This window comes from Mesorhizobium sp. WSM1293, from assembly GCF_000513875.1.
Classification (GTDB): Bacteria; Pseudomonadota; Alphaproteobacteria; order Rhizobiales; family Rhizobiaceae; genus Mesorhizobium; species Mesorhizobium ciceri.
The window spans coordinates 111,358-165,775 of record NZ_AZUV01000015.1; the positions used below are offsets into that span (position 1 = coordinate 111,358).

General features: G+C 62.1%; 64 protein-coding genes (1 of these 64 cut by a window edge). 37 read left to right on the plus strand and 27 right to left on the minus strand.

Annotated elements, in window-relative coordinates; all coding sequences use genetic code 11:
• The 5 genes in view from M729_RS0119960 to gph are tightly spaced (at most 58 nt apart) and all read left to right on the plus strand, a layout consistent with a single transcriptional unit that may run on beyond the window.
• A protein-coding gene (locus M729_RS0119960) for a ribulose bisphosphate carboxylase small subunit (protein ID WP_013532057.1) crosses the window boundary here: on the plus strand, positions 1-307 show its 3' portion. 128 nt of this gene lie to the left of the window's left edge; the window shows 307 of its 435 coding nt (coding positions 129-435); its start codon lies off the left edge, out of view; the stop codon is at positions 305-307.
• A 7-nt stretch (positions 308-314) separates the two neighbouring features.
• Positions 315-1,253, plus strand: a complete 939-nt coding sequence (gene cbbX, locus M729_RS0119965) for a CbbX protein (RefSeq protein WP_013532058.1) — start codon at positions 315-317, stop codon at positions 1,251-1,253.
• Positions 1,254-1,311: 58 nt separating this feature from the next.
• The gene (rpe, locus tag M729_RS0119970; RefSeq protein WP_013532059.1) at positions 1,312-1,998 is read left to right on the plus strand and encodes a ribulose-phosphate 3-epimerase; all 687 of its coding nucleotides are present in this window, start codon (positions 1,312-1,314) and stop codon (positions 1,996-1,998) included.
• Positions 1,999-2,019: 21 nt separating this feature from the next.
• Positions 2,020-2,577, plus strand: a complete 558-nt coding sequence (locus tag M729_RS0119975; protein ID WP_027162618.1) for a thioredoxin family protein — start codon at positions 2,020-2,022, stop codon at positions 2,575-2,577.
• Positions 2,574-3,275, plus strand: coding sequence for a phosphoglycolate phosphatase (gene gph, locus M729_RS0119980; RefSeq protein ID WP_013532061.1), 702 nt, complete (start codon positions 2,574-2,576; stop codon positions 3,273-3,275). The genes M729_RS0119975 and gph overlap by 4 nt, the downstream gene beginning before the upstream one ends.
• 42 nt (positions 3,276-3,317) lie before the next feature.
• On the opposite strand, the gene M729_RS0119985 is transcribed toward gph, so the two are convergent.
• Positions 3,318-3,698: a cytochrome c family protein gene (locus tag M729_RS0119985; RefSeq protein WP_024504374.1), complete on the minus strand. Its 381-nt coding sequence runs from the start codon at positions 3,696-3,698 to the stop codon at positions 3,318-3,320.
• Between the two features lie 363 nt (positions 3,699-4,061).
• Here M729_RS0119985 and M729_RS0119990 point away from each other — a divergent pair, with 363 nt between their 5' ends.
• The 6 genes from M729_RS0119990 (at position 4,062) to M729_RS0120015 (ending at position 8,788) form a co-directional block, all read left to right on the plus strand.
• On the plus strand, positions 4,062-4,271 hold the full coding sequence (locus M729_RS0119990; RefSeq protein ID WP_013532063.1) for a hypothetical protein: 210 nt from the start codon (positions 4,062-4,064) through the stop codon (positions 4,269-4,271).
• 33 nt (positions 4,272-4,304) lie between these two features.
• Positions 4,305-5,291 (plus strand): ABC transporter substrate-binding protein, encoded by a 987-nt coding sequence (locus M729_RS0119995; protein ID WP_024504373.1) that lies wholly within the window; start codon positions 4,305-4,307, stop codon positions 5,289-5,291.
• Positions 5,288-6,112 carry an ABC transporter permease gene (locus M729_RS0120000; RefSeq protein WP_027162619.1) on the plus strand — a complete coding sequence of 275 codons (825 nt, stop codon included), beginning with the start codon at positions 5,288-5,290 and terminating at the stop codon, positions 6,110-6,112. Before M729_RS0119995 ends, M729_RS0120000 begins: the two co-directional genes overlap by 4 nt.
• Positions 6,081-6,821 carry an ATP-binding cassette domain-containing protein gene (locus M729_RS0120005; protein WP_013532066.1) on the plus strand — a complete coding sequence of 247 codons (741 nt, stop codon included), beginning with the start codon at positions 6,081-6,083 and terminating at the stop codon, positions 6,819-6,821. Before M729_RS0120000 ends, M729_RS0120005 begins: the two co-directional genes overlap by 32 nt.
• Before the next feature lie 34 nt (positions 6,822-6,855).
• Complete coding sequence (locus M729_RS0120010; RefSeq protein WP_027162621.1) at positions 6,856-7,818, plus strand: quinoprotein relay system zinc metallohydrolase 2; 963 nt, start codon at positions 6,856-6,858, stop codon at positions 7,816-7,818.
• Positions 7,819-7,936: 118 nt separating this feature from the next.
• Positions 7,937-8,788 carry a quinoprotein dehydrogenase-associated SoxYZ-like carrier gene (locus tag M729_RS0120015; protein WP_032808934.1) on the plus strand — a complete coding sequence of 284 codons (852 nt, stop codon included), beginning with the start codon at positions 7,937-7,939 and terminating at the stop codon, positions 8,786-8,788.
• 124 nt (positions 8,789-8,912) lie between these two features.
• Here the strand turns inward: M729_RS0120015 and M729_RS0120020 are convergent, their stop codons facing one another.
• Positions 8,913-9,266, minus strand: a complete 354-nt coding sequence (locus tag M729_RS0120020) for a hypothetical protein (protein ID WP_013532069.1) — start codon at positions 9,264-9,266, stop codon at positions 8,913-8,915.
• A gap of 686 nt (positions 9,267-9,952) precedes the next feature.
• On the opposite strand from M729_RS0120020, the gene M729_RS0120025 reads away from it, so the two are divergent.
• The 8 genes from M729_RS0120025 to pqqE all read left to right on the plus strand — a co-directional run bounded on the left by M729_RS0120025 (position 9,953) and on the right by pqqE (position 17,500).
• Complete coding sequence (locus M729_RS0120025; RefSeq protein WP_013532070.1) at positions 9,953-11,854, plus strand: methanol/ethanol family PQQ-dependent dehydrogenase; 1,902 nt, start codon at positions 9,953-9,955, stop codon at positions 11,852-11,854.
• Between the two features lie 178 nt (positions 11,855-12,032).
• Positions 12,033-12,557 (plus strand): c-type cytochrome, methanol metabolism-related, encoded by a 525-nt coding sequence (locus M729_RS0120030; RefSeq protein ID WP_013532071.1) that lies wholly within the window; start codon positions 12,033-12,035, stop codon positions 12,555-12,557.
• Positions 12,529-13,422, plus strand: a complete 894-nt coding sequence (locus M729_RS0120035) for a quinoprotein dehydrogenase-associated putative ABC transporter substrate-binding protein (protein ID WP_013532072.1) — start codon at positions 12,529-12,531, stop codon at positions 13,420-13,422. Before M729_RS0120030 ends, M729_RS0120035 begins: the two co-directional genes overlap by 29 nt.
• Positions 13,419-13,979, plus strand: a complete 561-nt coding sequence (locus M729_RS0120040) for a PQQ-dependent catabolism-associated CXXCW motif protein (RefSeq protein ID WP_027162625.1) — start codon at positions 13,419-13,421, stop codon at positions 13,977-13,979. Before M729_RS0120035 ends, M729_RS0120040 begins: the two co-directional genes overlap by 4 nt.
• 416 nt (positions 13,980-14,395) lie before the next feature.
• The gene (gene pqqB, locus M729_RS0120050) at positions 14,396-15,334 is read left to right on the plus strand and encodes a pyrroloquinoline quinone biosynthesis protein PqqB (RefSeq protein ID WP_027162626.1); all 939 of its coding nucleotides are present in this window, start codon (positions 14,396-14,398) and stop codon (positions 15,332-15,334) included.
• On the plus strand, positions 15,331-16,089 hold the full coding sequence (pqqC, locus tag M729_RS0120055) for a pyrroloquinoline-quinone synthase PqqC (protein ID WP_024504367.1): 759 nt from the start codon (positions 15,331-15,333) through the stop codon (positions 16,087-16,089). The genes pqqB and pqqC overlap by 4 nt, the downstream gene beginning before the upstream one ends.
• A complete protein-coding gene (gene pqqD, locus M729_RS0120060; RefSeq protein WP_032808964.1) occupies positions 16,089-16,382 on the plus strand; it encodes a pyrroloquinoline quinone biosynthesis peptide chaperone PqqD in 294 nt (97 codons plus the stop codon). Before pqqC ends, pqqD begins: the two co-directional genes overlap by 1 nt.
• Complete coding sequence (gene pqqE, locus M729_RS0120065) at positions 16,379-17,500, plus strand: pyrroloquinoline quinone biosynthesis protein PqqE (RefSeq protein ID WP_027162627.1); 1,122 nt, start codon at positions 16,379-16,381, stop codon at positions 17,498-17,500. Before pqqD ends, pqqE begins: the two co-directional genes overlap by 4 nt.
• Before the next feature lie 19 nt (positions 17,501-17,519).
• Here pqqE and M729_RS01000000135470 read toward each other — a convergent pair whose 3' ends face one another.
• Positions 17,520-18,098: a hypothetical protein gene (locus M729_RS01000000135470; protein WP_245267601.1), complete on the minus strand. Its 579-nt coding sequence runs from the start codon at positions 18,096-18,098 to the stop codon at positions 17,520-17,522.
• A gap of 32 nt (positions 18,099-18,130) precedes the next feature.
• Positions 18,131-18,652: a hypothetical protein gene (locus tag M729_RS0120075; RefSeq protein ID WP_027162628.1), complete on the minus strand. Its 522-nt coding sequence runs from the start codon at positions 18,650-18,652 to the stop codon at positions 18,131-18,133.
• Positions 18,653-18,816: 164 nt separating this feature from the next.
• Between M729_RS0120075 and M729_RS0120080 the strand changes: the two genes are divergently transcribed.
• Positions 18,817-19,176: a hypothetical protein gene (locus M729_RS0120080; RefSeq protein WP_027162629.1), complete on the plus strand. Its 360-nt coding sequence runs from the start codon at positions 18,817-18,819 to the stop codon at positions 19,174-19,176.
• Between the two features lie 14 nt (positions 19,177-19,190).
• Here the strand turns inward: M729_RS0120080 and M729_RS0120085 are convergent, their stop codons facing one another.
• The 10 genes from M729_RS0120085 to M729_RS0120140 form a co-directional block, all read right to left on the minus strand.
• Positions 19,191-20,156, minus strand: coding sequence for a DUF3592 domain-containing protein (locus M729_RS0120085; RefSeq protein ID WP_245267602.1), 966 nt, complete (start codon positions 20,154-20,156; stop codon positions 19,191-19,193).
• 118 nt (positions 20,157-20,274) lie between these two features.
• Positions 20,275-20,883 carry a class I SAM-dependent methyltransferase gene (locus tag M729_RS0120090; protein WP_013532083.1) on the minus strand — a complete coding sequence of 203 codons (609 nt, stop codon included), beginning with the start codon at positions 20,881-20,883 and terminating at the stop codon, positions 20,275-20,277.
• Positions 20,884-21,108: 225 nt separating this feature from the next.
• The gene (locus M729_RS0120100; RefSeq protein ID WP_027162631.1) at positions 21,109-22,206 is read right to left on the minus strand and encodes a GH25 family lysozyme; all 1,098 of its coding nucleotides are present in this window, start codon (positions 22,204-22,206) and stop codon (positions 21,109-21,111) included.
• Between the two features lie 149 nt (positions 22,207-22,355).
• Entirely contained in the window at positions 22,356-23,144 is a 789-nt protein-coding gene (locus tag M729_RS0120105; RefSeq protein ID WP_013532085.1) for a phosphodiester glycosidase family protein, read from the minus strand.
• Positions 23,145-23,214: 70 nt separating this feature from the next.
• Complete coding sequence (locus M729_RS0120110; protein WP_013532086.1) at positions 23,215-24,087, minus strand: undecaprenyl-diphosphate phosphatase; 873 nt, start codon at positions 24,085-24,087, stop codon at positions 23,215-23,217.
• 189 nt (positions 24,088-24,276) lie between these two features.
• Positions 24,277-24,474 carry a hypothetical protein gene (locus tag M729_RS0120115; RefSeq protein ID WP_027162632.1) on the minus strand — a complete coding sequence of 66 codons (198 nt, stop codon included), beginning with the start codon at positions 24,472-24,474 and terminating at the stop codon, positions 24,277-24,279.
• A gap of 185 nt (positions 24,475-24,659) precedes the next feature.
• Complete coding sequence (locus tag M729_RS0120120) at positions 24,660-25,058, minus strand: GFA family protein (RefSeq protein ID WP_013532088.1); 399 nt, start codon at positions 25,056-25,058, stop codon at positions 24,660-24,662.
• A 187-nt stretch (positions 25,059-25,245) separates the two neighbouring features.
• Positions 25,246-26,202, minus strand: coding sequence for an alpha/beta hydrolase (locus M729_RS0120130; protein WP_027162633.1), 957 nt, complete (start codon positions 26,200-26,202; stop codon positions 25,246-25,248).
• A gap of 40 nt (positions 26,203-26,242) precedes the next feature.
• Complete coding sequence (locus tag M729_RS0120135; RefSeq protein WP_024504356.1) at positions 26,243-26,728, minus strand: SRPBCC family protein; 486 nt, start codon at positions 26,726-26,728, stop codon at positions 26,243-26,245.
• A gap of 199 nt (positions 26,729-26,927) precedes the next feature.
• Entirely contained in the window at positions 26,928-27,176 is a 249-nt protein-coding gene (locus tag M729_RS0120140) for a ParB N-terminal domain-containing protein (protein ID WP_013532091.1), read from the minus strand.
• Between the two features lie 197 nt (positions 27,177-27,373).
• Here M729_RS0120140 and M729_RS0120145 point away from each other — a divergent pair, with 197 nt between their 5' ends.
• Positions 27,374-27,790 carry an acyl-CoA thioesterase gene (locus tag M729_RS0120145; protein ID WP_027162634.1) on the plus strand — a complete coding sequence of 139 codons (417 nt, stop codon included), beginning with the start codon at positions 27,374-27,376 and terminating at the stop codon, positions 27,788-27,790.
• 15 nt (positions 27,791-27,805) lie between these two features.
• Here the strand turns inward: M729_RS0120145 and M729_RS0120150 are convergent, their stop codons facing one another.
• Complete coding sequence (locus M729_RS0120150; protein ID WP_027162635.1) at positions 27,806-28,765, minus strand: LysR family transcriptional regulator; 960 nt, start codon at positions 28,763-28,765, stop codon at positions 27,806-27,808.
• Between the two features lie 135 nt (positions 28,766-28,900).
• On the opposite strand from M729_RS0120150, the gene M729_RS0120155 reads away from it, so the two are divergent.
• The 9 genes from M729_RS0120155 to M729_RS0120195 all read left to right on the plus strand — a co-directional run bounded on the left by M729_RS0120155 (position 28,901) and on the right by M729_RS0120195 (position 37,358).
• Complete coding sequence (locus tag M729_RS0120155) at positions 28,901-29,683, plus strand: ABC transporter substrate-binding protein (protein WP_024504354.1); 783 nt, start codon at positions 28,901-28,903, stop codon at positions 29,681-29,683.
• 64 nt (positions 29,684-29,747) lie between these two features.
• Positions 29,748-30,395, plus strand: coding sequence for an amino acid ABC transporter permease (locus M729_RS0120160; RefSeq protein ID WP_024504353.1), 648 nt, complete (start codon positions 29,748-29,750; stop codon positions 30,393-30,395).
• A 12-nt stretch (positions 30,396-30,407) separates the two neighbouring features.
• Entirely contained in the window at positions 30,408-31,067 is a 660-nt protein-coding gene (locus tag M729_RS0120165) for an amino acid ABC transporter permease (protein ID WP_013532096.1), read from the plus strand.
• Positions 31,064-31,828: an amino acid ABC transporter ATP-binding protein gene (locus M729_RS0120170; RefSeq protein ID WP_027162636.1), complete on the plus strand. Its 765-nt coding sequence runs from the start codon at positions 31,064-31,066 to the stop codon at positions 31,826-31,828. Before M729_RS0120165 ends, M729_RS0120170 begins: the two co-directional genes overlap by 4 nt.
• Before the next feature lie 8 nt (positions 31,829-31,836).
• Positions 31,837-33,480, plus strand: coding sequence for a N,N-dimethylformamidase beta subunit family domain-containing protein (locus M729_RS0120175; protein ID WP_027162637.1), 1,644 nt, complete (start codon positions 31,837-31,839; stop codon positions 33,478-33,480).
• Between the two features lies 1 nt (position 33,481).
• Positions 33,482-34,861 carry an aspartate aminotransferase family protein gene (locus M729_RS0120180; RefSeq protein WP_027162638.1) on the plus strand — a complete coding sequence of 460 codons (1,380 nt, stop codon included), beginning with the start codon at positions 33,482-33,484 and terminating at the stop codon, positions 34,859-34,861.
• A 4-nt stretch (positions 34,862-34,865) separates the two neighbouring features.
• Positions 34,866-35,795 (plus strand): 3-keto-5-aminohexanoate cleavage protein, encoded by a 930-nt coding sequence (locus tag M729_RS0120185; protein WP_027162639.1) that lies wholly within the window; start codon positions 34,866-34,868, stop codon positions 35,793-35,795.
• 25 nt (positions 35,796-35,820) lie between these two features.
• Complete coding sequence (locus M729_RS0120190; RefSeq protein ID WP_013532101.1) at positions 35,821-36,333, plus strand: GNAT family N-acetyltransferase; 513 nt, start codon at positions 35,821-35,823, stop codon at positions 36,331-36,333.
• Positions 36,330-37,358 carry a histone deacetylase family protein gene (locus M729_RS0120195; protein ID WP_027162640.1) on the plus strand — a complete coding sequence of 343 codons (1,029 nt, stop codon included), beginning with the start codon at positions 36,330-36,332 and terminating at the stop codon, positions 37,356-37,358. The genes M729_RS0120190 and M729_RS0120195 overlap by 4 nt, the downstream gene beginning before the upstream one ends.
• A gap of 15 nt (positions 37,359-37,373) precedes the next feature.
• Here the strand turns inward: M729_RS0120195 and M729_RS0120200 are convergent, their stop codons facing one another.
• The 3 genes from M729_RS0120200 to M729_RS0120210 form a co-directional block, all read right to left on the minus strand.
• On the minus strand, positions 37,374-38,639 hold the full coding sequence (locus tag M729_RS0120200) for a cysteine desulfurase-like protein (RefSeq protein ID WP_027162641.1): 1,266 nt from the start codon (positions 38,637-38,639) through the stop codon (positions 37,374-37,376).
• Positions 38,640-38,690: 51 nt separating this feature from the next.
• Positions 38,691-39,758, minus strand: coding sequence for an aldo/keto reductase (locus M729_RS0120205; RefSeq protein ID WP_027162642.1), 1,068 nt, complete (start codon positions 39,756-39,758; stop codon positions 38,691-38,693).
• 114 nt (positions 39,759-39,872) lie between these two features.
• Positions 39,873-40,328 (minus strand): hypothetical protein, encoded by a 456-nt coding sequence (locus M729_RS0120210; RefSeq protein WP_013532105.1) that lies wholly within the window; start codon positions 40,326-40,328, stop codon positions 39,873-39,875.
• Between the two features lie 309 nt (positions 40,329-40,637).
• On the opposite strand from M729_RS0120210, the gene M729_RS1000000137430 reads away from it, so the two are divergent.
• Positions 40,638-40,802: a hypothetical protein gene (locus M729_RS1000000137430; RefSeq protein WP_023706483.1), complete on the plus strand. Its 165-nt coding sequence runs from the start codon at positions 40,638-40,640 to the stop codon at positions 40,800-40,802.
• Between the two features lie 60 nt (positions 40,803-40,862).
• On the opposite strand, the gene M729_RS0120220 is transcribed toward M729_RS1000000137430, so the two are convergent.
• Positions 40,863-41,369: a DUF1993 family protein gene (locus M729_RS0120220; protein ID WP_027162644.1), complete on the minus strand. Its 507-nt coding sequence runs from the start codon at positions 41,367-41,369 to the stop codon at positions 40,863-40,865.
• Between the two features lie 138 nt (positions 41,370-41,507).
• Between M729_RS0120220 and M729_RS0120225 the strand changes: the two genes are divergently transcribed.
• Positions 41,508-42,560, plus strand: a complete 1,053-nt coding sequence (locus tag M729_RS0120225) for a DUF1176 domain-containing protein (protein WP_027162645.1) — start codon at positions 41,508-41,510, stop codon at positions 42,558-42,560.
• Between the two features lie 29 nt (positions 42,561-42,589).
• Here M729_RS0120225 and M729_RS0120230 read toward each other — a convergent pair whose 3' ends face one another.
• The 7 genes from M729_RS0120230 to M729_RS0120260 are packed head-to-tail and all read right to left on the minus strand — an operon-like array spanning position 42,590 to position 48,931.
• Positions 42,590-43,480 carry an alpha/beta fold hydrolase gene (locus M729_RS0120230; protein WP_050596300.1) on the minus strand — a complete coding sequence of 297 codons (891 nt, stop codon included), beginning with the start codon at positions 43,478-43,480 and terminating at the stop codon, positions 42,590-42,592.
• A 32-nt stretch (positions 43,481-43,512) separates the two neighbouring features.
• Positions 43,513-45,123 (minus strand): molybdopterin-binding/glycosyltransferase family 2 protein, encoded by a 1,611-nt coding sequence (locus tag M729_RS0120235; protein ID WP_027162647.1) that lies wholly within the window; start codon positions 45,121-45,123, stop codon positions 43,513-43,515.
• Positions 45,120-45,824, minus strand: a complete 705-nt coding sequence (locus M729_RS0120240; RefSeq protein WP_027162648.1) for an XdhC family protein — start codon at positions 45,822-45,824, stop codon at positions 45,120-45,122. The genes M729_RS0120235 and M729_RS0120240 overlap by 4 nt, the downstream gene beginning before the upstream one ends.
• Positions 45,825-45,830: 6 nt before the next feature.
• The gene (locus M729_RS0120245; protein WP_027036960.1) at positions 45,831-46,169 is read right to left on the minus strand and encodes an XdhC family protein; all 339 of its coding nucleotides are present in this window, start codon (positions 46,167-46,169) and stop codon (positions 45,831-45,833) included.
• A gap of 60 nt (positions 46,170-46,229) precedes the next feature.
• Positions 46,230-47,474, minus strand: coding sequence for a VWA domain-containing protein (locus M729_RS0120250; protein ID WP_027162649.1), 1,245 nt, complete (start codon positions 47,472-47,474; stop codon positions 46,230-46,232).
• A gap of 3 nt (positions 47,475-47,477) precedes the next feature.
• A complete protein-coding gene (locus tag M729_RS0120255) occupies positions 47,478-48,407 on the minus strand; it encodes a MoxR family ATPase (RefSeq protein ID WP_023810354.1) in 930 nt (309 codons plus the stop codon).
• Positions 48,404-48,931, minus strand: a complete 528-nt coding sequence (locus M729_RS0120260; protein WP_027162650.1) for a flavin reductase — start codon at positions 48,929-48,931, stop codon at positions 48,404-48,406. The genes M729_RS0120255 and M729_RS0120260 overlap by 4 nt, the downstream gene beginning before the upstream one ends.
• 179 nt (positions 48,932-49,110) lie before the next feature.
• Between M729_RS0120260 and M729_RS0120265 the strand changes: the two genes are divergently transcribed.
• Both M729_RS0120265 and M729_RS0120270 read left to right on the plus strand, forming a co-directional pair.
• A complete protein-coding gene (locus M729_RS0120265; RefSeq protein WP_027162651.1) occupies positions 49,111-50,181 on the plus strand; it encodes an ABC transporter substrate-binding protein in 1,071 nt (356 codons plus the stop codon).
• Positions 50,181-51,206: a P1 family peptidase gene (locus tag M729_RS0120270; RefSeq protein ID WP_027162652.1), complete on the plus strand. Its 1,026-nt coding sequence runs from the start codon at positions 50,181-50,183 to the stop codon at positions 51,204-51,206. The genes M729_RS0120265 and M729_RS0120270 overlap by 1 nt, the downstream gene beginning before the upstream one ends.
• Positions 51,207-51,220: 14 nt before the next feature.
• Here M729_RS0120270 and M729_RS0120275 read toward each other — a convergent pair whose 3' ends face one another.
• Complete coding sequence (locus M729_RS0120275; RefSeq protein ID WP_027162653.1) at positions 51,221-51,475, minus strand: DUF2171 domain-containing protein; 255 nt, start codon at positions 51,473-51,475, stop codon at positions 51,221-51,223.
• A gap of 128 nt (positions 51,476-51,603) precedes the next feature.
• Between M729_RS0120275 and M729_RS0120280 the strand changes: the two genes are divergently transcribed.
• From M729_RS0120280 to purB, 3 genes are all read left to right on the plus strand, one after another.
• A complete protein-coding gene (locus M729_RS0120280; RefSeq protein WP_027162654.1) occupies positions 51,604-52,329 on the plus strand; it encodes a DUF2259 domain-containing protein in 726 nt (241 codons plus the stop codon).
• 107 nt (positions 52,330-52,436) lie between these two features.
• Positions 52,437-52,850 (plus strand): hypothetical protein, encoded by a 414-nt coding sequence (locus M729_RS0120285; protein WP_084652675.1) that lies wholly within the window; start codon positions 52,437-52,439, stop codon positions 52,848-52,850.
• A gap of 59 nt (positions 52,851-52,909) precedes the next feature.
• Positions 52,910-54,217: an adenylosuccinate lyase gene (gene purB / locus M729_RS0120290; RefSeq protein ID WP_027162656.1), complete on the plus strand. Its 1,308-nt coding sequence runs from the start codon at positions 52,910-52,912 to the stop codon at positions 54,215-54,217.
• Positions 54,218-54,418 lie beyond the last annotated feature (201 nt).

Sequence of the window (54,418 nt, forward strand, 5' to 3'; positions counted from 1 at the left end):
CACGGACGATCCGCATCCGCGAAACACCTATTGGGAAATGTACGGCAACCCCATGTTCGACTTGAAAGATCCGGCGGGCATACTGCTCGAGGTCAATGCTTGCCGGAAAGCCTGTCCGAACATGTATGTGCGGGTAACCGCCTTCGATTCGACCAAGGGCTGGGAAGCGCCGCGCATGTCGTTCATTGTCAACCGGCCGCCCAGCGAACCCGGGTTCCGGCTGCTGCGCCAGGAGCGTGACGGCCGCAGCCAGGGTTATTCGATCGTGCCTTATGCGACCGACAGGCCCGAGGGCGAGCGGAGCTAGCCGAACCATGCTGAACGCGATGACAAAGGACGCTGCCGCACAGGACGCGACGGTTGATCTGCAGGCCGAGTTCGAGGCGTCCAACATCGACGAGGTGATGGACAAGCTCGACCGAGAACTCGTTGGCCTGAAGCCGGTCAAGACCCGCATCCGCGAGATCGCCGCCCTCCTCCTGGTCGACCGGCTTCGCCGCAGGTTCGGACTGACATCGGGCGCGCCGACGCTGCACATGAATTTCACGGGAAATCCTGGCACCGGAAAGACCACGGTGGCGCTGAGGATGGCCGAAATCCTGCATCGTCTGGGTTATGTCCGCGAAGGCCACATGGTCGCCGTGACTCGCGACGATCTCGTCGGCCAGTATGTGGGCCACACCGCGCCCAAGACCCGCGAGGTGATCAAGCGTGCCATGGGCGGCGTGCTTTTCATCGACGAGGCCTACTATCTCTACAAGCCAGAGAACGAACGCGACTACGGCCAGGAATCGATCGAAATCCTGCTGCAGTGCATGGAGAACAACCGTGACGATCTGGTTGTGATCCTTGCCGGCTACAAGAACAAGATGGACCGCTTCTTCGACAGCAATCCCGGCATGCGTTCGCGCATCGCCCACCACCTCGATTTCCCCGACTATGGCGTCAGCGAACTGAAATCGATCGCCGAGATTATGCTCGCGGAGCAGAATTATCGCCTCAGCGAGGCGGCGTCCCAGGCGCTCGAAGAGTATCTTCCGATCCGCATGAGGCTGCCGCATTTCTCCAACGCGCGTTCGGTTCGCAACGGGCTCGACCGGGCGCGGCTGCGGCAGGCCAACCGGCTTTTCGCATCGCGCAGCCGGGTGTTGACCAAGGCCGATCTTATCACCATCGAGGAATCCGACATTCGCGGCAGCCGCGTGTTCGCGGAAGGGAAACTCGAAGGCGAACCGGAGACGAAGATGCGCTGACAGGACGAAGCGGCCGGCGCAGCGACCAACACCGCAGACAGAATTGGAGACGACGACCATGGTCACCGGGACAATCATCGCACCCTCCGTGCTTTCCGCGGATTTCTCGCGGCTCGGCGACGAGGTCGAAGCTGTCGTGCGGGCGGGTGCCGACTGGATCCATCTCGACGTGATGGACGGCCACTTCGTGCCCAACATCACCTTCGGTCCGCCGGTGATCAAGGCGATCCGCGACCGAACGGACAAAATCTTCGACTGCCATCTGATGATCGCGCCGGCCGACCCCTATCTGGCCGCCTTCGCCGACGCCGGTTGCGACATCATCACGGTGCATGCAGAGGCCGGGCCGCATCTCGATCGTTCCCTGCAGGCGATCAAAAATCTCGGCAAGAAGGCCGGCGTATCGCTGAATCCTTCGACGCCGGAGAGCGTCATCGAGTATGTGCTCGACAGGCTCGATCTGGTGCTTCTGATGACGGTCAATCCAGGCTTCGGCGGCCAGGCCTTCATTTCCGCGGTCATCGAGAAGATCAGGCGAATCAAGGCATTGGTTGGCCACCGCCCGATTGACATCGAAATCGATGGCGGCGTCACGGCCGAAACCGCCCCGCTGGTCGCCGCGGCCGGCGCTAATGTGCTGGTCGCCGGGTCGGCCGTGTTCAAGGGAGGCGCCGAGGCGGCCTACCGCGCCAACATTGGAACCATCCGACAGGCGGCCGACGGTGCGATCCGGAAAGCCGCGTAAACCATTTCATCGGAGGCAAGCATGGCGGCCGTTCCCCCTGTCTGCGATTTCGGCTGGCGCGCGATCGATGCCGTTTTGCCCGGCGTCGACGGCAGGTCGCATTCGATCCTCAGCCAGGCCGGCCCGAACGGCCTGGTCGTGGCCTTCATCTGCAATCACTGCCCTTATGTGAAGGCGGTGATTTCACGTATCGTGCGCGATGCCAACGACCTCAAGGCCGAAGGTATCGGCTTCGTTGCGATCAACTCGAACGATGCCGACACCTACCCCGAGGATTCCTTCGACCAAATGAAGCTCTTCGCCACGACGAACGGCTTCAGCTTCCCCTACCTGCACGACCAGCGCCAAACTGTAGCGCGCGATTACGTGGCGGTGTGCACTCCCGATTTCTTCGGGTTCAACAGCGAGTTGGGATTGCAATATCGCGGTCGGCTGGACGCCTCGCGACGAGAAGCCGGAGCGCCCGGGCTGAGACGCGATCTGTTCGAGGCGATGAAGCAGGTTGCCCGAACCGGCGACGGGCCGCTGAACCAGGTCGCCTCGATCGGCTGCTCGATCAAGTGGAAGGATGACGCATGAACGTCGGCGCAGGTAGGCCGCTTCGATCGCCGAAGGCGATCCTGTTCGACCTCGACGGCACGCTGGTCGACTCGGCACCGGACATAGCGGCCGCCGTCAACGAATTGCTGGCCAGCCGCGATCTGCCGCCGCTGCGCCTGGACCGGGTCAAGGCCATGATCGGCGGCGGTGTCAGGAAACTGATCGAGCGAGCCTTCGCGGCATCGGGAGCGCCACTGCTCGGCAACGCTCTCGATGAGGCAAACCGCGTCATGGCGCCTATCTACCGCCGGCATCTGACCGGCCTGACAAGGCTGATGCCTGGCGTCAGGGAGGCCCTCACCCACTTTCATTTGGGCGGAGTAAGCATGGGGGTGGCAACCAACAAACCGCAGTTGGCGACCCGCGAAATCCTGCTTCATTTCGGATTGACGGAATATTTCGGTGCGATCGTCGGCGGAGACGCGGTGACATACCTGAAACCGGCGCCCGATGCCCTGCTGCTGGCGTTGGCACAGCTAGGCGTCGACCCGGGTGACGCGCTGCTGGTCGGAGACAGTGGCGCTGACCTGGGCGCCGCACGCGCCGCCGGCATGCCCGTCATCCTGCTGCGTGGCGGCTACAGCCACATTCCGGTGGAAGAGCTTGGCGCCGATCTTGTTTGCGACAGCCTTTTCGATCTGCCTTCGGCAATGCAGGGGCTGCAAGCCGATGCGTAGGCGAACGCCGGCCGAACGCAAGTTCGAACGGCCGGCGGCGCGCTATTTCGAGAATTGCTTCAGATAGGCGATGACATTGGCGATGTCTTCGTCCTGTTTGAGGCCGACAAACGCCATCTTTGTTCCTTTGACCATGGCCTTGGGATCGTGAAGGTAAGTCTTCAGCGTGGGTTCATCCCATTTGACGCCGGACTTGCCTGCCGCGACCATCGCCTGAGAATAGCTGAACCCCGGGTGCGTGCCGGCTGTTCGGCCGATGACGCCGTTCAACGACGGGCCGACCTTGTTCTTGTCCTGGTCGGCGACATGGCAGACCTTGCATTTGGCGAAGACCTTCTCACCCGCCGCCGCGTCCTGTGCCTGGGATTGGCTCGCGATGAAGGGCACAACGGACATGACTGCGAAAAATGCGATTGCGCGCATGGTATTTCCTCATTGATCGTCTGGGTGCCCTGGACGATTTGCGCATGCCGATCCTTTGATCCGTCGGCATGCGCCTTACGCGGTGGCGTGGAAATTCCGCTTCTCCCGTGGAGCCGCGCCGCGTCACCTGGAAGCTAATCGGCATGTTGTGAAAGTCAATCGTACAAAGGTTTAGAGGCCTGGGTTCTCAAGGATCCTGTCCATTCGTCTTTGTTGACGGCTATTGGGCGAGCGCGTAGCTTGACCTCATTCCGGTTTCTCCATTGGCACCTTGAGAAATCCGGCAAGTGGCGGTTTTGTCCTGGCTCCTGGTTGGGCTGGACTCGCCGAGATGGGCGTTTGGGAACGCGCAAGAGGTGCTGAATGGACATGGTCGATCTCATATTGACGGTTTGCCTCAGCGCCAATCCGAGCAATTGCCGAGACGAACATCTCTATTTCGAGAGCCGCGGCACCCTGTTCCAATGCATGTTCCTTGCCCCCAGCGAAATCGCGAAATGGTCTCAAGAACACCCGACCCTCAAGGTCATGCGCTGGAAATGCGCATTTCCGAGCAAGGAACGAGCCATCTGATTTGGCAGCGCGGAACCCTGGGGAGGAGGTGTCATGATGGTTTCACGGCGCATGACGTTGCGTCTGGCGGTTCTCGGGACAGCCGCTGTTCTTGCTACCAGGCCAGCCGTTGCGGCAGCCAGGATTCGCCTCGGTGTGCTGAAGTTTGGAACCGTGAGTTGGGAACTCGATACGCTACGGCAGCACAAGTTCGATGCCGCGAACGGGATCGATCTGGAGATCATCGACTTCGCCGGCGAGGATGCAACCAACGTCGCGATGCAGGCTGGCGCGATCGACATGATCGTCTCCGACTGGCTATGGGTCTCGCGCCAGCGCTCCGAAGGCGGCGACCTCACATTGTTCCCCTATTCCACCGCCGTGGGCGCGATCATGGTGAAGGAGGGTTCACCGATCCGGACGGTCGCCGATCTCAAGGACAAGAAGATCGGCGTCGCCGGCGGCCCGCTCGACAAGAGTTGGCTGCTGATACAAGCGCTGACCAGACGCGATCTCGGCGTCGACCTGTCGGCAACCAGCGACATCGTCTTTGGCGCGCCGCCACTGATTTCGGAAAAGGCGATACAGGGCGAACTCGATGCAGTGCTGAATTTCTGGCATTTTTGCGCCCGTCTCGAGGCCAATGGCTTCCGTCGATTGATCGGCGTGAATGACGCGGCAAAGACGCTTGGGGCTCTGGGACCCGTGTCGGCGCTCGGTTACGTCTTCCATGACCAATGGGCGAACGAGAACCCCGATGCCGTCAGGGGGTTCGTGAGAGCGTCCGCGCAAGCCAAGGACTTGCTGGCCAGATCCGATGACGAATGGCTGCGCCTGGCGCCGATCATTCGCGCGGAAGGCAAGGAACTGGAAAAACTGCGCGATCGCTATCGTCAGGGCATTCCCAGACGGTCGGTCGCCGAGGAAGCGGCTGACGCCGGCAGGCTATACCATGTGCTGGCGGCGATCGGCGGCGCGAAGCTGGTCGGCAGCGCGCCGGAGATGGCGCCCGGCACATTCTGGCAGGAACCCTGGAAATGACCGCATCGGAAACCGACGGCACGCGTGATGCCCCGCCGAGCATGTCCGGCCGACGCAGCCTGGCGACGGCACTGGCGCCCGCGCTGACGGTAGCGGTTTCCCTGCTCGGGCTTTGCCTGCTGTGGAACCTTGCGGCAGGCGTCTGGCCAAGCCGTGCCTTTCCAGGACCTGGGCAGGTCTGGCAGGTGCTTCTCAGGGAGGCTGCGAGCGGCGACCTCTTTTACCATCTCGGCGTGACCCTCGGCCGGGTCGCCGCGGCGTATATCGTCGCAATGATCATCGGATCCGTCATCGGCGTTTTGCTCGGCAGCTATCGTCGCGTCGACCGTTTTTTCAACCCGTGGGTGATCCTGTTCCTCAACATCCCGGCGCTGGTGGTCATCGTCCTCGGCTACATCTGGTTCGGCCTCAACGAGGCGGCGGCGATCGGCGCGGTGGCGGTGAACAAGATCCCGAATGTCGTGGTGACGATGCGTGAAGGCGCCAGGACGCTTGACCCAAGCTACGCCGAAATGGCCACCGTCTATCGCTTCGGCCGCCTTGATCGCATCCGCCATATCCTGCTGCCGCAACTGCAGCCCTATCTTGCCGCCGCGTCGCGATCCGGCATCGCCCTCATCTGGAAGATCGTCCTGGTCGTCGAACTGCTCGGCCGCTCGAACGGTGTCGGCTTCCAGATCCATCTCTATTTCCAGCTTTTCGATGTCGCCGCCATTCTTGCCTACACGCTGGCTTTCGTGGCGGTGATGCTTGTCATTGAACTTCTCCTGGTGCAGCCCGTTGAACGACATGCAACCCGTTGGCGCCGTCGTCCCGCTTAAGGTCGACATCGCCGAAAAGACCTTCAGGTCCGCGCGAGGCGTCTCGATCACGGCGCTTCAGGACCTTTCCTTCGAGGTCCGGCAAGGCGAATTCGCCTGCTTGCTTGGACCGTCGGGCTGCGGCAAGACCACGACGCTGCGTATCCTGCTTGGCTTGGACAAAGACTTTTCCGGCTCCTTCCAGTTGCCGCAAGGAGGTTCGAACCGCATCGCCGCCGTATTCCAGGAACCGACCCTGCTGCCGTGGCGAACGGTGGAGCAGAATGTCAGGCTGGCGTTGCCGAAAAGCTTGAGGGCGAAAAATCTCGACGGGCTGTTCGACACGCTCGGCCTCGCGGCCATGCGCTCGCTCTATCCTGCCGAACTGTCGCTCGGCCTTGCGCGCAGGGCAGCACTTGCCAGGGCTTTCGCCACGGAGCCGGCGGTGCTTTTCCTGGACGAACCCTTTGTCTCGCTCGACGAACAGACCGCCGAGCGGCTTCGGCATCTGCTTTTGACCGTGTGGTCGGCACGGCCCACGACCGCCTTGATGGTGACCCACAATCTACGCGAGGCACTGATGCTCTCGGACCGCATCATCGTGCTCGCGCCGCGGCCAACCCATGTGCTCGGCGTGTTCGACGTACGGTTGCCACGGCAACATCGCAATTCGCAGGTGATGAGCGACCTTCTGCGGTCGTTCCATCATAGATTTCCGGACGTCACCTGATCGCCTGCAGGTGAAATGCATATCGGAGGCCTTCATGTCGATCGATCGGCTAAGACGCAGGCTTGTGAGTGGCTTCGCCTGTACCGCCGCCAGCGCCGCCTTGATGCCGTGCTGCCTCGGACGAGCCGCGGCTGGCAACCTGGGATTCTCGCTCAGGCAGATCGCCGACGGCGTCTTCGCCTTCCAGGGCACGGATGAATTGATGACCGCCGCCAACGACGGTGCGATCTGCAATCTGGGCGCCGTCATCGGTACCGATGCGGTTGCCGTCATCGACAGCGGTGGCAGCCTGATCGAGGCGCACGCCTTTCTCGCCGCGATCGGAAAGGTAACCGCAAAGCCGGTTCGCTTCCTGGTCAACACCCACATGCACCCCGACCACATCTTCGGCAATGCGGCATTCCGGGAGATCGGCGCGACCATCGTCGGTCACCGCAATCTGCCGCGCGCCCTCGACGCGCGTGGCGCGTTCTATCTGCACAACTATCGCGAACAGCTTGGCGAGGCGCTGATGGAGGGGGTCGAGATCGTGTCGCCGACCAGGCTGGTCGACGATCACCTGCAACTCGACCTCGGCGGGCGCACGATCGAACTGCGGGCATGGAAGGCGGCGCACACCGACAACGACCTGACCGTATTCGATACCACGACCAGAACGCTCTTTGCCGGCGATCTGGTGTTCATGGGCTCCTTGCCGACGCTCGACGGATCACTGCTTGGATGGCTCCGCCAGATGGATGCACTCACCGCGATCGACGCCGCGCGCGTCGTTCCAGGTCATGGTCCTGTAACGGCCGACTGGCCACAGGCACTGGCGGGGGAGCGACGCTATTTCGAGGTTCTGGCGCGCGATATCCGCAAGGCGATCGCCGACGGAACGCCGCTGCGCGAAGCAGTCAAAACCGCAGGCGGAAGCGAACGGGACAATTGGCACCTGTTCGACGATTACAACGAGCGCAACGCAACGGCCGCATTTGCCGAACTCGAATGGGAATAGACGACGCCGACATGCGCTAGGCGGCCGCAAAGCACGGCGATTTGCCAAGGCGTCGCCAAAGGCTTATCCTCAACGCCAGCCTGGGCACCACCTCTCTTGCATTGGTGGAGGCATCGAAATGCAAAATCAAGCTTACTCGAGCCGGCAGCTCGCATCCGTTTTCGCCGCGATCATCTTGACCATCGGCACGTTGCTCGGCTCCTCGGGAGCCGCCAACGCACAGCAAACAACCGCGTCCTCGGATAGAATCTGGCATGACTTGAAGGGCGACGTGTTCGGCGATCGGGCAATTCTGGTCGATACCGGCGTCGTCAGGATCGAAGCACCGAAGCGGGCGCAGGATGCCGCCATCGTGCCCGTCGATATCTATCTCGATCCAGCCAAGGCGCCAGACGGCATCAAATCCGTTACCTTGATCATCGATGCGAACCCTGCACCGGTGGCGGCAACGTTCCAGCTCGGCAAGGATGCCGGCGTGACGCATCTGTCGACGCGCGTGCGCGTCAACGACTATTCCTATCTGCGCGCCATCGCTGAGACGCAGGGTGGTCAACTCCATATGGTACAGACCTTCGTCAAGGCGTCAGGTGGCTGCTCCGCCCCTGCGGTCAAGAACCAGGACGAGGCCAACGCGACAATGGGTCAGATGAAGCTGCGCCAGTTCCCGCCCAAAGAGACGATGACCAAGACCGAGGAACTGCAGTTGATGATCCGGCACCCTAACAATTCGGGGCTGCAGCGGGATCCGCTGACCCAATATTTCATACCGGCGCATTTTGTCCAGAAACTGTCGATCTCCCAAGCCGGCCGGCCGATCCTCTCCATGGAAGGTGGAATATCGATTTCGGAAGACCCCAACTTCCGATTCGATTTCACCGTGCACGGCAATGGCGAAATCCAGGTTGAAGCGATCGATACGGACGGCAAAACATTTCGCAATCAGTGGCCGCTCGAGACAGCGGGACTCTGAAGTCTCGATATCTTGCGCTGGACTGCCGGGTGCTTGCCACTTGATCCCGAAAATGGAGCTCGTTCGGGAAGATCACGCCCAGGCAGAGGACGGAGCTCCATCCGGCTTCCGGATGGAGCAGGCTCTAAAAGCAGCGCACGTCGGCTTCCGACTGCGCGCGCTTCAATTCGGTACGGGCTGCCTTCGCCGGTGCGCTTTCGCGAAACAGCGCCGCGCTTTCGCCTGTGGTCAAAGACATGCTCTTGAAAGTCTCGGCTCTCTCATAGTGGTCGTAGGGAAGGATCGAGGCGATGACGTCGATCGAGCAGGAACAGCTTTCCAGCGCCTGACGTGTCTGGCCGTTCGTCTGCATGCAGCCGAGCACGTAGTCGGCGATCGTTGCTGTCGGGTAATCACCCGCGGCGCCCGCGGGGTTTGCGAAGGCCAGCGGCGCGGCAAGGAGCAGCGGCAAAGTCGAAAATCCAACATATCTGATCACGGGAAAACCTCCGGTTAGCCTAGGCGCGATGCGCCCAGTCGGGATCACCGTGGCAGTTGGCAACGTGCAGCAGAGTCAGTCAAGCGCCCATGGCTTCCGTATGCGACCAAAGGAGGAATGCGGGGCTTGTCGACCGTGGTTCCGCATGGCGGCTCCGTGGCCTGCTCCACGCCCCGACTCCAACGATCATCTCATGCTTGGCCCACTATCGATTCCCAATGGAGCACGCGCATGACCATGCCGAGACATCGAAGCGAATACCTCCAAATAAAATCAACGCTTAGGCGAAATGTAAAAATCAAAAAATAACTAAATTTTATGTGCCCCATCGTTATTTCGCGGTCATAAATACTTTATCTAACAAATACCGTCCTGCTTATTTTCTTATATTGCACCGCATCATTTATGATATTGCGGTGCAAAAACACCAGCAGGCTTTTTTGCTTGCCTAGCCTTTTACGATGACATAGCCTCACCCTGTTTCCGGCTTCAAGGGCGTCACCGTCATTAGGGAGCGGCGACAGTCTTTCGTAGGCCAAGGTGAGGTGGGCAGTAACGGTGCCCTCTGCACATCTGGCTTAGGTCGTGACACGCTGCCGGAAATATTTCCCCCCCGTGAATCGCTTGGGCAAGCCCTTGTGGGCTCAGCAAATGATTCATCACTATGAACCTCGGGAGGAATTCGGATGCGTGTACTTACGAAAGCTACCTATATTCTAACCACTGCGGCGTTTCTGTCGCTCGGCGCGGCCTATACGGCGTCGGCTAATGAGGACCTTGCAAAGCTGGCTTCGGATTCGAAGAACTGGGCAATGCAGACGGGTGACTACGCCAACACCCGCTATTCCAAACTCAACCAGATTACTGCGGACAATGTGAAGAACCTGCAGGTCAAGTGGACCTTTTCCACCGGCGTGCTACGAGGCCACGAGGGTGGACCGCTTATCATCGGCGATGTGATGTATGTCCACACGCCTTTCCCGAACAATGTCTTTGCGCTCGATCTCAAGAATGACGGGAAGATCCTTTGGAAGTACGAACCCAAGCAGGATCCCAACGTCATTCCGATCATGTGTTGCGATACGGTCAATCGTGGCGTTGCCTATGGTGACGGCAAGATCATTCTCAATCAGGCCGACACCACGGTCGTCGCCCTGGACGCGAAGACTGGCAAGGTCGTCTGGTCGGTCAAGAACGGCGACCAGACCGATGGCGGCAAAGGCGAATCCGGTACGGCTGCCCCCGTCGTCGTCAAGGACAAGGTGCTCATCGGCGTCTCCGGCGCCGAATTCGGCGTTCGCGGCTGGCTGGCCGCCTACAATCTGAAAGATGGCAAACTCGCCTGGAAAGCCTATTCGGAAGGTCCGGACGCAGACACCCTGATCGATCCCGAGAAGACCACGCAACTCGGCAAGCCGGTTGGCAAGGATTCCGGCACGAACACCTGGGAAGGCGAGCAGTGGAAGACCGGCGGCGGCACGACATGGGGATGGTATTCCTATGATCCCAAGCTGAACCTGGTCTACTATGGCACCGGCAATCCCTCGACGTGGAACCCGGTCCAACGCCCCGGCGACAATCGCTGGTCGATGACGATCATGGCCCGCGATGCGGATACTGGTGTTGCCAAATGGCTCTACCAGATGACCCCGCATGACGAATGGGACTATGACGGCATCAACGAGATGATCCTCGTCGATGGCATGGAGGTCAACGGCGCCAAGCACGACGTGCTGGTGCATTTCGATCGCAATGGTTTTGCCTACACCATGGATCGCGCCACCGGCGACCTTCTCGTCGCCAAGAAATACGATCCGGCCGTGAACTGGGCGACCGAAGTCGTCATGGACCCCAAGAGCGAACAGTATGGTCGCCCGCAGGTCGTGGCGAAATATTCGACCCAGCAGAACGGCGAAGACACCAACTCGACGGGCATCTGCCCGGCGGCGCTTGGAACGAAGGACCAGCAGCCTGCGGCTTATTCGCCGAAAACCGGGCTGTTCTATGTCCCGACCAACCATGTCTGCATGGACTATGAGCCTTACAAGGTGAGCTACACCGCCGGTCAGCCTTATGTTGGCGCCACAGTGTCGATGTATCCCGCACCTGGCGGCGACGGCAACATGGGCAACTTCATTGCCTGGGATGCGGCCAAGGGCGAGATCGTCTGGTCGAAGCCCGAGCAGTTCTCGGTGTGGTCGGGCGCGTTGGCGACAGATGGCGACGTCGTCTTCTACGGTACACTCGAAGGCTACATCAAGGCGGTCGATAAGGACGGCAAGGAACTCTACAAGTTCAAGACCCCGTCCGGCATCATCGGCAACATCACGACCTACGAGCAGGGCGGCAAGCAGTATATCGCCGTTCTGTCGGGCGTCGGTGGATGGGCTGGTATCGGCCTGGCAGGCGGCCTGCTTTCGCCTGACAACGCCGCTGCCTGGCATGGCGCCGTCGATCAGGGCCGCGCGCAAGGCGACCAAGCCGCTGTCGTTGGTACAGCTGGCCTGGGTGCCGTCGGCGGCTACGCGGCACTTGCCGACTACACGACGCTGGGCGGTCAGCTCACCGTCTTCGGTCTCCCGGATTGATGCGCTGGGAACCTTGAGCATGCCTCAGGTCTTGTGAGACCAAAGGCTTGAAGAACGAGAGCCCGGACATCCGGAAGCCATGGCCGGGCTCTCGATTCGGTTACGCACCCAAAAACACCGATCAATGCCGGTCGCGACAGCAAAACCGTGTCCATTGGCAAATGAAGGAAGCGTTTGAATGTCCGTTCGCATTGTAATTTCGGCTTTCGTCCTGGCTCTGCTGCCTCTGGCAAGCTCGAGCCTCGCCCGGGCCGACGACAGCATGGAAAAAGCCAAGGCGGTAAAGGAAGAAGGCGGCAAGTATTTGGATGCGGATGGAAATCCGACCTACAAGATCGAAAACGGAACCGTCGATTGGTACACGTTCAGCGGCTACCGCCGGTATCATTCCGATTGCCATGTCTGCCACGGACAGGACGCGACAGGTTCGAGCTATGCGCCGGCTTTGGTCAACAGCCTGAAAACCATGGATTACGCCACATTCCTCTCGATCGTCGCCGAAGGCCGCAAGAATGTCGGCGGCGGCAAGGAAAACGTCATGCCTGCCTTTGGCGACAACAAGAACGTCTATTGCTACCTGGACGATCTCTACGTCTATCTGCGCGCGCGCGCAGATGGCGCGGCGCCCCGCGGAAGGCCGCCCAAGCACGAAGACAAGGCCCAGGCGGCGAAGGATGCCGAAGCATCCTGCATGGGTGGATGACATGATCGGCCGCGATGCATTGAAGCTGCGCGTCGTTCTGCCGATCCTCGGCACGCTCGCCTTGCTGCCGTCGAACGCGCATGCGCAAAGCGCCGGCCTTGGCGCGGCGGGAGAACTGGTCGACCCTGACATTCTGCGCGTCTGCGCCGATCCCTCGAATATGCCCTTCACCGACAAGAGCGGCGAAGGCTTCGAAAACAAGCTGGCCGAACTGGTTGCCGCGAAAACCGGGCGCAAGTCCGTCTCCTACACCTGGTTTCCCACGATCACCGGCTTCGTGCGCAATACGTTGGGGGCCAACCGATGCGACATCATCATGGGCTATGCTCAAGGCGATGAGCTGGTGCAGAACACCAACGCCTACTATCGCTCCGCCTATGTGCTGGTGCATCCGAAAAGCCACGATATGGAAGGCGTGGAAACGATCGAAGATCCCAGACTCACAGGCAAAACGATCGGCGTCGTTGAAAGCACGCCGCCAACCGCCAACATGGCCGCCAACAAGCTTCTGCGGACCGCCAAGATCTATCCGCTTGCGGTGGATACGCGCGTCACCCCATCAATGGGGGAGGTCATGATCAAGGACATGCTGGCACACAAGATCGATGCGGCGGTGCTGTGGGGACCGATGGCAGGTTACTACGCCAAGGAACTCGGAGCTGATGTGACGATCGTTCCACTGGTGAAGGAAAAAACCGGCTCGCGCATGTCTTACCGCATCACCATGGGCGTACGTCCGTCGGACCAGGAATGGAAGCGGACGCTCAACCGGGTGATCAGGGAAAACCAGGCGGAGATCACCAGGATCCTGCTGAGCTACAACGTGCCGCTGATCGACGAACACGACAACCTGATTACCCAATGAATGGAAGGGAGACTATTTTCGTGCTGGTCGCCGCGAGCCTTCTGGGTCTGGCCGAGCCGACATGGGCTGGCGACATCGCCGAACCCAGCGGTTTCCGGATGGACGACTATCGGGCGCCGGTGCCGCGGACGCTGCAAGGCGCGAGGGTGGTGACGACGGTGGAAGCGGAAGCGCTGTGGCGAGCGAAAAAGGCGATCTTCTTCGACGTGATGCCGGACACGCCCAAACCGGCCAATTTGCCGGCAGGGACGATATGGAGAGACAAGGTCAGAAAGGACATTCCAGGCAGCATATGGCTGGCCAATGTGGGATACGGCGCTATTTCGCAGGAGACCGCCAGCTATTTTCGCCAAGGCCTCGCGGCCAAGGCCGGGACGGACAAGTCGCGCACGGTTCTGTTCTACTGCATGACGAATTGCTGGATGTCGTGGAATGCGGCGAAACGGGCCGTCCAGTGGGGCTACAGTTCAGTGATCTGGTATCCGCTCGGCGCCGATGGATGGGAAGATGCAAACCTTCCACTGGAGGAGAAAAAACCCTACGCAACGAACAATTGAAATAAGGACTGCAATTATTCTCGATAGTTTGTTTTCAATTTTTCAAAACCTATTGTTTCATTTGTCCATTTTTGAAACTTGATGGACGAGCCATTGCGTCGGTGCCCTGCAATGGTTGGCTAACGACAGGATCGGTCCCTTCGGGCTGGTATAAGAGGAGAAATGTCATGAAGAAGAACTGGAAAAAACCGACCATGTGTCAGGTTGCCGCTGGCTTCGAAATTTCACGGTATCTGCCTGCTGAAATTACTCCCAAGAAGTAGGCCGCAGAGGTGCGCGTCCCTGGCGACAGGGGCGCGCATCCCCTCCCCGCATGGAATTTCCGTGAAAGATTTTGACGCACGCAAAGCGCGCGGACTGTCGTTTGTGACTGCAAATTGCCTGCAGGTCAGAGAAGCCGGCGCGCGGGCATTTTCATGCATTTGAGGATAATCGGATCGGCGGCGGGCGGCGGCTTTCCGCAATGGAACTGCAACTACCGTCTCAGTCGTGCGGCTCGCAACGGCATGGCAAGCGTGCATCCACGAACCCAGTCAAGTGTCGCCGCCTCGGCGGACGGGTTGGGCTGGGTTCTTTTCAATGCCTCGCCCGACATTCGCCAGCAAATCGCTGCAACACCTGAATTACAACCTGCGGGCGATGCGCCGCTGCGCTCGACACCTATTCGCGCTGTGGTGCTGACCAATGCCGACGTCGATCATATCGCCGGACTGCTCAGCCTGCGCGAGCGGCAGCCTTTCGCCATCTATGCAACGGCGCAGGTTCTGGCGACGCTGGAGGCGAATTCGATTTTCAACGTTCTCGATCCAGCGCTTGTGCCGCGGCGCATCCTGCCGCCGGCGAAAGAGTTGGCCATCTGCGACGCAGAAGGCCGCGATACCGGCGTAATGATCGAGCCCTTTCCCGTGCCCGGGAAGATAGCACTCTATCTGGAGGATAGAGACCATCCGGATGCCAATTTCAGCTCCGACGCAGGTGACACGATCGGAGTCCGAATTGCCGGCATCGGCAGCCGCGGCTCCGTCTTCTATATCCCAGGCTGCGCGCGCATCGATGCGCGGCTACGCGCGCGTCTCACCGATGCCGCCTGTCTTTTGTTCGACGGCACGGTCTACACCGACGACGAGATGATCGTCGCCGGCGTCGGTCAGAAAACCGGCGCGCGCATGGGGCATCTGGCGATCTCGGGAGAATTGGGTTCGATTGCAGGCTTGGCCAATGTGAAGGTCGGCCGTCGCGTCTTCGTCCACATCAACAACACCAACCCCATCCTTGACGAGAGTTCCGCCGAACACGCGGCGGTCAAGGCGGCAGGCTGGGAAATCGCAAACGACGGTATGGAGATGGAATTTTGAGCGACTTCCGCGATGCAGCCAAAGGCGGACTCTCCACGAGCGCTCTCGAAGCCGTGCTGAGGCAGGTTGGCGCCGAGCGCTATCACAATCGCCATCCCTTTCACCACAGGATGACCAGCGGCGCGTTGTCGAAGGCCGAGATGAAGGCCTGGGCGCTGAACCGCTATTGCTATCAGGCGGTCATCCCACGCAAGGATGCCATGATACTCGTACATGCCGAGGATCCAGCGTTTCGTGCCGCGTGGCGCAAGCGGATCGAGGATCATGACGGCGAGGACGGCTGGAGCGGCGGCATCGCGCGCTGGCTGCATCTGGCAACTTCGCTCGGCCTGGACGCCGAGGCCGTGAAGAGCGAAAGGCTGGCACTGCCGGCGACACGCTTCGCGGTGGGCGCTTACCTTTCCTTTTGCACAAACCGGACGCTGTTCGAGGCGGTCGCGTCCTCGCTGACCGAGATGTTCTCGCCACTCATCATCGGCGAGCGGGTGCCGGCAATGCTGGCCAAATACGACTACATCACCGAGGATACGCTGGCCTATTTCAAGCAACGGCCCGAACAGGCCTCGCGTGACGCCGACTTCGCCCTTGACTACGTGCTCAGCCACGCCGATACGGCGGAGCGCCAGCAGCAGGCAATCGATGCACTGGTGTTCAAATGCGATATACTCTGGGCCATGCTTGACGCGCTTCAACACGCCTATGGCGAGCGGGGAAACATACCGCCCGGCGCCTTCCAGCCCGAGGCAGCCCTGTGATGGCGCTGCGCGAAAGAGCTGTGGTGTCGTTGCGATCGGTACCTTCGCTGCCGAAGCACGTGCGCATACAATACGATCCCTTGCGGCAGGCATTTGCCGTGCTTTCACCGGAAAAGATATTCTGGCCGAACGATGTCAGTCTCGACATATTGCGACGCTGCGATGGACGGTCCACGGTCGGCGACATCATTGCCGGCCTTGCCGCCGATTATGAGGCCGAACAGGAGGCCGTGGCGACCGACGTCATCGCCTTCCTGCAGGAATGGTCGGACAAGCTGCTGGTGAGGCTATGAGCACGCCCCTCCTCCCTCCAATCGGCATGCTGGCGGAACTGACGCATCGCTGCCCGCTGCAATGCCCTTATTGCTCCAATCCGCTCGAACTGCTCAAGGCCAATCGCGAACTCGACACAGAGACCTGGCTCGCCCTGTTCTCGGAGGCCGCCGATCTCGGAGTGCTCCAGGTGCATCTGTCCGGTGGCGAGCCGACACTGCGCCGCGACCTCGAGCAATTGATCGCCGGGCTTGCGGGGCGCGGCGTCTACACCAATCTGATTACCGCGGGCGTTGGCATCGTCGAGGGCCGTGTCGAGGCATTTGCCGAAGCCGGTCTAGACCATCTGCAACTGAGCTTTCAGGGCGCGCGGCCGGCGACCACGGATCGCATCGGCAACCACAAGGGTGCCCACGAAAAGAAGCTGGAGACGGCACGCCGCGCGCGCGCGGCCGGTCTGCCTCTTACCGTCAACGCGCCGATCCATCGCCATAACATCGAGGAGGTGCCGGAATTCATCGATCTCGCCCTTTCGTTGGGCGCGGAGAGGCTCGAGATCGCCAATGTGCAATATGCCGGCTGGGCGTTGACCAATCGCGATCAACTGATGCCGGAGCGTGAAGCGGTCGATAGGCAGGCGGAGATCGTCGCGGAGGCACAGGAGCGGTTGGCCGGCATCATCAACATCGATTTTGTGACGCCGGACTATTTCGCGATCTATCCCAAGCCGTGCATGGGCGGCTGGGCGCGGGACGCCTTCATGGTGACGCCTGACGGCACCGTACTGCCCTGCCATGCCGCACAGACGATCCCGTCGCTCAGCTTCGAGCGTTTCGAACCACACAGGCTGTCCTCAATCTGGGCCGATTCGCCGGCGTTCAATGCCTTTCGCGGTACGGACTGGATGCAGGAGCCATGCCGCGGCTGTGAGCGGCGCGAGATCGACTGGGGCGGCTGCCGCTGCCAGGCGATGGCGATCGCCGGCGATGCCGCTGCAACGGACCCGGCTTGCGCGAAATCGCCGATCCATGCTCGCATGGCAATGCTGATCGACGAAGCCAGGCGCATTGCCACAGTTCCTTCGAGAGAAGAAGCATTCGTCTACCGGCGGATCGGTGCGGTGACCGAATCCGCCTGACCTGGCGAGAAAGCGCTTCTCACCCCCTCGGCAAGACGCGTAGCGTCTGCTCGTCAAACAATGGCTCGTCCTGGCCGATGCGCACAAAAAGCAGGCTGTGCCCCTCACCCGCGGGCACCTCGAAATACTGCATGCCGTCAGGCATTTCACCCCAGTCGCCGCAGGGCGGTTCGGGAATCTCGTCGGAGCTGGCAAGTGCTTTCAGCTCTTTCGCATAGGCGGCGTCGGGGCTGAATGTGTAGCGTTTGACGCCGGCGGGTACCGTGCCCTCGGTGTAAGGCGCCAGCACACAGCGGGCGCTGACGGCCTTGTCGGTCTTTTCCAGGAACAGGCGCTGCAACGCAGCCTCGGCGGTTTCGCCAGGCTTGATGTCAAAGACCTCGACAAGAGGGTCAGCCGCGCCGCCGTCGCTGTATTTGATGGCGAGCGCTTTGCCGGCGAATTCGAAATGGATCTGGCGGAAAGCCGAAATCGCAGCGCTGCGTCCAGGCGGCCAGCCCGACAGTTTTGTCAGACAATTTTTCCCAGGCGCATTTGTCGATGGGCGGGCGCGACGGCGCCGGCTCGTCCGCCATGGCTGGTATCGTCGCGGATGCAAGCAGGGCACTGGCCCAGATGGTCGATCGCACGCTATTCATCGCTGCATCCTGTTAAAATGAAGGCGTCCCAGGCCGAACCGCCTGGATTGGCATTGGCGAAATCGGCTCCTTCGGTGAAAGCCACGCCGAAACCGGGCAAGAGCAGCCCTCTCGGCGCCGGTGTCGCTTCGCGCGAATTCAACTGCTCGGCGCCGCCGCCGGTCAAGGCATAGACCTGGCCCTCCCATAGCCTGCACAATCCGCTACCGTCCTGCAGGCCGCCTTCCCGGTCGTCGTCGGTGCAGGCGTGGCGAATGGTGCCGAGCGGGAAAGAATTCTTGCCGTTGGTCCAGGTGATGTCGGCGGGCAGGCTCGTGCCGGTTTTGGGCACGGCCAGCGAAAACACTTCGGCCGTCAGCGCCGCCGGCTCGTTGGCGAGCGGCCGGAATTGCACGACGGCACCCGAGCGCGGCTCCTGATAGGTGGCGTGACTCAGGAGGCATTCTTTTGCCAAGGCCGCCTGCATCGGGCCGAGCAGGCCCAGGAGGAAAAAGGCCAGTATGCGGGTGATCATCCGATGTCTCTGGGAAAGCGTTGAGTCGGCCCGCACAGTCGCATCATTCACGCAAAAGCATAGCAAAATCCGGAACGGCGGCGTTTGTCCGCTCCTGGACAAAACTTGTCCACGCAAAATCCCACCAGCCTGTATGGTCGAGCGCACTGATCGAAGGAGTGGTGATGCGGCGTTTGGTGATGACGACGGCAATATCCGCATTCGCCGGTGGCTCCGCGCTGGCGGCGCCGCCTTATGTTGGGACATGGTCTACCGACAGGCTGAACTGCCACGCGGCTCCCGACATCCAACGCGAGACTGTGTTCACAGTGGACCAGGCGTCGCTGTCGTTCCCCGATCTCGGCTGCGAGCAGGCGACATTTCGCAAAAGCTCGACCGGCTGGGTGGTGCATGCCAGCCAATGCTACGGTTCCGACCCGTCGATCGAGGAGCCGTTCGCGCGTGTCATCCATATCGTCAGGCATGGGGCCACGCTGCGGTTCACCTGGCCTGGCTTCAACAGCGGACCGCTCGTCCGCTGTTGAAGGCGTCCGGCGCCTCAGACCAGGCCGACCAGAAAGGCGGCGCCACCGAGAAAGCCTGCCGAGCAGATCCATAACAGCCAGAGCCCCCGTACCCGGCATTCCAGCACCGCCGAGCCGGGGTTGGCGGGGTCATAGTGGACGTCGACCTTGCTGCCTTCGACATACTGCCGTGCCTGGCCGCCGACGAGGCCGGGCAACGAAGCCGTCACGGTTCCGCCGAAGGTCACACGATCGGCGCTGTAGCGCTGGCCGGCGACGTCATAGGAGTAGACGATGCGGGATTTGAAGACGGTGCGCCAGCGACCATAGCCAGAATGGTTTCGGAGCGCCTGCAGGCCCGAGGCATCGATGCGGCCGGCAGTGACCGGCCATTTTGCCGCCTGCTCGGCCATCGATTTCTGGACGAAGCCCATGCGCAAGGCAAACAGGCCCATGAACAGCAGCAGCGCCGCCGCGCCGAGGTTTTGCGGCTTGGGCAAATGCGGCCTGATCGCCTCCAGGACGCCGCCGACGGAAAACACCAGCACCAGCGCACCGACCACCAGCCCGGCCGAGAGCTGGATCATGAACTTGAAGGCGCCTTCGGGCATGGTGCGCTTGATCACGGCTTTGCTCGGATCGGCCGGATTGTAGAAGACAGTCACCTCCGCGCCGCGGGGAAACTGGGCAAGGGTTTCGGTGACTTCGAAATTCCCCAAATTCTCCTTCACGCTGTAGCGCGAGCTTTGAAATTTCTTGCCGCCGACCTTGTATTCGAAGGTGATCGCCGGAAAATTGCGCATTTCGGTCGTATCAGTGCTGTCCGAACCAACGCCCGAGCTTCTGACCTCGCGTGCCTCGACGCGCGACGAGATGATCTTTCCCGGCGTCGGCAGCCAGCGGCTGAGTGCCTTCACCTCTCGCCATTTCATGAAGGTGATGAACGACAGCGCGCCCGCGACCACGCAGGCAAAGCCGACAAGCATGATCTTGAGTTCCAACTCGTCTCCCCCCAGGGGTGCAGGAACCCGCACATAGACAGCATGGCGGCGGCAATGTCTTGTATTTTCGCAAATCTGAAAAGGCTGAGCAGCGCAAACGGCAACAGCCCACGCCGCGTTATGCAGGCTTCACGGCCAGGAACGTGTTCCATTCTTCGCTATTGCGGCCGACGTTGAAATCGTCCCTGATGAGGACCAGCCCGGCGCCTTCGAGACGGGCGGCGAAGTCGTCCCTGCGCCAGTAGACCATGTGATATTCGCCTGATGTCTCGCCATCGCCATTGCGCATCGAGACGAGGAAGGCGCCGCCCGGGCGCAGCGACCCGGCTATCTTGGCAAGCACCTGGTCGGTCTGGTCGCGAGGCACGTGGATCAGGACGCATAGGGCAAGGACCGCGTCGTAGGGGCCGCCGAGATCATCGGTGATGAGATCGAGCAACTCGCCATGCTTACCACGCGCGGCCTGCAGCTCGAGAAACCGCTTGGTGGCGTCGGTGCGCCGAACCTTGACGCCCAAATTTTCCAGAAAATCCGCATCGTATCCGGCTCCGGACCCGACTTCCAAAATCCGGCCACCTGTGCCGGCGATTGCCACCAGGCGCTTGAGCGATGCCTGCTCCCTCTCGTTGGGAACATGGCGCACGATGGCATCATATTGTTCCGCATAATCCTCGTAAGCGCTGATCGTTTGACGGCTCTGTGCCAGAGCCTCCGATGACACACCCATCTTTTCCTCCCATGCGTCCTTGTTGGTCAAAGAGCCAGACACTTTCCTCAGCGAATGCTGCCAGCGGAAGCGTGTCCATCGAGCAGTCCGATATCGCGCTTGAAATGGTCCGACAGCGCACGCTGGTCAAGCAGGCCGCGTGAGCGGGTCCTGAAGGGAGCGGCGAAGAGGTCGAGGACGGCGGACACCCGAGAAAGCGAACGACGCCAAGCCTGATAGCTTGTCTCAGTTGGCGTCGGCTACCGTCTGCCGGCCCCCGGCCCAGGCGCGCCATTGCCGTTCGTCGCCATGGAAGACATTGAGGTCTATGCGGCCAGTGACGCCGTGCGACAGGCCGGAGCCGGAATACTGCCAGAACAGCCATTTGCGACCGGGATAGACCTTTGACGGATGCTGGGCGACCGCACGCAGCCAAAACGGATAGTCGAGGAATTCGCCCCTGAGATTGTCGCGGTAGAAATCGGGCGCGGTGTAGATGATGGGCCGCTGGCCGTAATAGCGCTCCAGCTTGTCCATGAACACCTGCATCTTTTCCAGCACCTTTTCGCGCGACGGCCGCCGCTTGCAGCTGGACTCGCCGTTCCACTCGACGTCGATCACCGGCGGCAGCGCGCCTTCGACCCTGGGCACGTTGCGGATGAACCAGTCCGCCTGCTCGCCCGCCGTGCGGCACCAGTAGAAGAAATGGTAGGCGCCGCGCTTCAAGCCGGCGGCGTCGGCGTTGCGCCAGTTTTTCATGAACATCGGATCGAGGTGGTCGCCACCGTCGGTCGCCTTGATGTAGGCGAAGTTGGCGCCCTGCGCCCGCAGCTTGTCCCAGTTGACGTTGCCTTGCCAACGCGAGACGTCGACGCCGTGCACTGCAAGGCGGCGAGGCGAACCCTTGCCGAAATTGATCGGCTTGGCGTCGCGAAAACCGTAACGGGTGAGCGGCCCGGCAAGCATGGCCGGTGCCGCGCGGGTCAATAACTTGGGCGGCGACACCAAGGCTGCCGGCTCGACCGGCAGCCCGCCGACATCAGGCACTTGGGGATCAGGCGCATCAGGTGCGGCAAACACCCCCGTCTCTTCCTCCTCCGCCAAGCCGAACGGGCGCGTTTTTTCCCCCGGACCGTTGTCAGACATGGGAGCCAGTCCGGCCCTTGCCGCCCTGTTGCCCCTTGCCGCCGGAGCAGCGGCGATCGGTGCCGGCGGCCGGATCACGGAACTGGTGGTCTCGTTGGAGGGTTTCTGCAAATCCAGCGCATCGACGCCGGCCGTTGACGAGCAGCCGGCAAGGCATAGCGATGCTATCAAAAAACTGACGACGCCCGGAATCCGCATCTGGACCTGTACTCAAAACACAACAGACCGAGGGCGAAACGACAGCCGACGGACAAACCGGATCAGTTATGAATGAGAAATTACCAATAAAGTTTGAATCAAGTTTTTTTTCGCCATACCGCATGCGGGTAAGCGCGGTGGAAACTGGCTCAGGATTTCCTGAAGACGCCGATCATCGGCCCGAGATTCCAGTAGTCGTCTTTGCGGCCGATGGCAGGCGCAAACAGGCTGGATATCGTGCCGTCGAGGAACAGCGCGTTATCGCAACCGAGCGCGTCGCGGAAAAGCCGGGCGAAGGCATGGAAGGTCACCGTGCCATTCGAAATCGCAAAGACCGCGACGCCATCCTTTCGCACCCCGACACCGTCGCGGGTTTTCCGCGAAGTGCCGTCGGCCTGGAATTTCGGATGCAGCTTGCCGTCGATCACCAGCATCGGCCCCGATTGCGTCGCATAGTCGACGGTCGGGCGCCTCTTCACGAAGTCCCTGGTGGCGCGGACCGCGGCCCTGCCGTCGCGTATGTAGAAAATGCCGTTCGGCTGCAGGGAAAAGTTGCCGCTTCCCGAACCCGTTTTCACCGACGCCATCTCCTGGCCGCGCTCGACATAGAGACCGACCGGCGCGAGGTTCGGGTGATACATGCCGGCATTGATGCCGAACAGCATCGTGCGCCCGATCGCTTGTTGCGCGGCATGCAGATTGTGCAGCGACTGAAACGGCTTGCCCGCCGCATCCTTCCAGAACAGCTCGAGCTGATATCGTTTCGGATCGACCTCGCAAACGAGATAGCTGGTCGCCTCGAAGGTGAAGTCCCGGCATGGCGGCAGCGAGACAACCCACTGGCCGAACGACGCGCCAAGCGCCGCCACCGACGGCAGCGCCCCCTTGGCCATCGCCAGCAACAGTGGCACCGATTGCAGGAGGGTCAAAAAATCCATGTGCGTACCGGAATCGAAGTTCGAGGTCCGGTACGGATATAGCCCGTTTCAAGCGATACTGTGGAACTGCTTAGACGAGCCATCCCATGGCGACGCTCGACAACAAGACGATGCCGAGCAGGCCGCGATAGATGACGAACGGCCAAGCCGAGAAACGCTCCAGCACGCGCATCAGCCCCCATATGGCGAAGAAGGCGGAGATCGACGCGACGACCAGCCCGACAGCAAGCACCGACCAGCCATGGGCGTCGAGATGGACCTTGTGCAGTTCCCAGAGTTCCTTGAGGCCGGCGAGCGCGATGGCAGGCAGCCCGAGCAGGAATGAGAAGCGCGCCGCTTCGGCCCGCTTGAAGCCGAGCCCCAGTGCCGCTGTCAGGGTCGAGCCCGAGCGCGAGACGCCGGGGACAAGCGCGCCGATCTGGGCGATACCGACGAGCAGCGCATCGGTCAGCGACGCATCGCCCATGCTGCGCCGGTGACGGGCAAAGATCTCGGCCAGCGCCAGCAGGATCGCCATGGCGATGCAGGCCCAGCCTATCACCGTCAGGCTACGCAGCGGCGAATTGCAGGCGTTGAGCAGGCCCGACAGCGCAACGCCGGCGATGACGATGGGGATCGTCGCCAGCACGATCCAGAGCGCCAGCTTGAAATGCCGGTCGGCGAAATCGCGTCGCGCCAGAGCGTCGAGCGATCCAAACAGGATATCCCTGACGTCGCTCCAGAAATAGCTGACCACCGCGGCAAGGGCCGCAAGCTGCATGGCGGCGGAGAAGGCGGAGCCAGGATCCTGCCAGCCGAGCACGGCCGGCACGATGCGCATATGGGCAGTCGAGGAAATTGGCAGCAGTTCCGTGATGCCTTGCACCACGCCGAGGAACGCCACCTTGGCGAACCCCAGGCCGACGAAGCCCGTGTCGAGGCCTTGGGTGCAGATATCGGCCAAAATCGAATTCCGTGCATGAGAGATCGGAGTTGCGTGGACCGACCATCGGTCAATCCCGGGCAAGCCTTATCGTCATGGGCCGGATAATCAATTTACGGATTTGTAAGCTGGCACGCCGAGGTGCACGCCGTTCGAAAACCGGCCCACCTTGGGGCCGGCTTGAGGCACACAGGGAAAATCGCAAAGCGACTACGGGCAGAGCCAGAGTTTCTGGCATGTCCTGGCGATCACATGCGCCGGCGGCACTTCGGGCTCATCGGTCGAAGGCCGGCGAGCCCGTTCGAGCAGCATGCGCACCTGTTCGGGACGCACACGATCGCGCTCCATCACAAGCAGGACCATCGGATCTCTCAAAAGCTCGTCCAGGGTGCTGATGCTGTCGTTCATCCGTCGTCTCCTCGAATGCCGTACCCGCGACCCTTAAATAGGACGACAAAGATGGCTCGCCAATGACGCTTTGCCGGCTATCTCGTGTCGATTTGGATTAAATTTTGGCCATGCTTGCGCTCTTCCCTTCCCCTGGCGCTGCGCGTCGATCCACCTTCTTCCACAACAAGGGGAGAAGGGAAAAATTAGCCTGGCGGAGGGGCGCCTTCGTATTTCGGCAGGCCGTCATCAAGCACCAGCCAAGGCTGCTTCGAGGCCGTGAAAATATGCATTTGCGGCTTGAAAACCGTGGGATCGTCGAGCGAACCGGTGGTGATGCCGATAATGCCTGCGGAATCACGTCGGGAGAACAGCGTTGTGCCGCAGCTCGGGCAAAAGCCGCGCTTGAGATCCGGTGAAGAGCCTATAGTCGCCAGCGGCCCATCGATCGTCACGTCCTCGATGCGAAACAGCACGCGTGCGTTGAAGGCGGCGCCGATCGCCTTCTGGCAAAGCCGGCAGTGGCAGACGCGTTCGTTGATGGGAGCCGCGTCCGCGCGGTAGCGCACCGCCTTGCACAGGCATCCGCCCTCATATCTTGCCATTGTCTGGATCCACTGGTGGGAGAGAATAGGCGCGCAACGTATCGGCGGGGCCGATTGGGTCAATTGAAAAGCTTTGATGCAATGTCATCGCTTGTGCTGATGCGAGTTGGGATGAAGCCATGACGCCGAAAGCCGTCATGGAGCCACGGAATGCCGGCTGCCCGCCAACAGCCGGCGGTTTTGGCGTTCACTCCATTTCGCCGACGACCTCGTCCCAGGTCTTGACCTTGGTCTGGCCGTTTAGGAACGGCAGCGCGGCGGCCGTCAGCTCCGGGGCGAAGAAGACATCGTAGTGGGTGCGGTTGGGCAGGATCACCAGGCGGTTCTGCGACAGGTTCTCGCGCATCCAGCCGGCGTCCTTCAGTCCGCCGCCGAGCATCTGATAGAACTTGATCTCGTGTTCGGGCTTATACATATCGCTGTCGCCATAGACCAGCATGACAGGCATCTTCAGCTTGGCGACATCGGCCGAGTAATCGCGGTTCTGACGCATGAAGCCGCCCAGCGCATCGAGGAGCTTCGGGAACTCCTCCGGATGCGGCGCCACCGCGACGTAGGATTTGTACATCGGCGTGTCCTTCATGAACTCAGCCGCGGCTGCGCTCACCTGTGCCTGCTGCGGACGCATCTCGTCATAGAAGCCGTCCGTGGCGTAGCCGGTCGATACCAGGACGAGGCGGTGCACCGCTTCGGGATGCTGGACGGCCATGCGGAAGGCGACGCCGCCGCCTAGCGAATAGCCCATGACATCGACCTGGCTGTAACCGAGCGCCTTGACGATGGCGGCCATGTCGTCGCCCATCGCCTCCACGGTGAATGGTCGGTCACCCAGCGCGGTGCGGCCGTGACCCTGCAGGTCGACGCCGATGACGGTGCGGTTTTCGGCAAGTTTCGGCAGGATCGGCGCGAACATATCCGTGGTGCCAAGACCACCATGCAGCAGAAGCAGCGGCTCGCCCTTGCCATAGATCGCATAGTAGTAGTTCAGGCCGTTGATCGTCAGAAGGCCGGACTTTTCCGGCTTCGGCAGTGCATTCGTTTCAGTCGTCATGGCAGGTTTTGTCTCCTCTGCATTGGTGATGCCCGGGCAGGCAAGCAGTGCTGCGGCCGAAGCAAAAATGGCGAAAAACAGGGTTTTGAACATATCGATCTCCTCTCCTGTCGATATCAAGGCGTTATGCGGATCAAAGCGTTTTGGCGAGTTCTTCGAGCTGGTCGGCGCACTGTCCCCAGCCCTCGTGGAACCCCATCTTCTCATGCTGTTCGCGGTCGGCGACGCTCCAGTGCCTGACCCGAGCGATGTAGCGGGTCTTGCCGTTGCCCTCGTCCTCGAAGGTCAGCGCGACGGTCATGAACGGCTTTTCCGAAGGCTGCCAAGCCTCAGTGTAGGCGTCGGTGAGGACGATCTTCCTGCCGGCAACGACTTCGAGGAAGACACCTGGGTTGGGGAACTCGTTGCCGTCCGGGCTGGCCATGACGACAAGGCTCGAGCCACCGGCGCGCACATCCATCTCCGCGCGCGGCGTCGTCCACGGTTTTGGAGAGAACCAGCGCGTGATCAGTTTCGGATCGGTCCAGCAGCGATAGACGTTCTCGCGCGGCGCATCGATGATGCGGGCGAGAACCAGTTCGCGGTCGTTGGTGGGGGCGATGTCGAGCTTGGTGGTCATGATGGCGTCCTGCGTTTGATCTGGCTTCCGTCCCAAGGACGAGCCGATGAACCGCAAGCCGACATCGGCCAGCGAAAATTTTGCGACACCGTTTCGATTGACCCGAGGCGTCACTCACCTTCGTCATCCACGGGCGGAGCAGGAACGCAGCTCCGTCGCGGAGACCCGAGGATGACGAAGTGATCGATGGGCCAAAGCCTCAGTGGCGCTTGGCTTGCACCAGATAGGCCTCGATCTCGGTCTCGCCGAGCCACTTTGCCGCTTCCAGCCGGTGCAGGCCTTCGACGAGGATGTGGCGCTTGCCGTCATGGCGGACCTGGATCGGCGTCTTCATGCCGTTTTCCAGAATGTCCTCGGCGAGATGGCGGACGGTCTCGGGATGCAGCGTCTTCTTGCGCGCCGTCGGCACGTAGATCTCGTCGACCTTGACCTTTTGCACTCTGAGCATGCCGACCCCCGTGGCGGAAACGCCGCCAACCCTGAGATAGTCCGTTTGATGGAGGCGGCCAAGGGTGCGGCTAACGAATACGAAGTCCGAAGGCCATTCTCGGTTCGAAGATGCCAGGGACAGCAGATCGTTTGCCTGTCGTCGCGCGTTTCGATATTGCGTCTGCGCGATCGTCGAGGGCCACGGAGCAAATCCCCATGAGCAAATCTCTCGTCACCTTTGTCGGCGTCGCTCATCCCTGGATGTGCGACGTGATGGGGCACGTGAATGTGCGTCACTACGCGGCGATGTTCGATGATGCCAGCTTCCAGCTTCTCGGCCATATCGCCGGACAGGACGACAACCAGGCGTCGCAGATCGGATGGGCCGACGTGCGCACCGAAATCGACTATCGGCATGAAACGAAAGCCGGTGCGCTCATCACCATCCACTCGCATGTCGTGAAGATCGGCCGCACCTCCATCACCTTCGAACAGGTGATGTTGGGCTCGCTCGACGGCATTGTCCGCGCATCGAGCCGGACGACAAGCGTGCGCTTCGACCTTGCCGCGCGCGCCTCGGTCGCTCTGGACGAGCCGATGCGCGACCGCTCTTCGGCCTTCCTGATCGAATAAGCCTGTCTCCGCCCGTCAGCCTATGTAGATGCGGTCCTCGAGGGGCGTGTCGGCAATCAGCATCTGCAGCCCTGACAGCAGCGCCTTCTCGGCGCGGTTCATCACCTTGTCCGGATTGACCAGCAGGAAGATGTCGATGGCCGGCGGCGCGTCATAGGGCGGCAGCCGCCACAGCATTCCATCCGCCACGTCCCGCCGCGCGACGTGCAGCGGCAGCGGCCCAATGCCCAACCCGGCGACGATCATGCGCCGCACCTCTTCCAGGCTCGAGGACACGCCGACGACATCGGCGTTGAGCCGGGCCTCGCTGCGCAACAGCGCGACCGGCCGCAACGCATCCGAGATATGGTCGGTCTGGAACGATACCGAGGGCTCGCCCCGGAGATCGGTCAGCGTCAGCCCGGTTTGCCCGTAAAGCCTGTGCTGCGGCCCACAGAAGAAGCCGAAGAACTCGCGGTAGACCATCGCATATTCCAGCGCCGGATCGCGCTGGCTGACCAGGCAGATGCCGAAGGAAGCACGCCGCTCCCTCACCTGCTTGGCGACTTCGGTGCTTGCTGCGACTGAAATGGTGATGCTGGCGTGCGGGTAGTTGCTGTGGAACTCGGACAGCGCCTGATCAAAGAGCGGCGAGACGACATGGCTTGCCGTCGCGATCATCACATGGCCGGTAACATCGTCGCTGATGCCGCGCATCAGCAGCGGCAACTGCGATATGGTGCCGAACACCTCGACGCTCTGCTCGTAGAGAAGCCGCCCGACCTCGGTCAGTTCGAAGCGCATCGCGTCGCGCTCGACCAGACGCCGGCCCACCCGGTCCTCCAGTCGCCGCAGAGCATTGCTGACGCTGGGTTGCTTGAGGTTCAGTCGCTCCGCAGCTCGCGTGATGCCCTTCACCTCCGCGATGACGACGAATGTCCGCAGAAGGTTCCAGTCGAGATCCCAGACCAGCCGTTCGGGGCGTGGAAGTACCATTCCTGATATCTATGCTCTCTATTCGCATTATCTATTTGCGCAATGATACCGCAAAGGCAATCATTGATGACAGGAAAGCGTCTGCACGCCTCCCAAGAACAAACCTTGCGCGCCATCCAGAGGAGAGGAAATCAGATGAACAGAGTATTTTCCGGCATCGCCGTTGCGGCCCTGCTGCTTGCGTCGACCTTCACTGCCGTTTCGGCCAGGGCCGACGACCTCGAAAAGATCAAGGCGGCGGGCGAGCTGAAGATTTCCATGAGCGGTCAGTATCCGCCCTTCAACTTCGTCAACGACCAGAATGAAGTCGTCGGTTTCGACGCCGATATCGGCAAGGCCATCGCCGAGCGCATCGGTGTCAAGGGCACCATCATCACCACGGCCTGGGACGGCATCATTGCCGGCCTGCTCGCCAACAAATACGACACCGTCGTTGGCTCGATGACGATCACGCCTGAGCGTGAAAAGGTGGTCGATTTCGTCGGGCCTTACTACCACGCCGGCCGCGCCGTTTTCGTCAGCGAGCAGTCGAAAGTGCAGAGCCTCGACGACCTCAAGGGCAAGACCATTGGCGTGACGCTGGGCGAGACGCATGAGAAATGGGCGCGCGAAAAGGGCGGCTGGGATATCCGTACCTACAAGGGCCTGCCGGAACTGCTGCTGGAACTGAGGGCCGGCCGCGTCGACGCGATAGTCGTCGACAACATTCCGGTCATGGTTGCCGTCAAGGAGACGGGCGAGAAGGTCCGCAAGCTCAACACGCCCGATATCGAAGGCGGCGCTGTTGCCATCGGCATCGCCATCCGCAAGGACAATCCGGAGCTCAAGGCTGCGATGCAGAAGGCGCTGGACGACATGCTGGCGGACGGCAGCTACGAAAAGATCTCGATGAAGTGGGTCGGCAGCGACATCCGCTGATCTCTCCTGGCTTCAGGCGAGCAAAGCCGCCTGAAGCCGAGCGTTACTCCTGCTGGACCCTTTCATGGATTTCTCCTTGATGCAGCGCGTCTTCCCGTTCTTCGTGGAGGCCGCCTTGGTGACGATCGAGATCACGGTGTTGGCCCTGATCCTGGGCCTCGCGGCTGCTTCATTGGCCGCGGCCGCCAAGATGTCGAAATCGGCAATCCTGCGGACCATCGGCACGCTCTATGTCAGCCTGTTTCGCGGCACGCCGTGCCTGATCCAGCTCTTCGTGCTCTATTTCGGCGGCCCGCAGATCGGCATCAATCTGGAGCCGTTCGCCGCCGGCGTTATCGGCCTCGGTCTAAACATCGGCGCCTATATGGCGGAATCGATCCGTGGTGCGCTGGTCGCGGTCGACAGGGGCCAGACGGAGGCCGCCCGCACAATAGGCTTCAGCCGTTTCCAGACCTTGCGCAAGGTCGTGCTGCCGCAGGCCGCACGGCTGATGATCCGGCCGCTCGGGGTCAATACGGTTGCTTTGTTGAAGGGATCAGCACTTGTGTCGACCATTTCAGTCGTCGAACTGACCTACACCGCCCAGCGCTTCATCGGCTCCACCTACAAGCCGTTCGAGATATTCGGCGTTGCAGCCCTGCTCTACATGATCATGGTCTACGCGGTTGCGCGGATCGTCGACCTGCTCGACAAACGCTTCGCCATCGTCTGACCGGAGAGCACGATGCAAGGTTTGGATTTCACCGTCGTCGCGCCCTACTGGGACCTTCTGTTGATTGGTGCCTGGTGGACGGCGGTGCTAACGGTCTCGGCGGGCGCACTCAGCTTCGTCGGCGGCATCCTGTTCGCGGTCATCGTGCTCTACGCTCCGAAGATCGTCGCCTATCCCGTGCGCGCCCTCATGTGGGTGTTCATGGGTACGCCGCTGCTGTTGCAGCTGTTCCTGATCTATTTTGGCCTGGTGCAGATCGGCATCGACATTCCTGCCCTTGCCGCCGGCATTGTTGGGCTCGGCCTGCACTTTGCCGTCTACAATGCCGACATCATCCGCGCCGGCATCGTCGCCGTCGATGTCGGCCAGACGGAGGGTGCGCGCAGCATCGGCTTCGGCAAGTGGCAGACGCTGCGCCATGTCGTGATACCGCAAGCCATCCGCAACACGGCACCACCGATCGGCGGCAATCTGATCGCGCTGTTGAAGGAATCCTCGATCGTCTCGGTCATCGGCATCGCCGAGTTGGTCCATTCGGCCCAGCTGGCGATCAGCGAAACGTTCCGCCCGTTCGAGTTCTACATCACCGCAGCGGCGCTTTATTACATTCTCAATCTTGTGCTCGAGGCGGCTTTGCGTCGGTTTGAAAGACATGTGGAGGTTTCCCGATGAGCCCGCAGCGGCCAATGGTCGAGGTTCGCGGCGCGCGCAAATCGTTTGGCGCCGTCGAGGTTCTCAAAGGCATAGGCCTGTCGGTCGATCGCGGGCAGATCGTCGCCATCATCGGCCCGAGTGGCTCCGGCAAGAGCACGCTGCTGCGCTCCATCAACCATTTGGAATCCCTGGACTCCGGTGAAGTCTGGCTCGACGGCGTGCAGGTCAACCAGAAGCTGCACGGCCATGCCTTCGAGCGGCACATCAACAAGGCGCGCCAGCAGATGGGCATGGTGTTTCAGCACTTCAATCTGTTCCCGCATCTGACCGTGATCGAGAACATTTCCATGGGACCGATCATCCTCAAAGGCATGACCAAAAGTGACGCGCATGCGCTGGCGCATAGCCTCTTGTCCAAGGTCGGACTCGCCGACAAGATCGACGCCTACCCCTCGCGGCTCTCGGGCGGCCAGAAGCAGCGTGTGGCCATTGCCCGTGCGCTGGCGATGCAGCCCAAGGTGATGCTGTTCGACGAAGCCACCTCGGCGCTCGATCCGGAACTGGTCGACGAGGTCAATGCGGTGATGAAACAGCTTGCCGCCGAACACATGACCATGCTCATCGTAACGCATGAGATGCGCTTTGCCGGCGAAGTGGCCGACAGGGTGCTGTTCATGGATGGCGGCGTGATCGTCGAGGAAGGCCCGCCCGGCGACATGTTCCGCGCGCCGCAGAAGGACCGCACGCGCAGCTTCCTCAAGAAATATCTTTCCGCCTGAGGATGACCATGAACAGCCCAAACACGGAATTCCCCGATTTCGGACTGACGCCGGAGCAGCGCCGCCACGCGGTGCGCGGCCATTACTACGAATGGCCTGGCATGGATGGCGAGCGCGGCGAGATCTGGTGCTACAGCGACCGGTTTTCCTATCGCGCCGGCGAAACGGTGGCTTTGCATGTCAGTTCGACAGCTGCGACGTTCGGCATCACAATCACCCGAGATGGCGGCAGCGAAAACAAAGTATTCGAGAAATCGGGCATCGCGGCACGCTGGCAGGACACACCCGACCAGTGTTCGGCTGAAGGCTGCGGTTGGGAAGCCTCGTTTGAATTCCGTGTAGAGAACGACTGGCCGTCCGGCGCCTATCGGGTCACGCTGACCGCCGACGGGCTCGACGGCAAGCCGATCCAATGCCACCATATTTTCATCGTCTGCCCGCAGCCGGGCCGCAAACCTGGCCGCGTGCTCCAGGTGGCGGCGACAGGCACATGGCTGGCCTACAACACCTGGGGCGGCTCCAACCACTATCAGGGCATCACCGGGCCGGATCGCAACCAGTATTCGCCCATCGTCTCGACGCAGCGCCCCTGGTGCCGTGGCTTCGTCGTGCTGCCCAAGGATGCGCCGCGTGTGCCGCTGGAGGTCGCTGTGCCGCCGAAGACCGTGCCGCGCTATCCGCACATGGAGTGGGCGCTCGCCACCGGCCATTCGAAGAAATACGCTTCGTCCGGCTGGGCCAGCTACGACAGCCATTTTTTCCGCTTCGCCGAGCGGGCCGGCTATCAAGTCGATCTCGCCAGCCAGCATGATCTGCATTTTTCGCCGGAAATTCTCGACGGCTATGACTGCGCCGTGTTCGTCGGCCATGACGAATACTGGACCTGGGAAATGCGCGATGCCGTCGACGCCTATGTGACCCGCGGCGGCCATGCGGCGCGCTTTGCCGGCAATTTCATGTGGCAGACGCGGTTCGAAGACGAGGGCCGCCGGCAGGTCTGCTACAAATATCGCTCGCGTGCCGAAGATCCGGCCTATCTCCCAGACGGCGACGTCACCCGTGCCACCAATTCCTGGGAGGCGCCGGAAATTGGCCGGCCGGGTTCGGCGACCTTCGGGCTCAACGCGACGCGCGGTGTCTATGCCGGCTGGGGCGGCTGTGCACCGCGCGGCGTGCGTGGTTTCCCGGTCTACCGGCCCGAGCATTGGGCCTTCGCCGGCACCGGCATCTACTATGGCGACCTGCTGGGCGCCGACAGCCATGTCTATGGCTATGAGGTCGACGGGCTCGACTTCGAGATACGCGGCGGCCTGCCCTACCCGACTGCGACCAGCGGCGCGCCAGATGGCCTGCAGGTTCTCGCCGTCGGCATGGCCTCCCAGGTCGAGGAAAGCGCCGATATCCCGATCGAGGACCAGTTCCTCACCGACGAAGACGGCCGCTTCACCGCCGAAACGCTGTTTGGCGAGGCGAGCGACGCCAATCTGGAAAAGGTCAAACGCGGCAACGGCATGATCGTCAATTTCCCGCGCGGCAAGGGCGAGGTGTTCCATGCCGGAAGCTGCGAATGGGTCGCCGGCCTGCTAAGACAGGACCCGATGGTCGAACGCGTCACGAAAAATGTCCTCGATCGTTACCTCGGAAAGTCCTGACATGTCGAAAGTCCAATCCGCCGTTCAAGAAACCGAAGCCCGGCGAGACTCGCATCTGTTCTATCTGTCCAGCCTGCGCCGGCCGCTGATCGACCGCGCCGAAGGCATCTACATGTGGACGCAGGACGGCCGCCGCTTCATCGATGGCTCGAGCGGCCCGATGGTGGCCAATATCGGCCATTCCAATCGCAATGTGCTCGACGCCATGAAGCGGCAGATGGACCGCGCCACCTTCGCCTATCGGCTGCATTTCGAGAACGAGCCGGCGGAGGAGTTGGCGCGGGAGTTGGCCGGCAAGCTGCCGGAGGGCATGGACCGCATCTTCTTCGTCTCCGGTGGCTCGGAGGCGACGGAATCCTGCATCAAGCTGGCGCGGCAATGGGCGGTCGCCACCGGCCAGGCCGGCCGCTGGAAGGTGATCACGCGCTTCCCCTCCTATCATGGCGGCACGCTGGGTTCGCTCTCGATCACCGGCGACGATGCGCTGGCCGAAACGTTCGAGCCGATGATGCGGGTGATGCCAACCGTGCCGGCGCCGAATGCCTGGCGCGACCGCGACAATCTCTCGATTGAGCAGCGCGGCATCCGCTATGCCGACATGCTGGAGGAGAAGATTCTTGCGGAAGGTCCAGACAGCGTGGTTGCCTTCATCATGGAGCCGATCGGCGGTGCGGCGACCGCGGCGCTGGTGGCGCCGGACAGTTATTATCCACGCATCCGCGAGATCTGCGACCGCTACGGCATCCTGCTCATCCACGACGAAGTCATGAGCGGTGCCGGCCGCACCGGCAAATTCCTCGGCGGCGATCACTGGAACTGCAAGCCAGACATCGTCGCCTTGTCGAAGGGGCTGGGCTCCGGATATGCGCCGCTTGGCGCACTCGCCGCACCGATGCGGCTGGTGCAGCCGTTGCTCGCCTCCGGCGGCTTCCAGCACGGCCACACCTATGCCGGCAATCCGCTGGCCTGTGCCGCCGGCCTGGCTGTGCTCGGCGAAATGGACCGGCTCGACCTGATCGCCAATGCGGCAGCCATGGGCGATGTGCTGATGGACGGGCTTAAAGGCCTGGCGAAGCGGTTTCCGTTCCTTGCCGACGTGCGTGGCAAGGGCCTGCTCACCGGCGCCCAGATGGTCGCCGATCCCGAGACCCTAAAACCGATCGACCAGAACAAGAAAGCCACGCAGCGGCTGCTCGACCTCGCCTATGAACGCGGGCTGATCATCTATGGCCGCAGGGTCAAGGGCGGCGTCGACGGCGACAATTTCATGGTCGCGCCACCGATGATCGTCACGGCCGAGCAGGTCGGCGAGATCATCTCCATCATCGGTGACTCGCTGGAGGTTCTGGCCGCCGAGCTCGACCTGCCGGTCGGAGGGTAAAAGCATGGCCTCGCGAAAAGTCATCATCACCTGCGCCGTCACCGGCTCGGTGCACACGCCGTCCATGTCGCCCTATCTGCCGGTGACGCCGGACCAGATCGCCGCAGACGCGATCGCGGCGGCGGAAGCCGGCGCCTCGATCCTGCATCTGCACGCCCGCGACCCCAGAGATGGCCGCCCGACCGCCGATCCGGACGTCTACATGCAGTTCCTGCCGCGCATCAAGCAGGCGACCGATGCGGTGATCAACATCACCACCGGCGGCTCGTCGCTGATGACGCTGGACCAGCGGCTGGCAGCCCCTTTGCGGGCCGAACCAGAAATGTGCTCGCTCAACATGGGTTCGATGAATTTCGCGCTGTTCCCGATGCTCGACAAGCCAAGGGAATGGCAGCACGAATGGGAGCCGAAGCTGCTCGAAGCGACGCGGGACACGATCTTCAAGAACACCTTCGCCGATATGGAAGGGGTGCTGGAAAGACTGGGAAAGGGCTGCGGCACGCGCTTCGAATTCGAATGCTACGATGTCGGCCATCTCTATTCGCTGGCGCATTTTCGCGATCGGGGGTTGGTGTCGGGACCGCTGTTCATCCAATTCGTCCTTGGCATATTGGGCGGCATCGGCGCCGACCCGGACAATCTCGTCCACATGAAGCGGATCGCCGACAAATTGTTCGGCGACAGCTACCAGTTCTCGGTGCTCGCCGCCGGCCGCCAGCAGATGCCGCTGATCTCAATTGCAGCAGCCATGGGCGGCAATGTCCGTGTCGGGCTGGAGGACAGTCTCTATGACGGCCGCCAGCTGGCGAAATCCAATGCCGATCAGGTGCGCCGTATCCGTGGCATTCTCGACGGGCTGTCGCTGGAGGTTGCAACGCCCACCGAAGCGCGCGACATGCTGGCGCTCAAGGGCGGCGACCGGGTGGCGTTTTGAGATGCTGATCTGAGATGAACCTGCAATGATTGCCTCGCCCAAAATCCGCCTCCGCCCCGGCCGAGTGGAAGACGTCGAAACCATCCACGCCGCGATCCTGAAACTCGGCACGCATATCGGTGCGCCCGAGGAGATCATTTCGACAGCAGATGATTTGCGCACCTACGGCTTTGGTGAAAAGCCCGCTTTCTCCACCCTGATCGCCGAAGTGGGCGGCGAGTTTGCCGGCCTTTGCCTGCATTTCCCGATCTTTTCGACATGGATGGGGCGGCCTGGCGTCTATGTGCAGGACCTCTATGTCGAGGATCGTTTTCGCGGCCGCAAGATCGGCGAGCGGCTGCTGCGGCGTGTTGCGGCGCAGTGCCGGAAGGAAGGCGGCGTCTATCTCCGGCTGTCCGTCGACACCGACAATGAAGGGGCCAAGGCCTTCTACGAGAGGCTGGGCATCGCCTGGTCGAGCTACGAACAGACCCAAAAAATCATCGGCGAGGCCTTCTTTGCTTTCGCCGACGCGCCGGAAAACGGGGATCAGGAATGAAAGCCTTCTATGCCGAGGAACAGAAGCGCCACGACCCCAGGGCCTTTCTTTCGAGCGGCGCGGCACAGCCCAATCCGGAAAAGCCGGAGCGCATCGAGAGATTGTTAGTCGGCGCACTATCTGCGGGTTGCACGATCGAGCGACCTCGGGATCATGGGCTCGGCCCGGCCGCGGCGGTGCACACGCCGGAATATCTGGATTTCCTCGAGCATATCTACGCGCGCTGGCAGCGCATCGAGGGCGCTTCGGCCGAAGTGATCCCCAACATCCATCCGATTGCGCGCAATGGCTCCTATCCGGCCTCGGCGGTCGGCCAGGCCGGCTATCACATGGCCGACACCGCCTGCCCGATCTCGGGCGAGACATGGCAGAGCGCGCTATGGAGCGCCTGGAGCGCGGTCGATGCGGCCGAGGCGGTGATATCAGGCGCACCGGCCGCCTACGCGCTGTGCCGCCCTCCCGGCCACCATGCCTTTGCCGATGTCGCCGGCGGCTTCTGTTTCATCAACAATTCGGCCGTCGCCGCGCAGGTTCTGCGTAAACAGGCCGCACGGGTGGCGATCCTCGATGTCGACCTGCATCACGGCAACGGCACGCAAGGCATCTTCTATGCACGGCCTGATGTCCTGACCGTCTCGCTGCATGCCGATCCGGTGCGCTTCTATCCGTTCTTCTGGGGCCATGCCGACGAGCGCGGCGAAGGGCCCGGCCTCGGCTACAATTTCAACCTGCCGCTGCCGCGCAAATCCGCCGACGCGGCGTTTCTCGAAGCGCTCGAGGTGGCCTTCCAGCGTATCCGTGCCTTTTCGCCCGACGCGCTCGTTGTGGCGCTCGGCCTCGACGCGTTCGAGGGCGATCCGTTCGGCGGACTTTCGGTGACGACGCCTGGCTTCTCGCGCATCGGCGAGGCCATCGCAAAGCTCGGCCTACCGACGGTCATCGTCCAGGAGGGCGGCTACCTCTGCGACGAACTCGGCGACAATCTCACCGCCTTCCTCACTGGTTTCGGCGGCAAGATGCGGTGAATGCTCAAGCCAGCGTCAGGAGCGCTGCTGCCTGAGCATGGCGATGACCCGATGCACACTTTCCAGCGTTTCGTCGATTTCGGCTGCCGTGTTGTAGTGAGCAATGCCGATGCGCACGACGCCATGCTCGGCTGGAATGCCGAGCTGGTGGACGATCTCCCAGGCGTAGTTGTGACCGGACCACAGGAAGATTTTTTCGGCGTTCATCAGCCGTACGATCGTCTCGGGCACGATGCCATCGACGGTGAAGGAAACCGTCGGCACGCGATCGCCGAGCCGCTTCGGATCGGTGATGCCGTGGACGGTCAGGCCCTCGATATCGGACAGGCCGTCGATCAGTTGTTGCGCCAGCGGGTTTTCGTACGCGATCGAAGCCGCGAACGCCTTGGCGATCTTCTGCCTTCTTGAACCGCCCTCGCCCGCCGCCGCGCCAAGGTCGGCAAAGTAGTCGACCGCGGCGGTGAGGCCGGCCATCAGCTCGATCTGCGGCGTGCCGAGTTCGAACCGCTCCGGCAGACCGTTGGAAGAGCAGCGGCATTTGTAGGGCTCCAGCGTCTCGATGACATCACGGCGGCCCCACAATATGCCCATATGCGGGCCGAAGAATTTGTAGGCCGAGCAGATCAGGAAATCGCAGCCGAGCTCCTGCACGTCGATCAGCCCGTGCGGCGCGAATTGGACGGCATCGACATAGACCAGCGCACCGGCATTCCTGGCTATCGCAGTCAGCGCCTTCACCCGGTTGATCGAACCGGTCAAATTGCTGGCGTAGTTCAACGCGACCAGCCGTGTCTTCTCCGAAAGCAAGCCAGCCAGCGTCGCCTCCTCGACCTGCCAGCTGGTTTCGTCGAACGGCAGCCAGCGCACGACGAGGCCGTGATCCTCGGCCAGTTGCAGCCAGGGCGAGACGTTGCCCTCATGGTCCATGCGGGTGAGGATGATCTCGTCACCGGGCTGCATCGTGCGGCCGAGCGTGCGCGAGATGTGGTAGGTCAGCGTCGTCATGTTGGCGCCGATGACGATTTCCTCAGGGCTTGCGGCGCCGAGGAAATCGGCCATGGCCTCATGTGCCTCATCGACGACGGCCTGCGCGGCAATCGTCGTTTCGAAGTAGCCGCCAAGGTTCGCATTGGTGGTCAAGAGACAGCGCGATACCGCATCCGCCACTGCCTGTGGCACCTGCGTGCCGGCAGGGTTGTCGAGATAGATGCGGCGGCGGCCCTTGTCGGTCAGAGAGAGAGCGGGAAATTTCCCCCGGATAGCCTCGATCGGAAAATTCATTGCCGCCCTTCTCCCATTGTAATCGTTGGATATTCGGCCAGCAATCCCCGTTCAAGGACAGGGATTGCCGACCCGCTGGTGGATCGCATCCACCGCCTTCTGCATTTCGTCGGTCCAGACGACGTCGACGGAAGACAGCGCCATATCGAGCTGCGCAACGGTCGTCGCGCCGACGATGTTCGAGGTTACGAACGGCCGGCTCGAGACAAAGGCGTTGGCAAACAGTGCCGGCTCCAGGCCAAAGGAGCGCGCCAGCTCATTGTATTCGAGTTGTGCCTCGGCGGCACCTGGCGTCTCGTAGCGCTGGCCGCGATTGAACAGCTGAGTGCGCGAGCCCTGAGGCCGCGCGCCGTGGTCGTACTTGCCGGTGAGATAGCCCTGCGCCAGCGGCGAATAGGGCAGCAGCGACACCTGCTCGCGCTCGCAGACCTCGGCGAGATTCACCTCGAAGGTGCGGTTGACGAGATTGTAGGCGTTCTGGATCGACGCGACGCGCGGGCCGATACCCTTGTCGGCTTCGGCAAGGAACCGCATCACGCCCCAGGAACTCTCGTTCGACAGGCCGAAATGCCGGATCTTTCCTGCCTTCACCAATTCGTCAAACACGGCAAGCGTCTCGGCGATCGGCGTTTCGCCGGCCGGTGCGCCGACGGAATCGGCGCGCGGCGACACGGCGCCGACGCGCGTCGGGTTGGCGCCCCAGGGGATATCCCGCTCCGGCCAGTGGATCTGATAGAGGTCGATGTAGTCGGTGCCGAGCTTGGTCAGCGACTTGTCGATGGCGTCAAAGATATCGGCGCGCACCAGTTGCGACGGCCTGTCGCCGCGAAACCAGCTGTTGGCCGTGCGGCCGACGACCTTCGAGGCCAAGATCACCTTGTCGCGGTTGCCCTTGGCCTTCATCCAGCTGCCGATGATCTTTTCGGTCCGCCCCTGCGTCTCCGCCTTGGGCGGGATCGGATAGAGCTCGGCGGTGTCGATGAAATTGACGCCGCGCGAGAAAGCCAGGTCCATCTGGGCGTGGCCTTCGGCCTCGGTGTTCTGCTGGCCCCAGGTCATGGAGCCCAGGCAGATCTGGGTAACAAGAAGATCGGTCCGACCGAGACGGCGTTTGTGCATGGAATTCGGCTCCGGAGGAAGGCTGGCGCGACTGCGCGGAGGAGCCGCATCTATAGGCAAAGCAGAGCCGCTCTCCAAGCCTCGCCAGGCCGACTTTTGCGTGAACCAGCCGGGTTAGCGGCGAGCACCGGCCAGTGCACGACGCTTGGCCTCGTCGATCAGCATGTTGGCCACTTGCATGCGGATCATGGCGCGCTGGCGCAAATGTGGGGCGACGCGGTCGGGATGGTTGGCAAAGGCAAAGCTGCGGCGCATACGGCCGAAATCGGCGACCTGCTTGGGCTGATTGAGGCCGAGTTCGACGGCGATGGCTTCGGGATCGATCGGCGGCAGTTTTTCCTCGGGCTTTGGCTCTTCGCCGGCGAGAACGAGCTTGGCATGATCGAGCAAAGCGGCGAATTCGGTCGCCAGATCCGCGCCCGCCTCGCGATATTCGGCAGCGGAAACCTTGATGCGGCCGGAATGGAGTTCATCGGCCACCGAAAGATAGTCGAACGGGATCGATGGACGAGCGCCGGCCGCTTCGCCCTCGCCATTCTTGTCGGGGGCGATGAAGAGGTCGTCGAGCAACGAAGCGAAATCCCGCTTGGCGCCAGTAGCGATGTCAGCCTCCCCCTCGCCCGACCATTCGGGTATCGAAGCATAGAACCGGCTCGTTAAAAATGCATGGCACCGATCTCAACGAATTTAGCCGTCGCCTCGTGGCAGCCATGCAGCCAGCATTCGAGGCTACGATGCGCGTCAGCAAAAGTTTCACCCGGTTGCGGAAAATGGCGAAAAAATTCGCCAAGACATGGCAGGTATGCAAATGCTGCACTGCACAATTGTCACGATTCACCTATATTGGCAGCCGTGGAGGACCAATTTGGGGCTTGAATCATGGGTTTCTTCACTGAAATGTTCGCCCGGCCTCGGCCGCAGGAACATCTGAGATACCGCTCGGCGCTCGCGCTGCTTCATTCGATGAGCAATGCCGACCGCGCCGACATCGGGATCAAGCCGGCCGACTTCCCCCGCATCGCCCGCGAAATGTCCGTTCGCTAGCTGCATCCGGTGTTCAGGATGTCCCGGATCGGTCCGGGACACCTCCAAAAACTCAATTCCTTAGCGCGATCCCAGGAATGTCGCTTTGCCCAACGGTACGCCATTGTGGCGAAGGATGTCGTAAGCCGTGGTGAGATGGAAATAGAAGTTGGGCATGGCCACATGCAGCAGATACTGCAGGCCGGGCATCGAGCTTTCGCGTCCACCAAGCTTCAGCTCGATGATCTTGTCATCGGAGCCGTTGAATTCGGCAGCCGAAAATGTCGCGAGAAGGTCGAGCGTCTTCGTGATGCGAGCCTGGACATCGGCAAAACTCGCCTCATTGTCCTCGTATTTCGGCACTTCGCGGCCGGCGAGCCGTGACGGCGCGCCCTTGGCATGATCGGTGGCGATCTGCACCTGCCTGGTCAAGGCGAACATGTCCGGCGCCAGCCGCGCCGTCAGAAAAACCTGCGGGTCTATCTTGCGGTCCAGCGCATTCTGTTCGGCGGTCGCAAGCACATTGGAAAGCGCTTTCAGCCTGGCCGAAAACACCGGCACGGATGCCTCATACATCGATATCGTCACGTCAAATCTCCTGCCCGGCCCAGCGCCGGCGGACGCGACGTAGCGCCTTCGTGCAGGATTTTTCAAGGCCGCCGACGCCGCGTCACCACGTTGCCGCAATCGCCGTCGTAGAATCCTCTTATCGAGCGGAGGTTCCCGATGAGATGCGCCCTTTTCGCAGCGACTGCCTTTCTCTCCCTGGCCCCGATCGGTCAAACGACCTTGGCAGCCGAAGATGCCCGCGAAACGCCCTATGTCGACGACCGGTCGAGCGCCGATGCTGTTGTGCGTTCGCTCTACAGCGCCATCAGCCGGCACGAATTCGCTCGCGCCTGGGGGTATTTCGGCGATACAAAACCGGCAAAGGATTTCGACAGTTTCGTCAAGGGCTATGACGGCACCGACAAGGTCGAGGTCTTGACCGGGGCGGTTTCCGACGAAGGTGCGGCCGGCAGCATTTTCTACAACGTGCCCGTCGCCATCCGCGCCACCGACAAGAGCGGCGGCGAAAAGGTTTTTGCCGGCTGCTACACGCTGCGCCAGGTGAATGCCCAGATCCAGGCGGAGCCACCCTTCGATCCGATCCACATCGAGAAGGGGGCACTGAAACCCTCCACCGCCGATTTCGAGGAGGCGCTGCCGCCAAGCTGCGGCGACGGGCCGCCGCCACCGAAGAAGGACACTGCGCTGGAGCAGGCAAAGAAGGCGTTTCTGGCAACCTATGGCGGCCAGTGCGACAAACAGTTCCTGGCCGACGAGCCGACGGTCTTTTCAATCAAATACAAGGACAAGGATGCGCAGCCCGGCGACCCCGACAAGGAGACGCGGCTGTTCCATTTTTCCTGCTCGGCCGCCGCCTACAATGAAAGCTCGGTCTATTATATGACCGACGAGATATCGGCCGTGCAGCAATTGCAATTCGCCGAACCCAAGATGGACATCCGCTACGAGAACAATGACAGCAACGGCAAATTGCTGGGCATGAGCATCGTCGGTTTCCAGACGTCCGGCTGGGCGGTCAATTCCGACTATGACGAGGCCACCCAGACGATCACCACGTTCAACAAGTGGCGCGGGGTCGGCGATGCTTCCGACGCCGGCACGTATCTGTTCCGCAACGGCAATTTCTCGCTGGTCCAGTACGACGTCGATGCATCATATGACGGCGAGCAAAATCCCGAGACTGTCGTCGACTACAACACTGCGCCTTGAGCGTCACACGGGCTTGCAGGCTGTGTCGATCAGGGCGACTTCGATAGCATCCAGTTGAGCGTGCCGCGCCAGTCGGTCATGCGGATCGGGGTGCCATGGGTGCCGGTCTCGAAACGAACGAAACGGGTCGGGTAAGTCTTCGATTTGGCCAGGATCGAGCGAAAGAATGCCTCCTGATTTGCCACTGGGAAGACCACGTCGTGACTGCCCTGGCCGAAAAAGACCGGCACACGGCGCTTGAATGCTGGGCTGGTGAAAAAGCTCTCATCCCACAGCGAGCCGAGCAGCAGCAGGCCGTTGATGCGGCCGCCCATGTCCTTGCGCGCGGCCAGCTTCCAGCACAGCGCGCCGCCCATCGAGCCGCAGGCGACGAAGATCTTCGCGCCTGGCGACTGTTCGGCATAATGACCGATCAGCGCCGCCACCTGCGCCGCTCCCGTATCGCCGAAATCGGGGAAATCAGGACTGAGATAGAGGCCGCCATTGCCGGCCATCAGGTTCTTGAGCCGGTTGAAATTGCCGCCGAAAGTGAAGTCGTCGACACCCTGCTTGCGGCTGCCGCCCTGCCCGTGCAGGTAAAGCACGATGATGCCGGCGCCCTCGGTCTTGCCGACGGCGACATGCCTGACATCGCCGGCATCGGTCTTCAGCAACAGATCCTGCTGCACCTTGCGCACGCTGGGGTCGGTATATTGGGCGTTCACCCGCCGCTCGGGCACCTGGTCACGCTGGTTGATGTCGCGCATCTCACGGTAGTCGATGACCGTGTAGGCGCCGTTGATGTCGGACGACAGCGTGGGCGGATAGGCGAAGAGATCGTCCTTGAAGGGTTTTAGGGACAGCGCCTGACTTTGCGCGGCCGAAGACAGCAACGCGGTCGCGACTGCAAAGGCACAGAAAATTTGGCAGCGAATAGACATGCCCAAGGCATGCGTAATTCGGCTTGGGTTTGTCAATCCTGCAGCACGCCGCCGGCGCCTTCCAGCGCCTCGCGCGTGTCGACATCGACAGACGCCGCGGCGCCGATCTCGACATCGATGACATCGAGCCCTTCGGTCTCGACCAGATGGCGTGCGCCGGTGTCGCCTTCGAGATGGGCGATTGCCGGAAACAGCGAACGCGGCAACAGCACCGGATTGCCACGCTTGCCGTCATGCGAAGCGCGGACCACCGCATTGCCGCCGGCCTTGCGGAACGCATCGATCAATCTGTCGAGATCATCGGACGTGATATCAGGCATGTCGCCGAGAACGATCATCACACCGGCGGCGTCTTCCGGCAGATAGGCAATGCCGGCCTTCAGCGAAGTGGACAGGCCCTCGGTAAAATCGGGATTGTGGGCGAAGGTCACGTCGAGGCCCGCCAGCGCAGCGCGCACCCGCTCGCGCTGGTGGCCGGTGACGACGACAGTGCTGGATGCCTTCGAGCCAAGCGCCCGCTCGGCGGTGCGGTACACCAGCGGCTTGCCGTCGAACAGCGCCAGCAGCTTGTTCGGCCCGCCCATGCGGCTCGACCGGCCGGCCGCCAGCAACACGATGCCGACCTTGAGCTGAGATTTGGCCGGCAGCGGTTCGCGCGGCTGCGGCCGTGTCGGGATTTCCATCAACAGCCCGCCGACCCCCATGGCGGCAATATCCCTGGCGGTCACGTCGAGACCAGCGATCAACCGGTCCAGCACCCAGTCGAAGCCGTTCTCCTTGGGACTGCGGGCGCAGCCGGGCGCGCCGATGACGTGCTTGCCACCGAGCGTACCGAGCACCAGAAGATTGCCGGGATCGACCGGCATGCCGGCGCGGACGACGGTACCACCCGCTTTCTCGATCGCCGCGGGAATGACATCGGCGAAATCGCTCATCGCCGAGGCGCCGAAGATCACCACCATGTCATTGTCGGGCACCAGGGAAGCCGTGGCCTCCGCCACCGGCGCGATCTCATGCGGCGTGCGGCGCTCGGCCGTCAGCCTGCCCCCGGTGCGCGCCAGTCGCGCTTCGGTGACGCGCAGCGTCTTGTCGAGCACGGAAGGCTTGATGCCCGGCAAAACCGTCTGGATGACGCCGACACGCACGGGCCGGTAGGCATTGACGGCAAAGATCTCGCCTGCGGCGCAGATTTCTGTCGCAGCGTCGACCAGCGCCGAACTGACCGCGAAGGGAATGATCTTCACCGTCGCGACCATCTGGCCTTTCTCGACCGGCGCATGCTGCGCCAGCGTGGCGATGGTGATGGCGGGATCGATGGCATTGATGGCGTCGATGGCAGCGGCATCGACCGTGAAGATGCCTGGCGCCTTGGCATGGAGGTTGACCCGCCCGGTCGCGGCAGGCTTGGCCTCGATGCCGCGAAAGGCCATGCTCCCGGCAATCGTTTGCGCGGCCGCATCCTCGCCGAGGTCGTCCTCAGCCAGCACAGCCGCAACGACCTCGGAAACACCGGCAGCCCGCAGCAGCGCCACATCTTCGGCGCTCAGCCTGTGCGCCTTGCGGAAGCGGCGTTCACCAGCGGTGGTGGAGTGCGCCAGCACCGCCCCTTCCGCCGTCTCGATCGGGATCGGGCCAAATTTCACGCCGCAGCGCCCTTGGCATCGAGACCGCGCGAGCGGAAGGCGTTGATGGCCTGTGCGAGAACGGCAACGGCGATCTCGGCCGGGCTCGCAGCACCAATATCGAGGCCGATCGGCGCATGGATACGGGCGATCTGGTCGGCGCTCGCGCCCAGCGCCAGCAAACGTTCGACACGCTTGGCATGCGTCTTCCTGCTGCCGAGCGCTCCGACATAGAAACAGTTGGCGTCTAATGCTGCCTTCAGGGCGAAATCATCGACCTTCGGATCATGGGTGACGGCGGCAAGTGCGGTGTAGCTGTCCAGCGGCTGACGCTTCAGCACATCCTCCGGCCATTCGGCGTGAAGCGCCACATCGGGAAAGCGGTCTGGCGTGGCGAAGGCGGTGCGGGGGTCGATGATCTCCACGGGATAGCCGGCGATCTTCGCCATCGGCGCCAGCGCCTGGCTGATATGGACAGCGCCAATCACGACCAGACGCGGCTGCGGCAGATGCGCGTTGAGAAAGAAGGTTCGCCCCTCTGCTTCGACCGAACCGGAGTTGCCTGTGCGGAACGCCCTGGCGATCGCGGCGCCGAGATCGCCGGCAACCTGATCGCCCTCGCGCACGACCCGGTCGCGGCCATCACCGAGATCAGTGACCAGGATCGCCGCGCGGCGAGCGCGTCGTTCTGCGTTCAGTGTTTTCAGTGCATAGGGATCCATTCGAGATCAGCCCAGTCTTTCCACATACACCTTGATGCGACCGCCACAGGACAAGCCGACCTGCCATGCGGTTTCATCGGCAACACCGAACTCCAGCATCCTGGCCTTGCCGCCGTCGATGACGTCGATGGCCTCGCTGACCACAGCGCCTTCGACGCAGCCGCCCGAGACGGAGCCGTGGAAATTGCCGTCGGCGTCGATGACCAGATGGCTGCCTACAGGTCGGGGCGCCGACCCCCAGGTCTCGACCACTGTCGCGATGGCCACGTCCTTGCCGTCCTTCATCCAGCCCTCCGCAATGATCAGCGGGTCGCGGGCCTCATCCAGATAAATGCTGTTTTCCATGACCGTTTCTCCAGAAGTCTGTTTTTCTCGGGATCTGTTTTCCGGATGGGAAAGATATGGTTATGCGGCGTGCCTCGCGCCAGCTTCCAGCCATCGGCGCGGATCGACGGATTGTGCCGACTTCTTGTCCAATGACGCGCAGAGATCGGCGAGCGCATCGAGATTGTGCACCGAGCGGAACTCGTCGACATGCGGCAGCATCGCCTTGACGCCACGGGCGCGCGCCTGAAAACCGTCAAAACGCAGCAACGGGTTAAGCCAGATCAGCCGCCGGCAGGATTTGTGCAGGCGCTCCATCTCCTCCGACAGGCCGGCGACATCGTCGCGCTCCAGCCCGTCGGTGATCAGAAGCACGACCGCCCCCTGCCCCAGCACGCGGCGCGACCATATCAGGTTGAACTCGGCCAGCGTGTCGCCGATGCGCGTGCCGCCCGACCAGTCCCTGACCGCCGCCGAACAGTCGGCCAGGGCTGCATCCGGGTCGCGATGGCGCATCTGCCGGGTCAGATTGGTCAGCCTGGTACCGAAGACGAAGGTGTGCACGCGACGCCTTTTTTCCGTCAGCGCATGCAGGAAATGCAGGAAGATCCGCGTGTACTGGCTCATCGAGCCGGAAATGTCCGCCAGCACGACCAGCGGCGGATGAACCTCGCGGGCTGAGCGGAATTTCGGCAGGATCAGTTCGCCGCCGGTGCGCGCGGCCGAACGCATCATGGCGCGCGGATCGATGCGACGGCCATGCGCATCGGCCTTGAAGCGCCGCGTCCGCACCATGTCGAAAGGCAACCGCAGCTGCGCGATCGCCTTCTTGGCGTCGGCCATTTCGGCGGCGTTCATCTGGGCAAAGTCCTTGGCCCGCAGCACCTCGTTGCCGGAGAAGGTGAAGCGGGCGTCGACTTCGATCTCGGGGATTTCTTGGCGCGGCTGGTTCTTCTGATGGCCTTCGAACATAGCCTGGCTGACGCGGTTCTCCGCAGCACGGGGCTTCTGCTTTTCCCTGTTGTCCGGTGCGACCGGCGAAAACATCGCCAGCATCTTTTCGATCAGCTCGCGCGATTTCCAGAACAGCCGGAAGGCTTCGTCGAAAATGGCGTGATCCTCATGCCTGGACACCAGCACGGCGTGCAGCGTCCAGTAGAAATCGTCGCGCGAACCGATGCCGGCGGCGAGCACCGCCTCGATGGCGTCCTTGACCGAAGCCGGCCCGACCCGCATGCCGGCCTTGCGCAAGGTGCGGGCAAAATAGACGATGTTGTCGGCGATCCGCCCGTGCGGCATGGCCTCTTTAGGTTCGGGGCGCAACATCGCCTACTCCGCCGCCGAAAGCTCGGCCTTCACCTCGTTGAGGATGCGCCGGCCCTCGCCCTGTTCGATGCGGGCAATGTCGTCCTGGTATTTCAACAGCACGCCGATCGTGTCGGAGACGGTTTCCGGATCGAGCGCCACCTTGTCGAGTTCGGTCAGCGCGCCGGCCCAGTCGATGGTTTCGGCGACGCCAGGCACCTTGAACAATTCGATCTGGCGCAGCTTCTGGATGAAGGAGACCACTTCTGCCGAAAGCCGCTGGTTGGCCTGCGGCACCTTACGACGCACGATCTCGAGCTCGCGCTCGGCATTGGGATAGTCGACCCAGTGATAGAGGCAGCGCCGCTTCAGCGCGTCGTGGATCTCACGGGTGCGGTTGGTGGTGATGATGACGATCGGCGGCTCTTCCGCCTTGATGGTGCCGAGCTCGGGCACCGTCACCTGGAAGTCGGACAGGATTTCGAGCAGGAAGGCCTCGAACGCCTCGTCGGTGCGGTCGAGCTCATCGATCAGGAAAACCGGGGCAGCGCCCGTCTTTCCGGTCAGCGCATCGAGCACCGGGCGGCGGATAAGGTATTTTTCGGAGAAGACGTTGCGCTCCATGGCGGACCGCTCGACCTTGCCGGCCGCCTCCTCCATGCGGATTTCAATCATCTGCGCGGCGTAGTTCCACTCATAGACGGCGGACGAGACGTCGAGGCCTTCATAGCACTGTAGGCGGATCAGCCGGCGGCCAAGCGCCTGTGCCAACACCTTGGCGATCTCGGTCTTGCCGACGCCGGCCTCGCCCTCGAGGAAAAGCGGCCGCTTCATACGCAACGACAGGAACAGCACGGTCGCCAGCGACCGGTCCGCCACATAGTCCGCACCGGTCAGGAGATCGAGCGTCTCGTCGATCGTCCGTGGCGCGGCGCGCGGTTTCAGCTCGGTCATTCTTTCTCCGTGAACGCCGCCGCTCCGCTTTCCAGTACGTGGTAGCCGCGGGCGTGATAGATCAGCGGCCGCAAATTATCGCCCATACGCAGACCTGTCACCTTGCCAAAAAGCACACGATGGGTAGCCAGATCCTTGGTATCGATCAATTCGCAGTCGAACACGGCGAGCGCACCCTTCAGCGTCGGCGCGCCGGTAGAGATCACATCCCATTCGCCAAGCGCGAAACGTTCCTCGACCGGCAGGCCGGTGATGCCGGAAAAGCCGACCGACAGCGGCTCCTGGTGCGAGGCCAGCGTGTTCAGGGCAAACCTGCCGTTTTTCACGAACAGCTCATTCTTGGCATTTTCGCGGTTGAGACAGACCAGGATGGTGGGCGGCGTGTCCGACACCGAACAGGCGGCGATCACCGTCGTGCCACGCTTGCCGGCCAGCCCGTCGGTGGTGACCACATGGACGTGGCCGGCAAAGTGGCTCATCGCGTCACGATAGGCCTGCGGCCCAATGTCGTTCTTCTTCAGCACCGGAAATTTTCCATGGTCAGGATCCTACCGACATATATGGCCAGACATAGCCCGCCACAAGCGAAGTGCCTGAGCCATATCCCGAAATTCGCGTGTTGCACCAAGGCCGGGCAGCCTTTAGGTCTTGGCGGCAATAGTGCCAGGAGCATAGAGCCGGCACAGAGGGACCCATCGCTCGAATGCGACCCAGGACAAGAACAATAGCGGCGCTGTTCTGGCTGTTTCTGGCCAGCGGTGCGGATGCCCAGACGCTGCTGGTCGGGGTCTCCGCGCCCCTGTCTGGACCATCGGCCATTCTCGGCAAGCAGATCGAGGCCGGCACCGGTCTGGCGGCCGAAGCGAACGGCATCGAACTCAAGACCGTGGATGACGCCTGCACCGCCGATGGCGGCGCTACTGCTGCCAGGGAATTCGCCGCCGCCAAGGTCAATATCGTGGTCGGCTTCCTCTGCACCGAGGCGATCGAGGCGGCGATGCCTATTCTCAAGGACGCCAACATTCCGGTCATCACCGTTGGCGTGCGAACCGAGAGCCTGACCGACCGCCGCGCCCAGACCGGCTGGCCGGTCTATCGCCTCGGCCCGCGCGGCGACGATGAGCGCAACACTGTCGCCTCTGCCCTCACCCATCTGTGGCAGAACGAGCTGTTCGCCATTATCGACGACGGCACCATCTACGGCCGTGAGATCGCCGAGACGTTGCGGGCCGCGGCCGAACAGGCTGCGCTGAAACCTGTGTTCGTCGACACGTTCCGGCCGCAGCTCGACAATCAGATCGGCATGATCGGTCGGCTGAAGAAGGCCGGCGCGACGCATGTCTTTGCCGGCGGCGACGGCGACGACATCGCCATCATGGGCCGCGATGCCGCGCAGCTTCAGGCGGGCATCGTCTTTGCCGGCGGCGAGAATCTGCGCACACCGCCGGGCGACGTGCCCTATGCCGTGGGCACGCTGATGATCGCACCGCCGGAATGGGCCGATGTCGCCGATCCAAAAGTGCTGGCAGCCTTTGCCGCGCAGAAGATCGTGCCTGACGGCTATACGCTGCCGGCCTTTGCAGCGGTCCAAATCGCCAAAGCGGCGTCAGGCTTGTCCGAAAGCTCGGGTCCATTGGCTGAAGCCCTGACTGGACAGGATTTCACCACGGCGATCGGGCCGATCCGCTTTGATGCGAAAGGCGATCTCAGCCAGAGCCCCTATCGCGTCTTCCGCTTCGACGGCACGCGCTTTGCGCCCTTGGAAAGCAACTGATGTTTCGCACCGGCCCACGCAACCTGATCACCGACGTTGCCGGCCTGCGGGTCGGCAACGCGTCCGACGCCAGGCTGAAATCCGGCGTAACGGCCGTGCTTTGCGATGCGCCGACAGTGGCCGGCGTCCAGATCCTGGGCGGTGCGCCGGGCACCCGCGAGACCGATCTGCTCGAACCGCACAATTCGGTCGAGGAGGTGCACGCCGTGGTGCTTTCGGGCGGTTCGGCTTTCGGCCTCGACGCGGCCTCCGGCGTGCAGGCGGCGCTGCGTGAACGTGGCATCGGCCTCGAGGTCGGTGGGTTTCGCGTGCCGATCGTGCCGTCGGCGATCCTGTTCGACCTGCGCAATGGCGGCGACAAGGATTGGGGCCGTTATCCGCCCTACCGCGAACTTGGCTATGAAGCGGCGCAAACCGCCACCGCCGATTTCCAGCTCGGTACCATCGGCGCCGGCACCGGCGCGCTCACTTCGGGGCTGAAGGGCGGCCTCGGCTCGGCATCGACGCTGCTGGACAGCGGCGTCACCGTCGGTGCGCTGGCCGCCGTCAACCCGACCGGCTCGGTGAACACAGGCCGAACCCGTCATTTCTGGGCGGCACCGTTCGAAATCGGCAACGAATTCGGCGGTCTTGGCTATCCCTCGCCGATGCCGGACGAGGCGAAGCAGATTCTTTTGAAATACCGCGACAAGCATTTTGGCCAGCAGACGGAGACCGGCGGCAACACCACCATCGCGGTCATTGCCACCGATGCAGTGCTCACAAAGGCTGCTGCCAAGCGCCTGGCGATATCGGCGCATGACGGATTCGTCCGCGCCATCTGGCCGACACACACGCCGGCCGACGGCGACCTTGTGTTCGCGCTGGCGACGGGCACAAGCGGCATCGAACTCTCCGCCGATGCGGCAATCAATCTCTATGCAGCGGCCGGCGCCACCATGGCGCGCGCCATCAGCCGAGGCGTGTTTGCCGCGACGCCTGCCGAAAACGATCTGTTTCCGGTTTGGTCGTCACGCTTGGGATGAGCGGAAGGCGTTGATCAGACCGGGTCGGACTTTTCTTCCTCGAACGTCACCGCGACGTCGGAATTCGCCGACAGCCAGACCTTCTTGCCGTCGACCTCGGCAATCAGGGTCAGAGGAATGTAATGATGATGGCCCTTGTGAGCGCCCTCGCCGCTATCGGCCTTGGTCAGCTTGATGCGCTGGCCGTCGACCTTGTCGACGGTGCCGACATGCACGCCATCGGCGCCGACGACTTCCATATGCTCGCGAATTTTGCTGGTGTCGGTCATGGTGGTTCTCCATTGGGACTGCCGACATTAACAAATGACGGGCCGATTGGATGCATCGGCTTTCGCACCGCACGACGTTTTGATTTCGTCGTGCTAGGGGATTGAGACGATCACGGGGGTGAAGACCGATGCGAATGCTCTTTCTGTTTGCCGTTGGCCTGCTTGCACAGTTTGCGACCTCGATCGCGGCTCATGCCGGCGATGTCGCCGAACTTGAAATCCTCGGCTTCACCAAGGACGGCGGCGTCTTCGCTTTCGAGGAATATGGCGTGCAGGATGGATCGGGCTTTCCCTATGCCAACCGCTATTACATCGACACCAGCACCGACAGCTTTCTGAAGGGCACGCCGATCCGGGTCCGGCTTGAGGACGAGAATGCCGAACTGGACGCAGCGCGCCTTCAGACCCGGCAAAAAGGCGAAGCCATTGTCAGTCAGGCCGAGCTGAGCGCCAACCGCGGCATTACCGCGGGTTTCAACCCGGTGACCGAACTTTCGGCCGATCCGCACCGGATGGCGGTCAACCCGCGCCCGATCTTCTCTCCGGTCGACCAGCCGCTCGAGTTCCGCCTCGATGAGCTCGGCATGAACAACACCGAGGGCTGCGAGAGTCAGGGCGAGATCAACGGCTTTCGGCTGCTGCGCATCGAGGCGCAGAATGGCGGCATCACCAAGCTGCTGCACGAGGACAAGGCGATACCGAAAAGCCGGGGTTGCCCGAACGGCTACCGCATCGGTGCCGTGCAGACCTTTTCGATGGACAGTCTCAGCGCCTATGCCGTGCTGATCGCGGTGCGCCAATACGGCTTTGAAGGCCCGGACTTTCGCTGGATCGCGGTGACCGGCCGCCTGTGACATCCCCTGTTCAATCCGCCAGGCGCAATCGTGCGCTGAACCGCTTTCGCCGCGCGATACCGACGCCGCGCACTGCGCTTTTCGGCGCCGTGTTGTGGGCTGTGACGATGGGCGCCAGCGCGCTCGTCACCCTGTTGTTGGACGACTGGGAGACGCCGGCGAAAATCCGCATTGTCACCGCGCTGTTTGCGGTGGGAGCTGCGCTGGCCTTTCCGATCGGCCTGTTCGCGGCACGGCTGGTCTCACAGGGAAGACGCTGGGAAGTCGCCTTCGCCGCGGCCTTCGTGTGCCTTGCAGCGGCGACGATCGGCCTGACCGCCGGGCTGTTTGCCCTGCAGTACCGCTCCTACTACGCCGAGTGGCACGCCCCTGCTTTCACCCGCACCTGGGCCCTCCAATTCGTCTTCACGACGTTGATTGCGCTCTATCAGTTCGTGGTGCTGGGCATCCGGCTCTATTTTCCAGTTGGTTTCATCGCTCTGTTTGCCGCGGGCGTCTGGTTTGCGCGCCAGCAGCGTTGAGCATTTTGCTCACCTCTGTTAGGACGCGGGCAAACTTCTCGATATGTCAGGACTGACCGATGATCCCTCGCTATTCCCGACCGGAAATGGTCGCCATCTGGTCGCCAGAAACCCGGTTCCGCATCTGGTTCGAGATCGAAGCCTATGCATGCGACGCGCTGGCCGAACTCGGCGTCATCCCCAGGGAAGCGGCAAAAACCATCTGGGAAAAGGGCGGGGCGGCAAAATTCGATGTCGAGGCGATCGACGAGATCGAGCGCGTCACCAAGCATGACGTCATCGCCTTCCTGACCCATCTCGCCGAATTCGTCGGCCCGGACGCCCGCTTCATCCACCAGGGGATGACCTCGTCGGACGTTCTCGACACCTGCTTTGCGGTGCAGCTTACCCGCGCCAGCGATATCCTGCTCGCCGACATCGATGGTCTGCTTGCAGCGCTCAAGCGCCGCGCCTTCGAGCACAAGGATACCGTCACCATCGGCCGCAGCCATGGCATCCATGCCGAGCCGACAACCTTCGGCGTCAAGCTGGCGCAGGCCTATGCCGAGTTCTCGCGCTGCCGCGAGCGCTTGGTGCATGCGCGGGAGGACATTGCCACCTGCGCCATTTCGGGCGCGGTCGGCACCTTCGCTAACATCGACCCCTATGTCGAGGAACATGTCGCGGCGAAGCTAGGCCTGAAGCCCGAACCGGTGTCGACGCAGGTCATCCCGCGCGACCGCCACGCCATGTTCTTCGCCACGCTCGGCGTCATCGCCTCGTCGGTCGAGCGGCTGTCGATCGAGATCCGGCATTTGCAGCGCACCGAAGTGCTGGAGGCGGAAGAGTATTTTTCGCCGGGCCAGAAAGGCTCGTCGGCCATGCCGCACAAGCGCAACCCGGTGCTGACCGAAAATCTCACCGGCCTTGCCCGCATGGTGCGTTCCATGGCGCTGCCGGCAATGGAGAATGTGGCGCTCTGGCACGAGCGCGACATTTCGCACTCCTCGGTCGAGCGCATGATCGGCCCCGACGCCACGGTGACGCTCGATTTCGCACTGTCACGGCTGACCGGCGTCATCGACAAGCTGCTCGTCTATCCCGACAACATGCTGAAGAACATGAACAAGTTCCGCGGCCTCGTGCATTCGCAGCGCGTCATGCTGGCGCTGACGCAAGCGGGCCTGTCGCGCGAAGACTCCTACCGGCTGGTGCAGCGCAACGCCATGAGAGTGTGGGAGCAAGGCGCTGATTTTCTTGAGGAACTTTTGGCCGACAAGGAAGTGACCGCAGCGCTACCGGAAGCCGAGATCCGCGAGAAATTCGACCTGGGCTATCACACCAAGCATGTCGACACGATCTTCAAGCGGGTGTTTGGCAAAGCCTGAGGCAAAGCGCTATACCGTCGCTGGCGTCAAGCTGAGCACCCTTCATCCGACCTCGCTTCGCGAGGCCACCTTCTTCCACAAGGGGAAAAGGAAAGGCTGCGGCAACCTTGCCGCCAAGCATCAGCGATCGAGATTTGCAGAGCCGCGAGCGGCAGGCTTCACCTTCTCCCCTGTGGGCTAGCGTGCGCACACATTTGCTTC

Coding starts and splice junctions, on each gene's coding strand:
- cbbX (WP_013532058.1), top strand. CDS start 315: ATGCTGAACGCGATGACAAAGGACGCTGCCGCACAGGACGCGACGGTT.
- rpe (WP_013532059.1), top strand. CDS start 1,312: ATGGTCACCGGGACAATCATCGCACCCTCCGTGCTTTCCGCGGATTTC.
- M729_RS0119975 (WP_027162618.1), top strand. CDS start 2,020: ATGGCGGCCGTTCCCCCTGTCTGCGATTTCGGCTGGCGCGCGATCGAT.
- gph (WP_013532061.1), top strand. CDS start 2,574: ATGAACGTCGGCGCAGGTAGGCCGCTTCGATCGCCGAAGGCGATCCTG.
- M729_RS0119985 (WP_024504374.1), bottom strand. CDS start 3,698: ATGCGCGCAATCGCATTTTTCGCAGTCATGTCCGTTGTGCCCTTCATC.
- M729_RS0119990 (WP_013532063.1), top strand. CDS start 4,062: ATGGACATGGTCGATCTCATATTGACGGTTTGCCTCAGCGCCAATCCG.
- M729_RS0119995 (WP_024504373.1), top strand. CDS start 4,305: ATGATGGTTTCACGGCGCATGACGTTGCGTCTGGCGGTTCTCGGGACA.
- M729_RS0120000 (WP_027162619.1), top strand. CDS start 5,288: ATGACCGCATCGGAAACCGACGGCACGCGTGATGCCCCGCCGAGCATG.
- M729_RS0120005 (WP_013532066.1), top strand. CDS start 6,081: ATGCAACCCGTTGGCGCCGTCGTCCCGCTTAAGGTCGACATCGCCGAA.
- M729_RS0120010 (WP_027162621.1), top strand. CDS start 6,856: ATGTCGATCGATCGGCTAAGACGCAGGCTTGTGAGTGGCTTCGCCTGT.
- M729_RS0120015 (WP_032808934.1), top strand. CDS start 7,937: ATGCAAAATCAAGCTTACTCGAGCCGGCAGCTCGCATCCGTTTTCGCC.
- M729_RS0120025 (WP_013532070.1), top strand. CDS start 9,953: ATGCGTGTACTTACGAAAGCTACCTATATTCTAACCACTGCGGCGTTT.
- M729_RS0120030 (WP_013532071.1), top strand. CDS start 12,033: ATGTCCGTTCGCATTGTAATTTCGGCTTTCGTCCTGGCTCTGCTGCCT.
- M729_RS0120035 (WP_013532072.1), top strand. CDS start 12,529: ATGCCGAAGCATCCTGCATGGGTGGATGACATGATCGGCCGCGATGCA.
- M729_RS0120040 (WP_027162625.1), top strand. CDS start 13,419: ATGAATGGAAGGGAGACTATTTTCGTGCTGGTCGCCGCGAGCCTTCTG.
- pqqB (WP_027162626.1), top strand. CDS start 14,396: ATGCATTTGAGGATAATCGGATCGGCGGCGGGCGGCGGCTTTCCGCAA.
- pqqD (WP_032808964.1), top strand. CDS start 16,089: ATGGCGCTGCGCGAAAGAGCTGTGGTGTCGTTGCGATCGGTACCTTCG.
- pqqE (WP_027162627.1), top strand. CDS start 16,379: ATGAGCACGCCCCTCCTCCCTCCAATCGGCATGCTGGCGGAACTGACG.
- M729_RS0120075 (WP_027162628.1), bottom strand. CDS start 18,652: ATGATCACCCGCATACTGGCCTTTTTCCTCCTGGGCCTGCTCGGCCCG.
- M729_RS0120080 (WP_027162629.1), top strand. CDS start 18,817: ATGCGGCGTTTGGTGATGACGACGGCAATATCCGCATTCGCCGGTGGC.
- M729_RS0120090 (WP_013532083.1), bottom strand. CDS start 20,883: ATGGGTGTGTCATCGGAGGCTCTGGCACAGAGCCGTCAAACGATCAGC.
- M729_RS0120100 (WP_027162631.1), bottom strand. CDS start 22,206: ATGCGGATTCCGGGCGTCGTCAGTTTTTTGATAGCATCGCTATGCCTT.
- M729_RS0120105 (WP_013532085.1), bottom strand. CDS start 23,144: ATGGATTTTTTGACCCTCCTGCAATCGGTGCCACTGTTGCTGGCGATG.
- M729_RS0120115 (WP_027162632.1), bottom strand. CDS start 24,474: ATGAACGACAGCATCAGCACCCTGGACGAGCTTTTGAGAGATCCGATG.
- M729_RS0120120 (WP_013532088.1), bottom strand. CDS start 25,058: ATGGCAAGATATGAGGGCGGATGCCTGTGCAAGGCGGTGCGCTACCGC.
- M729_RS0120130 (WP_027162633.1), bottom strand. CDS start 26,202: ATGTTCAAAACCCTGTTTTTCGCCATTTTTGCTTCGGCCGCAGCACTG.
- M729_RS0120135 (WP_024504356.1), bottom strand. CDS start 26,728: ATGACCACCAAGCTCGACATCGCCCCCACCAACGACCGCGAACTGGTT.
- M729_RS0120140 (WP_013532091.1), bottom strand. CDS start 27,176: ATGCTCAGAGTGCAAAAGGTCAAGGTCGACGAGATCTACGTGCCGACG.
- M729_RS0120145 (WP_027162634.1), top strand. CDS start 27,374: ATGAGCAAATCTCTCGTCACCTTTGTCGGCGTCGCTCATCCCTGGATG.
- M729_RS0120150 (WP_027162635.1), bottom strand. CDS start 28,765: ATGGTACTTCCACGCCCCGAACGGCTGGTCTGGGATCTCGACTGGAAC.
- M729_RS0120155 (WP_024504354.1), top strand. CDS start 28,901: ATGAACAGAGTATTTTCCGGCATCGCCGTTGCGGCCCTGCTGCTTGCG.
- M729_RS0120160 (WP_024504353.1), top strand. CDS start 29,748: ATGGATTTCTCCTTGATGCAGCGCGTCTTCCCGTTCTTCGTGGAGGCC.
- M729_RS0120165 (WP_013532096.1), top strand. CDS start 30,408: ATGCAAGGTTTGGATTTCACCGTCGTCGCGCCCTACTGGGACCTTCTG.
- M729_RS0120170 (WP_027162636.1), top strand. CDS start 31,064: ATGAGCCCGCAGCGGCCAATGGTCGAGGTTCGCGGCGCGCGCAAATCG.
- M729_RS0120175 (WP_027162637.1), top strand. CDS start 31,837: ATGAACAGCCCAAACACGGAATTCCCCGATTTCGGACTGACGCCGGAG.
- M729_RS0120180 (WP_027162638.1), top strand. CDS start 33,482: ATGTCGAAAGTCCAATCCGCCGTTCAAGAAACCGAAGCCCGGCGAGAC.
- M729_RS0120185 (WP_027162639.1), top strand. CDS start 34,866: ATGGCCTCGCGAAAAGTCATCATCACCTGCGCCGTCACCGGCTCGGTG.
- M729_RS0120190 (WP_013532101.1), top strand. CDS start 35,821: ATGATTGCCTCGCCCAAAATCCGCCTCCGCCCCGGCCGAGTGGAAGAC.
- M729_RS0120195 (WP_027162640.1), top strand. CDS start 36,330: ATGAAAGCCTTCTATGCCGAGGAACAGAAGCGCCACGACCCCAGGGCC.
- M729_RS0120200 (WP_027162641.1), bottom strand. CDS start 38,639: ATGAATTTTCCGATCGAGGCTATCCGGGGGAAATTTCCCGCTCTCTCT.
- M729_RS0120205 (WP_027162642.1), bottom strand. CDS start 39,758: ATGCACAAACGCCGTCTCGGTCGGACCGATCTTCTTGTTACCCAGATC.
- M729_RS1000000137430 (WP_023706483.1), top strand. CDS start 40,638: ATGGGTTTCTTCACTGAAATGTTCGCCCGGCCTCGGCCGCAGGAACAT.
- M729_RS0120225 (WP_027162645.1), top strand. CDS start 41,508: ATGAGATGCGCCCTTTTCGCAGCGACTGCCTTTCTCTCCCTGGCCCCG.
- M729_RS0120230 (WP_050596300.1), bottom strand. CDS start 43,480: ATGTCTATTCGCTGCCAAATTTTCTGTGCCTTTGCAGTCGCGACCGCG.
- M729_RS0120240 (WP_027162648.1), bottom strand. CDS start 45,824: ATGGATCCCTATGCACTGAAAACACTGAACGCAGAACGACGCGCTCGC.
- M729_RS0120245 (WP_027036960.1), bottom strand. CDS start 46,169: ATGGAAAACAGCATTTATCTGGATGAGGCCCGCGACCCGCTGATCATT.
- M729_RS0120250 (WP_027162649.1), bottom strand. CDS start 47,474: ATGTTGCGCCCCGAACCTAAAGAGGCCATGCCGCACGGGCGGATCGCC.
- M729_RS0120255 (WP_023810354.1), bottom strand. CDS start 48,407: ATGACCGAGCTGAAACCGCGCGCCGCGCCACGGACGATCGACGAGACG.
- M729_RS0120265 (WP_027162651.1), top strand. CDS start 49,111: ATGCGACCCAGGACAAGAACAATAGCGGCGCTGTTCTGGCTGTTTCTG.
- M729_RS0120270 (WP_027162652.1), top strand. CDS start 50,181: ATGTTTCGCACCGGCCCACGCAACCTGATCACCGACGTTGCCGGCCTG.
- M729_RS0120275 (WP_027162653.1), bottom strand. CDS start 51,475: ATGACCGACACCAGCAAAATTCGCGAGCATATGGAAGTCGTCGGCGCC.
- M729_RS0120280 (WP_027162654.1), top strand. CDS start 51,604: ATGCGAATGCTCTTTCTGTTTGCCGTTGGCCTGCTTGCACAGTTTGCG.
- M729_RS0120285 (WP_084652675.1), top strand. CDS start 52,437: ATGGGCGCCAGCGCGCTCGTCACCCTGTTGTTGGACGACTGGGAGACG.
- purB (WP_027162656.1), top strand. CDS start 52,910: ATGATCCCTCGCTATTCCCGACCGGAAATGGTCGCCATCTGGTCGCCA.